54 protein-coding genes (2 of these 54 running past the window's edge) are annotated in these 56352 nt (G+C 59.4%); 31 read left to right on the top strand and 23 right to left on the bottom strand.

The window, feature by feature from the left end; genetic code table 11:
* Window positions 1-1126, top strand: the 3' portion of a protein-coding gene (locus ABLV04_RS05360; protein ID WP_023290832.1) for a glycerate kinase. Its footprint begins 14 nt before the window's first position; only the last 1126 of its 1140 coding nucleotides appear in the window; its start codon lies off the left edge, out of view; its stop codon occupies window positions 1124-1126.
* Window positions 1127-1355: 229 nt separating this feature from the next.
* On the opposite strand, the gene barA is transcribed toward ABLV04_RS05360, so the two are convergent.
* Window positions 1356-4106, bottom strand: a complete 2751-nt coding sequence (gene barA, locus ABLV04_RS05355) for a two-component sensor histidine kinase BarA (RefSeq protein ID WP_065882018.1) — start codon at window positions 4104-4106, stop codon at window positions 1356-1358.
* A 112-nt stretch (window positions 4107-4218) separates the two neighbouring features.
* Between barA and rlmD the strand changes: the two genes are divergently transcribed.
* The 5 genes from rlmD (at window position 4219) to eno (ending at window position 12083) form a co-directional block, all read left to right on the top strand.
* The gene (rlmD, locus tag ABLV04_RS05350) at window positions 4219-5523 is read left to right on the top strand and encodes a 23S rRNA (uracil(1939)-C(5))-methyltransferase RlmD (protein ID WP_048335138.1); all 1305 of its coding nucleotides are present in this window, start codon (window positions 4219-4221) and stop codon (window positions 5521-5523) included.
* Between the two features lie 121 nt (window positions 5524-5644).
* Entirely contained in the window at window positions 5645-7882 is a 2238-nt protein-coding gene (gene relA, locus ABLV04_RS05345; RefSeq protein WP_023290829.1) for a GTP diphosphokinase, read from the top strand.
* A 111-nt stretch (window positions 7883-7993) separates the two neighbouring features.
* Window positions 7994-8785, top strand: a complete 792-nt coding sequence (gene mazG / locus ABLV04_RS05340) for a nucleoside triphosphate pyrophosphohydrolase (protein ID WP_032453910.1) — start codon at window positions 7994-7996, stop codon at window positions 8783-8785.
* Between the two features lie 280 nt (window positions 8786-9065).
* Window positions 9066-10703, top strand: coding sequence for a glutamine hydrolyzing CTP synthase (gene pyrG, locus ABLV04_RS05335; protein ID WP_023290827.1), 1638 nt, complete (start codon window positions 9066-9068; stop codon window positions 10701-10703).
* A gap of 81 nt (window positions 10704-10784) precedes the next feature.
* Window positions 10785-12083, top strand: coding sequence for a phosphopyruvate hydratase (gene eno, locus ABLV04_RS05330; protein WP_002915213.1), 1299 nt, complete (start codon window positions 10785-10787; stop codon window positions 12081-12083).
* 63 nt (window positions 12084-12146) lie between these two features.
* Here eno and ABLV04_RS05325 read toward each other — a convergent pair whose 3' ends face one another.
* The gene (locus ABLV04_RS05325; protein ID WP_023290826.1) at window positions 12147-13256 is read right to left on the bottom strand and encodes an SDR family oxidoreductase; all 1110 of its coding nucleotides are present in this window, start codon (window positions 13254-13256) and stop codon (window positions 12147-12149) included.
* A gap of 478 nt (window positions 13257-13734) precedes the next feature.
* Between ABLV04_RS05325 and queE the strand changes: the two genes are divergently transcribed.
* Window positions 13735-14406, top strand: a complete 672-nt coding sequence (gene queE / locus ABLV04_RS05320) for a 7-carboxy-7-deazaguanine synthase QueE (RefSeq protein WP_147733562.1) — start codon at window positions 13735-13737, stop codon at window positions 14404-14406.
* A gap of 40 nt (window positions 14407-14446) precedes the next feature.
* Here the strand turns inward: queE and queD are convergent, their stop codons facing one another.
* Window positions 14447-14812, bottom strand: a complete 366-nt coding sequence (gene queD / locus ABLV04_RS05315) for a 6-carboxytetrahydropterin synthase QueD (RefSeq protein WP_004174641.1) — start codon at window positions 14810-14812, stop codon at window positions 14447-14449.
* Window positions 14813-15128: 316 nt separating this feature from the next.
* On the opposite strand from queD, the gene cysJ reads away from it, so the two are divergent.
* The 3 genes from cysJ (at window position 15129) to cysH (ending at window position 19473) form a co-directional block, all read left to right on the top strand.
* Window positions 15129-16928: an NADPH-dependent assimilatory sulfite reductase flavoprotein subunit gene (gene cysJ / locus ABLV04_RS05310; RefSeq protein WP_023290824.1), complete on the top strand. Its 1800-nt coding sequence runs from the start codon at window positions 15129-15131 to the stop codon at window positions 16926-16928.
* Window positions 16928-18640 (top strand): assimilatory sulfite reductase (NADPH) hemoprotein subunit, encoded by a 1713-nt coding sequence (cysI, locus tag ABLV04_RS05305; protein WP_004205585.1) that lies wholly within the window; start codon window positions 16928-16930, stop codon window positions 18638-18640. Before cysJ ends, cysI begins: the two co-directional genes overlap by 1 nt.
* A 98-nt stretch (window positions 18641-18738) precedes the next feature.
* Window positions 18739-19473: a phosphoadenosine phosphosulfate reductase gene (gene cysH / locus ABLV04_RS05300; protein ID WP_348815453.1), complete on the top strand. Its 735-nt coding sequence runs from the start codon at window positions 18739-18741 to the stop codon at window positions 19471-19473.
* 68 nt (window positions 19474-19541) lie between these two features.
* Here the strand turns inward: cysH and ABLV04_RS05295 are convergent, their stop codons facing one another.
* Entirely contained in the window at window positions 19542-20588 is a 1047-nt protein-coding gene (locus ABLV04_RS05295; RefSeq protein ID WP_032453906.1) for an aminopeptidase, read from the bottom strand.
* Between the two features lie 246 nt (window positions 20589-20834).
* Between ABLV04_RS05295 and cysG the strand changes: the two genes are divergently transcribed.
* From cysG to rpoS, 13 genes are all read left to right on the top strand, one after another.
* Window positions 20835-22241, top strand: coding sequence for a siroheme synthase CysG (gene cysG, locus ABLV04_RS05290; protein ID WP_180263660.1), 1407 nt, complete (start codon window positions 20835-20837; stop codon window positions 22239-22241).
* A 9-nt stretch (window positions 22242-22250) separates the two neighbouring features.
* On the top strand, window positions 22251-23159 hold the full coding sequence (cysD, locus tag ABLV04_RS05285) for a sulfate adenylyltransferase subunit CysD (protein ID WP_002915160.1): 909 nt from the start codon (window positions 22251-22253) through the stop codon (window positions 23157-23159).
* A 9-nt stretch (window positions 23160-23168) separates the two neighbouring features.
* On the top strand, window positions 23169-24596 hold the full coding sequence (gene cysN, locus ABLV04_RS05280; protein WP_023290822.1) for a sulfate adenylyltransferase subunit CysN: 1428 nt from the start codon (window positions 23169-23171) through the stop codon (window positions 24594-24596).
* Window positions 24596-25201, top strand: coding sequence for an adenylyl-sulfate kinase (gene cysC / locus ABLV04_RS05275; protein ID WP_002915158.1), 606 nt, complete (start codon window positions 24596-24598; stop codon window positions 25199-25201). The genes cysN and cysC overlap by 1 nt, the downstream gene beginning before the upstream one ends.
* Before the next feature lie 50 nt (window positions 25202-25251).
* Entirely contained in the window at window positions 25252-25578 is a 327-nt protein-coding gene (locus ABLV04_RS05270; RefSeq protein WP_004205590.1) for a DUF3561 family protein, read from the top strand.
* A gap of 140 nt (window positions 25579-25718) precedes the next feature.
* Entirely contained in the window at window positions 25719-26036 is a 318-nt protein-coding gene (ftsB, locus tag ABLV04_RS05265) for a cell division protein FtsB (protein ID WP_002915156.1), read from the top strand.
* 19 nt (window positions 26037-26055) lie between these two features.
* A complete protein-coding gene (ispD, locus tag ABLV04_RS05260) occupies window positions 26056-26766 on the top strand; it encodes a 2-C-methyl-D-erythritol 4-phosphate cytidylyltransferase (RefSeq protein WP_017899180.1) in 711 nt (236 codons plus the stop codon).
* The gene (gene ispF, locus ABLV04_RS05255; protein ID WP_004181093.1) at window positions 26766-27245 is read left to right on the top strand and encodes a 2-C-methyl-D-erythritol 2,4-cyclodiphosphate synthase; all 480 of its coding nucleotides are present in this window, start codon (window positions 26766-26768) and stop codon (window positions 27243-27245) included. Before ispD ends, ispF begins: the two co-directional genes overlap by 1 nt.
* Entirely contained in the window at window positions 27242-28291 is a 1050-nt protein-coding gene (gene truD / locus ABLV04_RS05250) for a tRNA pseudouridine(13) synthase TruD (RefSeq protein ID WP_032453903.1), read from the top strand. The genes ispF and truD overlap by 4 nt, the downstream gene beginning before the upstream one ends.
* The gene (gene surE, locus ABLV04_RS05245; protein WP_004205600.1) at window positions 28272-29033 is read left to right on the top strand and encodes a 5'/3'-nucleotidase SurE; all 762 of its coding nucleotides are present in this window, start codon (window positions 28272-28274) and stop codon (window positions 29031-29033) included. The genes truD and surE overlap by 20 nt, the downstream gene beginning before the upstream one ends.
* Window positions 29027-29653: a protein-L-isoaspartate(D-aspartate) O-methyltransferase gene (locus ABLV04_RS05240; protein WP_023290820.1), complete on the top strand. Its 627-nt coding sequence runs from the start codon at window positions 29027-29029 to the stop codon at window positions 29651-29653. The genes surE and ABLV04_RS05240 overlap by 7 nt, the downstream gene beginning before the upstream one ends.
* A gap of 125 nt (window positions 29654-29778) precedes the next feature.
* The gene (gene nlpD, locus ABLV04_RS05235) at window positions 29779-30909 is read left to right on the top strand and encodes a murein hydrolase activator NlpD (protein WP_023290819.1); all 1131 of its coding nucleotides are present in this window, start codon (window positions 29779-29781) and stop codon (window positions 30907-30909) included.
* 158 nt (window positions 30910-31067) lie between these two features.
* Window positions 31068-32060: an RNA polymerase sigma factor RpoS gene (gene rpoS, locus ABLV04_RS05230; RefSeq protein ID WP_002915106.1), complete on the top strand. Its 993-nt coding sequence runs from the start codon at window positions 31068-31070 to the stop codon at window positions 32058-32060.
* A gap of 52 nt (window positions 32061-32112) precedes the next feature.
* Here the strand turns inward: rpoS and ABLV04_RS05225 are convergent, their stop codons facing one another.
* Window positions 32113-32490, bottom strand: a complete 378-nt coding sequence (locus tag ABLV04_RS05225) for a DUF4440 domain-containing protein (protein ID WP_147733564.1) — start codon at window positions 32488-32490, stop codon at window positions 32113-32115.
* A complete protein-coding gene (locus ABLV04_RS05220) occupies window positions 32487-33689 on the bottom strand; it encodes an MFS transporter (RefSeq protein WP_110243428.1) in 1203 nt (400 codons plus the stop codon). Before ABLV04_RS05220 ends, ABLV04_RS05225 begins: the two co-directional genes overlap by 4 nt.
* 108 nt (window positions 33690-33797) lie before the next feature.
* On the opposite strand from ABLV04_RS05220, the gene ABLV04_RS05215 reads away from it, so the two are divergent.
* Window positions 33798-34685, top strand: a complete 888-nt coding sequence (locus ABLV04_RS05215; protein ID WP_147733566.1) for a LysR family transcriptional regulator — start codon at window positions 33798-33800, stop codon at window positions 34683-34685.
* Window positions 34686-34693: 8 nt separating this feature from the next.
* Here the strand turns inward: ABLV04_RS05215 and ABLV04_RS05210 are convergent, their stop codons facing one another.
* The gene (locus ABLV04_RS05210; protein ID WP_023290815.1) at window positions 34694-35101 is read right to left on the bottom strand and encodes a MarR family transcriptional regulator; all 408 of its coding nucleotides are present in this window, start codon (window positions 35099-35101) and stop codon (window positions 34694-34696) included.
* Between the two features lie 172 nt (window positions 35102-35273).
* Here ABLV04_RS05210 and ABLV04_RS05205 point away from each other — a divergent pair, with 172 nt between their 5' ends.
* From ABLV04_RS05205 to ABLV04_RS05190, 4 genes are all read left to right on the top strand, one after another.
* Window positions 35274-35867 (top strand): non-oxidative hydroxyarylic acid decarboxylases subunit B, encoded by a 594-nt coding sequence (locus ABLV04_RS05205; RefSeq protein ID WP_023290814.1) that lies wholly within the window; start codon window positions 35274-35276, stop codon window positions 35865-35867.
* Entirely contained in the window at window positions 35867-37294 is a 1428-nt protein-coding gene (locus ABLV04_RS05200) for a non-oxidative hydroxyarylic acid decarboxylases subunit C (RefSeq protein WP_004205612.1), read from the top strand. Before ABLV04_RS05205 ends, ABLV04_RS05200 begins: the two co-directional genes overlap by 1 nt.
* A 10-nt stretch (window positions 37295-37304) precedes the next feature.
* The gene (locus ABLV04_RS05195) at window positions 37305-37541 is read left to right on the top strand and encodes a non-oxidative hydroxyarylic acid decarboxylases subunit D (protein WP_032453899.1); all 237 of its coding nucleotides are present in this window, start codon (window positions 37305-37307) and stop codon (window positions 37539-37541) included.
* A 431-nt stretch (window positions 37542-37972) separates the two neighbouring features.
* Window positions 37973-38125: a Hok/Gef family protein gene (locus ABLV04_RS05190; RefSeq protein WP_147733567.1), complete on the top strand. Its 153-nt coding sequence runs from the start codon at window positions 37973-37975 to the stop codon at window positions 38123-38125.
* A gap of 118 nt (window positions 38126-38243) precedes the next feature.
* Here ABLV04_RS05190 and mutS read toward each other — a convergent pair whose 3' ends face one another.
* Window positions 38244-40805, bottom strand: coding sequence for a DNA mismatch repair protein MutS (gene mutS / locus ABLV04_RS05185; RefSeq protein ID WP_043520744.1), 2562 nt, complete (start codon window positions 40803-40805; stop codon window positions 38244-38246).
* Window positions 40806-41101: 296 nt separating this feature from the next.
* On the opposite strand from mutS, the gene ABLV04_RS05180 reads away from it, so the two are divergent.
* Entirely contained in the window at window positions 41102-41269 is a 168-nt protein-coding gene (locus ABLV04_RS05180; RefSeq protein ID WP_162838135.1) for a hypothetical protein, read from the top strand.
* On the opposite strand, the gene ABLV04_RS05175 is transcribed toward ABLV04_RS05180, so the two are convergent.
* The 6 genes from ABLV04_RS05175 to ABLV04_RS05150 form a co-directional block, all read right to left on the bottom strand.
* Window positions 41266-41883, bottom strand: a complete 618-nt coding sequence (locus ABLV04_RS05175) for a Fic family protein (RefSeq protein WP_147733569.1) — start codon at window positions 41881-41883, stop codon at window positions 41266-41268. The genes ABLV04_RS05180 and ABLV04_RS05175 overlap by 4 nt on opposite strands.
* A 115-nt stretch (window positions 41884-41998) precedes the next feature.
* Complete coding sequence (locus ABLV04_RS05170; protein WP_147733570.1) at window positions 41999-42778, bottom strand: heme ABC transporter ATP-binding protein; 780 nt, start codon at window positions 42776-42778, stop codon at window positions 41999-42001.
* Window positions 42771-43766: an iron ABC transporter permease gene (locus ABLV04_RS05165; protein ID WP_101992545.1), complete on the bottom strand. Its 996-nt coding sequence runs from the start codon at window positions 43764-43766 to the stop codon at window positions 42771-42773. The genes ABLV04_RS05170 and ABLV04_RS05165 overlap by 8 nt, the downstream gene beginning before the upstream one ends.
* Window positions 43766-44584 carry a hemin ABC transporter substrate-binding protein gene (locus tag ABLV04_RS05160; protein WP_110238256.1) on the bottom strand — a complete coding sequence of 273 codons (819 nt, stop codon included), beginning with the start codon at window positions 44582-44584 and terminating at the stop codon, window positions 43766-43768. Before ABLV04_RS05160 ends, ABLV04_RS05165 begins: the two co-directional genes overlap by 1 nt.
* A complete protein-coding gene (locus ABLV04_RS05155; RefSeq protein ID WP_147733571.1) occupies window positions 44581-45612 on the bottom strand; it encodes a ChuX/HutX family heme-like substrate-binding protein in 1032 nt (343 codons plus the stop codon). The genes ABLV04_RS05160 and ABLV04_RS05155 overlap by 4 nt, the downstream gene beginning before the upstream one ends.
* Window positions 45613-45682: 70 nt before the next feature.
* Window positions 45683-48046, bottom strand: coding sequence for a TonB-dependent receptor (locus tag ABLV04_RS05150; RefSeq protein WP_147733572.1), 2364 nt, complete (start codon window positions 48044-48046; stop codon window positions 45683-45685).
* A gap of 215 nt (window positions 48047-48261) precedes the next feature.
* Between ABLV04_RS05150 and ABLV04_RS05145 the strand changes: the two genes are divergently transcribed.
* Together ABLV04_RS05145 and ABLV04_RS05140 are read left to right on the top strand one after the other, a co-directional pair.
* Window positions 48262-48555 carry a SelT/SelW/SelH family protein gene (locus ABLV04_RS05145; protein ID WP_004205627.1) on the top strand — a complete coding sequence of 98 codons (294 nt, stop codon included), beginning with the start codon at window positions 48262-48264 and terminating at the stop codon, window positions 48553-48555.
* A gap of 77 nt (window positions 48556-48632) precedes the next feature.
* The gene (locus ABLV04_RS05140) at window positions 48633-48974 is read left to right on the top strand and encodes a nitrous oxide-stimulated promoter family protein (protein WP_072199164.1); all 342 of its coding nucleotides are present in this window, start codon (window positions 48633-48635) and stop codon (window positions 48972-48974) included.
* 60 nt (window positions 48975-49034) lie between these two features.
* Here ABLV04_RS05140 and ABLV04_RS05135 read toward each other — a convergent pair whose 3' ends face one another.
* The 9 genes from ABLV04_RS05135 to ABLV04_RS05095 all read right to left on the bottom strand — a co-directional run.
* Window positions 49035-49889, bottom strand: coding sequence for a metal ABC transporter permease (locus tag ABLV04_RS05135; protein ID WP_147733573.1), 855 nt, complete (start codon window positions 49887-49889; stop codon window positions 49035-49037).
* Entirely contained in the window at window positions 49883-50731 is an 849-nt protein-coding gene (gene sitC, locus ABLV04_RS05130) for an iron/manganese ABC transporter permease subunit SitC (protein WP_023290804.1), read from the bottom strand. The genes ABLV04_RS05135 and sitC overlap by 7 nt, the downstream gene beginning before the upstream one ends.
* Window positions 50728-51549: a manganese/iron ABC transporter ATP-binding protein gene (locus ABLV04_RS05125; protein ID WP_147733574.1), complete on the bottom strand. Its 822-nt coding sequence runs from the start codon at window positions 51547-51549 to the stop codon at window positions 50728-50730. The genes sitC and ABLV04_RS05125 overlap by 4 nt, the downstream gene beginning before the upstream one ends.
* Window positions 51546-52463: a metal ABC transporter substrate-binding protein gene (locus ABLV04_RS05120; RefSeq protein ID WP_044524511.1), complete on the bottom strand. Its 918-nt coding sequence runs from the start codon at window positions 52461-52463 to the stop codon at window positions 51546-51548. Before ABLV04_RS05120 ends, ABLV04_RS05125 begins: the two co-directional genes overlap by 4 nt.
* 182 nt (window positions 52464-52645) lie before the next feature.
* Entirely contained in the window at window positions 52646-53608 is a 963-nt protein-coding gene (locus ABLV04_RS05115) for a LacI family DNA-binding transcriptional regulator (RefSeq protein ID WP_048298115.1), read from the bottom strand.
* Window positions 53609-53664: 56 nt separating this feature from the next.
* Window positions 53665-54579: an ROK family protein gene (locus ABLV04_RS05110; protein ID WP_048298114.1), complete on the bottom strand. Its 915-nt coding sequence runs from the start codon at window positions 54577-54579 to the stop codon at window positions 53665-53667.
* A gap of 50 nt (window positions 54580-54629) precedes the next feature.
* Window positions 54630-54944 carry a PTS lactose/cellobiose transporter subunit IIA gene (locus tag ABLV04_RS05105; protein ID WP_002914983.1) on the bottom strand — a complete coding sequence of 105 codons (315 nt, stop codon included), beginning with the start codon at window positions 54942-54944 and terminating at the stop codon, window positions 54630-54632.
* Window positions 54945-54967: 23 nt separating this feature from the next.
* Window positions 54968-56290, bottom strand: coding sequence for a PTS sugar transporter subunit IIC (locus ABLV04_RS05100; protein ID WP_147733575.1), 1323 nt, complete (start codon window positions 56288-56290; stop codon window positions 54968-54970).
* 9 nt (window positions 56291-56299) lie between these two features.
* On the bottom strand, window positions 56300-56352 hold the final stretch of the coding sequence (locus tag ABLV04_RS05095; RefSeq protein WP_002914979.1) for a PTS sugar transporter subunit IIB. The gene runs 262 nt beyond the window's last position; 53 of the gene's 315 nt are visible here — the last part of the coding sequence; its start codon lies beyond the right edge, outside the window — the gene reads right to left on this strand; it ends in the stop codon at window positions 56300-56302.

The raw sequence follows: 56352 nt of genomic DNA, 5'->3' as shown, positions 1-56352 counted from the left end.
CGCACCGGATTCCTGGAAGGAGAGCCTGACCGCGCTGGAAGTAGCCAGTGCGATAGAGCAAGGCTTTCGCGAGATTTATCCTGACGCGGAATATGTCAGGCTGCCGGTTGCCGACGGTGGGGAAGGGACGGTGGAAGCCATGGTGGCGGCGACCGGCGGGCATCAGGTGCCGCTGACGGTGACCGGGCCGCTGGGGGAGCCGGTAGAGGCATTTTATGGGCTGTCCGGCGATCGCCAGTGCGCCTTTATCGAAATGGCGGCGGCCAGCGGGCTGGAAAGCGTTCCCCCGGCGCAGCGTAACCCGCTGCTGACCACCTCCTGGGGCACCGGGGAGCTGATTCGCCATGCGCTGGACGCTGGCGTGCGGCAGATCATTATTGGCATTGGCGGCAGCGCGACCAATGACGGCGGCGCCGGCATGGCGCAGGCGCTGGGGGCGAAATTGCTGACCGCCGACGGTCAGCAAATCGCGCCAGGGGGCGGTGCGCTGGAGACGCTGGCGCGCATCGATCTTGGCGAGCTTGATCCACGGCTGGCAGATTGTCGGATTGACGTGGCCTGCGATGTCACCAACCCGTTGACCGGCCCGCAGGGCGCCAGCGCGGTATTCGGCCCGCAAAAAGGGGCGACGGCGCAGATGATCGACCGGCTTGACAGCGGCCTGCGGCACTATGCCCGGATCATCGCCCGTGATTTAGATTGCGACGTGCTGAGCCTGGAAGGCGGCGGCGCGGCGGGCGGGATGGGCGCGGCGCTGTATGCGTTTTGTGGCGCTCAACTGCGCCCGGGCATTGAGATTGTCACCGATGCGCTGCAGCTGGCGGAGCGGGTGGCGGATGCTGATTTAGTGATCACCGGCGAAGGACGTATCGACAGTCAGACTATCCACGGCAAGGTGCCGGTGGGAGTGGCCCGGGTGGCGAAGCGATTTAACGTACCGGTGATCGGGATTGCCGGCAGCCTTACCGCCGATGTCGGCGTCGTGCATCAGCACGGGCTGGATGCGGTATTCAGCGTGTTGTACACCATCTGCACGCTGGATGAAGCGCTGGCCAATGCCGCCGCCAACCTGCGGATGACGGCGCGAAACGTCGCCGCGGTTTTGCAGATGGGCGGTAAGCTGTAATCGAGGTATCCCGGCTGGCGCGGTCTTCCGGGAATGTCTAAGCGATGTTGAGGTCGCCAGCACCGGCAGTTTCCGCAGCGCAAGCGGGTAAATTAACGGCAGGCTGCACGGACCGTAGGCCGGGCAAGGCGTCGCCGCCGCCCGGCACAAAAGCGGCTCCGTGCCCGCTCTCCTTGCCCGGCGGCGCGATGCCTGGCGAGCCGGGTGCAGGTCGGGAAGCCCTGTGGTTTTAGCCCCCCATCCGGCAGGCTTCGCGCGCCACGTTATCCATCTCATCCAACAGCTCAAGCAGCTCCGGCTCCAGATCCTCGGCGGCGGTGCCTGCGCGCAGCTGGCTCTCCAGAGTGTGGCAGAGCTTTTTCAGCCGCGGCACGCCGCTGTAGCTGCAGCTGCCGTGCAGTTTGTGGATCAGATCCACCAGCCCTTCCGGCTGCTCGCCGACCAGTTGCTCTTCCACTTTGTTACGCACCTCCGGCATAAAAGCGATCAGCATCTGCAGCATCTCCCTCGCCAGATCCGGCTTCATCGCCGCCTGACGCAGGGCCAGCTGCCAGTCGAGCGTCTGGTTATGGTCGATGACCGGCTCTGCGGGCGGTATCGCCGCCGGGGCGATGCTGTGTACTCCAGGCTGATAGCGCAGCAGCAGGGCGTGCAGTTTCTCTTCTTCGATCGGCTTCGCCAGATAGTCGTTCATGCCGGCGCTCAGTAGCTTCTCGCGCTGGCCCTCCAGGGCGTGCGCGGTGACGGCGATAACCGGCGTTTGCTGGTGATGCGGCAAATGATGGATAAGCTCACAGGCGCGGATGCCGTCCATATCCGGCATCTGAATATCCATCAGGATCAGATCCATCTGCAGTTGCTTGGCCTTGTCCACCGCCTGCTGGCCGCTGTCGCAGAGGATCACCTGCTGCACAAGGTCATCCAGCAGGGCGCCAATGAGCTTCAGGTTTGCCGGATTGTCGTCGACGGCCATCACGGTCATCGGCAGCTTATGGCTGTCGGCCTGGGTCAACGGCGCGGAGGCCGTCGCATGATGGGTGGCCACCAGCGCCGGCAGCAGACGGGTGGTGGTGAGCGGTTTCAACAGGCAGGCGGCGATGCCATCGCGCTTCAGGGCTTCGGCGCTGACCTGGGCATGACATGGCAGAGCCAGCAGTACGTTGTCTGACATCGCGCAGGCTTTGGCTAATTTTTCCCGGTGCGGCGACAAATCGCGCATTGAGACCGGAATACCGACCAGCAGAATGTCGTACTGGGCTTCCGCCAGCGAAGAGAAGGTGGGGCTGTAAATCACCTCCAGCGGCGTGGCGGCCAGCATCTCCAGCGTGCACTGCGCCGCCGTCGCGTTGGCTTCCACATAGGCCAGACGCTTGCCCGCCAGCCCGTCGGTATTCAGCGTATCCGGGATGGCGTTCGGGTTGAGATCGAGGCTGATATGGAACCAGAAGGTGGAGCCGCGGTTTGGCTGACTGTGGAACGAGATATCGCCGCCCATCTCCTTAACCAGACGCTGGGTGATCACCAGCCCGAGCCCGGTGCCGCCGTGGCGGCGTGAAATACTGGCATCGGCCTGACGGAAGGCCTGGAACAGCCGGGACTGGTCGCGCTCGGGGATGCCGATGCCGGTATCGTGGATCTGAATTTCGATCTGCACCCGCGAATTACTGATGGCCCGCTGCTCCACCAGCACATCGATATTACCGTGCTCGGTAAATTTGATGGCGTTGCCTACGAGGTTGGTCACAATCTGCTGCAGACGCAGCGGGTCGCCGATGACGTTATCCGGCACGTTGTTCTTAATGTTCAGCGTCAGCTCCAGCCCTTTATCGTGCGCGGAATGCGCCAGCAGGGTGACCACCTCATCAAGCGAGGTGCGCAGCAGGAACGGAATGCTCTCCAGGATCAGCTTCCCGGCTTCCAGCTTGGAAAAGTCGAGCACGTCGTTGATGATCGCCAACAGATTATTGGCCGAGCGTTCGATGGTGGTCAGGTGGTCGCGCTGCGTGGCGTTGAGATCGGTTTTCAACGTCAGACGGGTAAAGCCGATCACCCCATTGAGCGGGGTGCGCAGTTCGTGGGACATATTGGCCAGGAATTCAGACTTAATGCGCGCCGCCTCCTGGGCGCGCTTTTTCGCCAGGTCCAGCTCGACGTTCTGAATCTCCATCTGCTCAAGGGTTTCCCGCAGATCGGAGGTCGCCTGGTCGACGTTGTGCTGCATCTCCTCATGGTACGCCGCCAGCGACATGGCCATCGAGTTGATGCCGTTTTTCAGCATATCCAGTTCGCCGAGCATAAAGCCCTCGACGCGGCTGTCCAGCTGTCCGCGGCGGATGCGGTCGACGGTGTTGACCATATTGCGGATAGGGCCGGTGACGTCGCGCATCAGGCGCCAGCCGAAGATCAGCGCGATACCGATGCAGAACAGCATCATCACGCTGGAGATGAAAATCTCTTTGTACTGCTGGAGGCGCACCGATTTGAGATCCAGCTCCAGCGCGACGTAGCCCAGCATATTGCCCGGCATTTTGGCATCGGATTCGGGGGATTCATCCGGGGAATAACTTTCCGAGACGATCGGCGTGCGCAGGATCATCATGTCGCCGTCGCGGATGACGCTCAGACGACGGGGAAACGCTTCGCCTTTCGGGATCTGCAGGTCGCTGGGGTTGAGCTGGTAATTGGAGGTGACAAACAAGCGGTTATGCGAATCGTACACCGAGATGGCCCGCACGATCTCCGAGTGGCGACGATGCAGAACGCTGATCAACTGGCCGATAGATTCGCGGTTTTGCAGATTCATGCCATATTCGCTGGAGACCGCCAGCGGCTCAATAATGCTGGTGCCGGCGTCCTCCAGCTGACGTTGCAGGTCGTTATAACGGTGAGCGACAAAGAAAACACTGAGCAACAGCCCTATCAGGACGGTTGGCGCCAGAATCAGAATCATCATGCGAGCACGCAGGCTGTAGTTGGTCATGCGGTTCCATTATGGGAGAATATAGACATCATCGTTCGGTGCGCGTCGGTGCGCCTCGCGGCGCTGCCGCTCTGAACGAGCTCGTTTTATTTGATTGAGACAACTCTCTACGATGGCGCAATTCTACTCTGCAAAACGGCGTGTGACGACGCGCCAGATCATAACCGTTACAGTCAACGACCTCGATCCCTTTGGCCAGGGCGTGGCCCGCCACCAGGGGAAAGCGCTGTTCATCGGCGGCGTGCTGCCGCAGGAGCAGGCTGAGGTGGTGCTGGTGGAAGACAAAAAGCAGTACGCCCGCGCCCAGGTGAAACGCCGTCTGACCGACAGCCCGCAGCGCCAGGCGCCGCGCTGCCCCCATTTTGGCGTTTGCGGCGGCTGCCAACAGCAGCATGCCAGCATCACGCTTCAGCAGCAAAGTAAACGCGCCGCGCTGGCGCGCCTGATGAAGCGCGAGGTGGATGAGATCATCGCCGGCGAGCCGTGGGGCTATCGCCGGCGCGCGCGCTTAAGCTTGAATTATCAGCCAAAGACCCAACAATTGCAGATGGGTTTTCGTCAGGCCAGCGATAAAGCGATCGTCGATGTGGTGCAGTGCCCTGTTTTGGTGCCCCAACTTGAGGCGCTGCTGCCCGCCGTGCGCGAGTGCTTAAGCGCGCTGAGCGCATTACGCCACCTTGGCCACGTCGAGCTGGTGCTGGCGGACAACGGCCCACTGATGGTGCTGCGCCATACCGCTGCGCTGCCGGCGGCTGACAGGGAAAAACTGGAACGTTTTTCGCAAACTCACGGTCTTTCCCTGTACCTCGCGCCGCAAAGCGAGATACTGGAACATATTCACGGCGAAGCGCCATGGTATACCTCAGACGGACTACGCTTAGTGTTCAGTCCGCGGGATTTTATCCAGGTCAACGACGGCGTGAATCAGCAGATGGTGCGTACCGCGCTGGCGTGGCTGGATCTGCAGCCGGAGGACCGGGTGCTGGATCTGTTCTGCGGGATGGGCAATTTTACCCTGCCGCTGGCGACTCGCGCCGCCCACGTGGTTGGTGTGGAAGGGGTGCCGGCGCTGGTGGAGAAGGGGCGGGAAAACGCCGCCCTCAATGGTTTATCAAATGTCACCTTCTTCCATGAAAATCTGGAAGAGGATGTCACCCGCCAGGCCTGGGCGAAGCATGGCTTTGATAAAGTGCTGCTGGACCCGGCCCGCGCCGGCGCGCCGGGCGTGATGCCGCATATTATAAAACTGGCGCCGCGGCGGGTGGTGTATGTTTCCTGCAACCCGGCGACGCTGGCGCGAGACAGCGAAACCCTGTTGCAGGCTGGATATCAGATTCAACGCCTGGCGATGCTGGATATGTTCCCGCATACCGGTCATCTGGAATCAATGGTGTTGTTTGAGCGCAGGCTTACATAAGGTCATTCACAACGTCGCAGAAGAGCCGCCCCGGCCATCAATGCTGACGCGACCTGCAGGATGACATGTAGAAAGTTGAGGCTTGCCGACTTCGGCAGGCCGGTCCCTTAAGGAGAGGACAATGGTTGCGGTAAGAAGTGCACATCTTAATAAAGCTGGTGAATTTGACCCGAAGAAATGGATCGCGAGTCTGGGGATTTCCAGCCAGCAGTCGTGTGAGCGCTTAGCCGAAACCTGGGATTATTGTCGCGAAAAAACGCAAGGACACCCGCTGGCGGACCTGCTGCTGTGGCGGGGCGTCGAAATGGTGGAGATCCTCTCCACCCTGAGTATGGATATCGATACCCTGCGCGCGGCGCTGCTGTTCCCGCTAGCCGACGGCGAAGTCGTCAGCGAAGAGGTCATGCAGGAAAGCGTGGGTAAATCGGTCGTGACCCTGATTCACGGGGTACGGGACATGGCCGCCATCCGTCAGCTGAAAGCCACTCATACCGACTCGGTATCTTCCGAGCAGGTGGATAACATTCGCCGCATGCTGCTGGCGATGGTTGACGATTTCCGCTGCGTGGTTATCAAGCTTGCCGAACGTATCGCGCATCTGCGCGAGGTCAAGGACGCGCCGGAAGATGAGCGGGTGCTGGCGGCGAAAGAGTGCACCAATATCTATGCTCCCCTGGCTAACCGCTTAGGTATCGGCCAGCTGAAGTGGGAGCTGGAAGATTACTGCTTCCGCTACCTGCACCCGGCAGAGTACAAGCGCATTGCCAAACTGCTCCACGAACGCCGTATCGACCGCGAGCATTATATCGACGAGTTCGTCGGCCACCTGCGGGCAGAAATGAAAGCCGAAGGGGTCAAGGCCGAGGTCTATGGTCGGCCGAAGCATATCTACAGCATCTGGCGCAAAATGCAGAAAAAACACCTCGCCTTTGACGAGCTGTTTGACGTACGCGCGGTGCGCATCGTGGCCGAGCGGTTGCAGGATTGTTATGCCGCGCTGGGGATCGTTCATACCCACTACCGTCACCTGCCGGATGAGTTCGATGACTACGTGGCCAACCCGAAACCCAACGGCTACCAGTCTATCCATACCGTGGTGCTGGGGCCGAGCGGCAAGACCGTGGAGATTCAAATCCGCACCCGGCAGATGCATGAAGACGCCGAGCTGGGCGTGGCCGCGCACTGGAAGTACAAAGAGGGCGCGGGAGCGGGGACCAGCGGCGGCCGCGGCTATGAGGACCGTATCGCCTGGCTGCGCAAGCTGATTGCCTGGCAGGAAGAGATGGCCGACTCCGGCGAAATGCTCGACGAAGTGCGCAGCCAGGTCTTTGACGACCGGGTGTATGTCTTTACGCCGAAAGGCGACGTGGTGGACCTGCCGGCGGGGTCGACGCCGCTCGATTTTGCCTACCATATCCACAGCGACGTCGGTCATCGCTGCATCGGCGCCAAAATTGGCGGCCGCATCGTGCCGTTCACCTATCAGCTGCAGATGGGCGATCAGATCGAAATCATTACCCAGAAGCAGCCGAACCCGAGCCGCGACTGGCTCAACCCTAACCTCGGCTATGTCACCACCAGCCGCGGACGCTCCAAAATTCACGCCTGGTTCCGTAAGCAGGACCGCGACAAGAACATTCTTGCCGGCCGACAGATCCTTGACGACGAGCTGGAGCATCTGGGCATCAGCCTGAAGGATGCGGAAAAGCACCTGCTGCCGCGCTACAACTTCAACGAGCTCGATGAACTGCTGGCGGCCATCGGCGGCGGCGATATCCGTCTCAACCAGATGGTCAACTTCCTGCAGGCGCAGTTCAATAAACCGAGCGCCGCCGAGCAGGATGCGGCAGCGCTGAAGCAGTTGCAGCAGAAAACCTATGCTCCGCAGAACCGCACCAAGGACAATGGCCGGGTGGTGGTGGAAGGGGTTGGCAATCTGATGCACCATATTGCCCGCTGCTGCCAGCCGATCCCGGGCGATGAGATCGTCGGCTTTATCACCCAGGGACGCGGGATTTCCGTGCATCGCGCCGACTGCGATCAGCTCGCTGAACTGCAGTCGCATGCCCCGGAGCGCATCGTCGATGCGGTATGGGGCGAAAGCTACTCGGCCGGATATTCGCTGGTGGTCAGGGTGGAGGCGAACGATCGCAGCGGGTTACTGCGCGATATCACCACCATCCTCGCCAATGAGAAGGTGAACGTGCTGGGCGTTGCCAGCCGCAGCGATACCCGTCAGCAGCTGGCCACCATCGATATGACCATCGAGATCTACAACCTGCAGGTGCTGGGCCGGGTGCTCGGTAAGCTGAACCAGGTGCCTGATGTCATTGACGCGCGCCGTCTGCACGGCGGTTAATTCGTCTCCAGGCCGGATAAGGCGAAGCCGCCATCCGGCAATTTCGCCACGTCGGATAAGGTCGAAACGCCTTATCCGGCTGACTATTTTTTACATTTCCAGGATTGTCACATGACCCAAATCGACCGCTTGCTCGGCATCATGCGCCGCCTGCGCGACCCGGAAAACGGCTGCCCGTGGGATAAAGAGCAGACCTTTGCCACCATCGCCCCCTATACCCTCGAAGAAACCTATGAAGTGCTGGACGCCATTTCGCGAGAGGATTTTGACGACCTGCGCGGTGAGCTGGGCGATCTGCTGTTCCAGGTGGTGTTCTATGCGCAGATGGCGCAGGAAGAGGGACGTTTTAACTTTGACGATATCTGCGCCGCCATCAGCGACAAGCTGGAGCGCCGCCATCCCCATATCTTCGCTGATGCCACCGCGGGAAACAGCAGCGAAGTCCTGGCCCGCTGGGAGCAGATCAAAAGCGCGGAGCGGGCGGAAAAAGCCCAGCACTCAGCGCTGGACGACATTCCGCATAGCCTGCCGGCGCTGATGCGCGCGCATAAAATCCAGCGTCGCTGCTCGGCGGTCGGTTTTGACTGGACCTCGCTGGGCCCGGTGCTCGACAAGGTGCATGAAGAAATTGATGAAGTGATGCATGAAGCGCAGCAGGCGGTGGTGGATGAAGCGAAACTGGAAGAGGAAGTGGGCGATCTGCTGTTCGCCACGGTGAATTTATCCCGCCATTTAGGGGTCAAAGCCGAGGTGGCGCTGCAGAAGGCGAACCTCAAATTCGAGCGCCGCTTCCGCGAAGTCGAGCGCATTGTCGCTGCCCGCGGCCTGGAAATGACCGGCGTCGACCTCGATACCATGGAAGAAGTATGGCAACAGGTAAAACGCCAGGAAACTGATCTCTAACGAGTTTTCGTGATCAAGCGCGATTTGTGTGATTTTATAAATAACAAGCGCTTGATTTACGTCAAAAACATTTCGCCAAAAGCGTCTATTTTCTCTTTCCGTTATGTCGTTGAAACACCATGTAGCCTGCCTCTTCGAGTTGTTCGGGTCGCAACACAGGTGCAACTTGAAGAACGAAGGGGAGGGGAAGAATGAAAGTTTGTGGCGTCACGCATGTTCGGGTATACTACTTTCCCGTCCTGGTTATTCCATCGTTTTACCCTAACTTCTCAGGTTCAGCATGACAACGAACTATATTTTTGTGACCGGCGGGGTCGTATCCTCTCTGGGTAAAGGCATTGCCGCAGCCTCCCTGGCAGCCATTCTTGAAGCCCGTGGTCTCAACGTGACCATCATGAAACTGGATCCGTATATCAACGTCGATCCGGGCACCATGAGCCCAATCCAGCATGGGGAAGTGTTCGTTACTGAAGACGGCGCAGAAACCGATCTGGACCTGGGCCACTACGAGCGTTTCATCCGTACCAAGATGACTCGCCGCAACAACTTCACCACCGGCCGTATTTACTCTGACGTGCTGCGCAAAGAGCGCCGTGGCGACTACCTGGGCGCGACCGTTCAGGTTATTCCGCACATCACCAACGCTATCAAAGAGCGTGTGCTGGCGGGCGGCGAAGGCCATGACGTGGTGCTGGTGGAGATTGGCGGTACCGTAGGCGATATCGAATCCCTGCCGTTCCTCGAAGCCATTCGTCAGATGGCGGTAGAGATTGGCCGCGAGCATACCCTGTTTATGCACCTGACTCTGGTGCCGTACATGGCCGCCGCGGGCGAAGTCAAAACCAAACCGACTCAGCACTCCGTGAAAGAGCTGCTCTCCATCGGTATCCAGCCTGACATCCTGATCTGCCGCTCCGATCGCGCTGTTCCGGCCAACGAACGGGCGAAAATTGCTTTGTTCTGTAACGTTCCGGAAAAGGCTGTTATTTCTCTGAAAGACGTCGATTCCATTTATAAAATTCCAGGCCTGTTGAAATCTCAGGGGCTGGACGATTATATTTGTAAACGATTCAGCTTAACTTGTCCGGAAGCAAACCTGGCCGAATGGGAACAGGTAATCTATGAAGAAGCCAATCCGGCAGGCGAAGTCACCATCGGTATGGTCGGTAAGTACATTGAACTGCCGGATGCCTACAAGTCGGTGATTGAAGCGCTGAAACACGGTGGTCTGAAAAACCGCGTTACCGTCAACATCAAGCTGATCGATTCGCAGGATGTGGAAACGCGCGGCGTCGAAATCCTCAAGGATTTAGATGCTATCCTTATCCCGGGCGGCTTCGGCTACCGCGGTGTGGAAGGTAAGATCGCCACCGCGCGCTATGCGCGTGAGAACAATATTCCTTATCTGGGCATTTGCCTGGGTATGCAGGTTGCGCTGATTGAGTTCGCGCGCAACGTAGCGGGTATGGAAAACGCCAACTCGACGGAATTTGTGCCAGACTGTAAATACCCGGTTGTGGCCCTGATTACCGAATGGCGTGACGAAGATGGCAACGTCGAAGTCCGCTCCGAGAAGAGCGATCTGGGCGGCACCATGCGCCTGGGCGCGCAGCAGTGCCAGCTGGATGATGATTCTCTGGTACGCCAGCTGTACGGCGAGCCGACCATCACCGAGCGCCATCGTCACCGCTACGAAGTCAACAACATGTTGTTGAAACCGATTGAAGCTGCCGGTCTGCGCGTTGCGGGCCGTTCCGGGGATGATCAGTTGGTCGAGATCATCGAAGTGCCGAACCATCCGTGGTTTGTGGCCTGCCAGTTCCACCCGGAGTTTACTTCGACGCCGCGTGATGGACACCCGCTGTTTGCCGGCTTTGTGAAAGCCGCCAGCGAGTACCAGAAACGCCAGGCGAAGTAAAAAGAGTTAGAACGGCAATGCACCCATTCGGGTGCATTGTTTGTCTGGAGTTTTAGTTTAACTTGTACTGAGGAAAACCTAATGTCCAAAATCGTTAAAGTCATCGGTCGTGAAATCATCGACTCCCGTGGTAACCCGACTGTTGAAGCCGAAGTACACCTGGAAGGTGGTTTCGTCGGTATGGCAGCTGCTCCGTCAGGTGCTTCTACTGGTTCCCGCGAAGCGCTGGAACTGCGCGATGGCGACAAATCCCGTTTCCTGGGTAAAGGCGTAACCAAAGCTGTTGCTGCGGTAAACGGCCCGATCGCTCAGGCAATCCTGGGCAAAGATGCCAAAGATCAGGCTGGCATCGACAAGATCATGATCGACCTGGACGGTACTGAAAACAAATCTAACTTCGGTGCGAACGCAATCCTGGCCGTTTCTCTGGCGAACGCCAAAGCAGCAGCTGCCTCCAAAGGCCTGCCGCTGTACGCGCACATCGCTGAACTGAACGGCACTCCGGGCAAATACTCCATGCCGGTTCCGATGATGAACATCATCAACGGCGGTGAGCACGCTGACAACAACGTCGACATCCAGGAATTCATGATTCAGCCGGTTGGCGCGCCGACCCTGAAAGAAGCAGTACGCATGGGTTCTGAAGTGTTCCATCACCTGGCGAAAGTGCTGAAGTCCAAAGGCATGAACACTGCCGTTGGTGACGAAGGCGGCTACGCGCCGAACCTGGGTTCCAACGCCGAAGCGCTGGCTGTTATCGCTGAAGCGGTTAAAGCTGCAGGCTACGAGCTGGGCAAAGACATCACCCTGGCGATGGACTGCGCAGCGTCTGAATTCTACAAAGACGGTAAATACGTTCTGGCCGGCGAAGGCAACAAAGCGTTCACCTCTGAAGAGTTCACTCACTTCCTGGAAGAGCTGACCAAACAGTACCCGATCGTCTCCATCGAAGATGGCCTGGACGAATCTGACTGGGAAGGTTTCGCTTACCAGACCAAAGTACTGGGCGACAAAATCCAGCTGGTTGGTGACGACCTGTTCGTAACCAACACCAAGATCCTGAAAGAAGGCATCGAAAAAGGCATCGCTAACTCCATCCTGATCAAATTCAACCAGATCGGTTCTCTGACCGAAACTCTGGCGGCTATCAAGATGGCGAAAGACGCTGGCTACACCGCTGTCATCTCTCACCGTTCTGGCGAAACTGAAGACGCGACCATTGCCGACCTGGCTGTGGGTACCGCTGCAGGCCAGATCAAAACCGGTTCTATGAGCCGTTCTGACCGCGTTGCTAAATACAACCAGCTGATTCGTATCGAAGAAGCGCTGGGTGAGCAAGCGCCGTTCAACGGTCGTAAAGAGATCAAAGGCCAGGCTTAATCCTGTCTTTGTGAAATAACCATGCCAGCCTTCGGGCTGGCATTTTTTTTATGCCTGCGGCCATTATTTAAAGTCGACGGCCATTTGCTGAGGGATCGACAGCCCGCGAGTGGTTTCCACGCAGCGGTCGATGTAATCGGTAAAGCGCGGCGGTTTTGGCATCCCCATGCTCAGCAGCTTGTCGTTGCTAAAGCGCACGTTCAGCGTGGCGAACGCGCCATATAAGCGCATCGCTTTCAGCATCAGTCGCTCATTGCACGGCCCAAAAATTCCTTTCAGTTCGCGACGCATTTTGACCAGCGTTTCATAGCTCACCTGGGCGTACTTGTCTCCCACCGGTGCCTGCTCCAGCGCCAGGGCCATCGCCCGGTCGATTTCGGCAAACTTCACGCTGTTCTCCTCGCCGGCAGAGATATGCACCACCTCGCCGCGGGCCAGCGGCTGGTTAAGCAGCATCAGCAGGGCATCGGCGCAGTAGTCTACCGGAATAACATCGATCCGATCCTCCATCGCGCACATAAATTTCTGCAGCATCAGCCCCATGCTGAACACCCAGAAAATACTGCTGGAAGGCCGGCAGCCATGATGGGTATGGCCCACCACAATAGAAGGGCGGGCAATGACCAGCGGTAGCGTAGGGCAGTGCTGCTGCATCAGTTGCTCGATGGCCGATTTCGAGTGGGTATATTCCACCAGATGCTCGGCGCGCTGCCGAAACTCCGCGCTCTCGGCGACCAGCGAATCCGGCTCCGGTGAGCAGGACATTGCGGTGCCGACGTGCAGAAAACGCTGCAGACCCGCCACCTGCGCCATCCGTTGCGCCAGACGCAGCGTACCCGCAACGTTAACCTTCCAGATGAGCGGGTTGCTGCCAAATGAGGCGACAGCGGCGCAGTTGAGGACATGGGTAACTTGCTCAAGCCGCGGGTCGTTAAGAAAATGCTCCGGAGAGGCGAGATCGCCCAGCAGGATCTGCTGCGGGCGCAGCATCGCCAGTTTCTCCTCGGCGATGTTGAACTTACGCATGTTCTCCTTGACCCGCTCCAGGCCTGCGTCGGGACTGTCGGCACGCACCAGCAGCAGCAGATCTAACTGGCTATCCTGATGGAGTATTTTCTCTAACGCCGCGCCGCCCAGAAAACCGGTGACGCCGGTAATGAATAATGTGGTCATAAACGCTATCTCATTATGGTTGGTCTGCGGGATTCTAGGAGGGACAAAGTAAACGACGATTAAATAAAAAGTGGCGGGCAACAGGACTTTATTAAGAGGGGCTTAAGCTTATTTTCGGCGGTGGATTGGATTCGACTCTCAGACCAGATAAATAATTCACTCTTTCATGTATCAGTTTGTACACCGCTGTATTTAAAGATGTTTTTGTGTTTATACTGACATTTAATATATTCTGGTTTATAACGCGAAAAACATCTTCTGTTACATCTTTCTTTACGCTGGCATGGCGCGCCGTTTATTTTAATCCTTACCACACTAATGAAATAAACGAAAACAGAGGCATGCTTTTAATTAACAATGAATAACCTCCGGGGAGAGAAAGCGACGCCGTGAGGGAAAAAACGATCGCAGCGCAGGACAAGACCTGGACAGTGAAATCTGCGATAATAAGCGTTTATCACCCTAAACAGAGATGACTATGCAGTACCCGATTAACGAGATGTTCCAGACCCTGCAAGGCGAGGGTTACTTCACCGGCGTGCCTGCCATTTTTATTCGTCTGCAGGGATGCCCGGTAGGATGCGCGTGGTGTGACACCAAGCATACCTGGGACAAACTGGCCGATCGGGAAGTGTCGTTGTTCAGCATCCTGGCGAAAACCAAAGAGAGCGATAAATGGGGACCGGCAAGCAGTGAAGATCTGCTGGCGATTATCGGTCGTCAGGGGTGGACTGCCCGCCACGTGGTCATTACCGGCGGTGAGCCCTGCATTCATGATTTAACGCCGTTAACCTCGCTGCTGGAGCAAAACGGCTTTAGCTGCCAGATTGAAACCAGCGGCACTCACGAAGTTCGCTGTACGCCTCATACCTGGGTGACGGTATCGCCGAAGGTGAATATGCGCGGCGGGTATGACGTGCTGTCTCAGGGCCTGCAGCGGGCGGATGAGATCAAACATCCGGTAGGGCGCGTCCGCGACATTGAAGCGCTGGACGAGTTGCTGGAAACGCTGAGCGATGACAAACCGCGGATCATCGCCCTGCAGCCAATCAGCCAGAAAGAAGACGCGACGCGCCTGTGTATCGACACCTGCATCGCCCGTAACTGGCGCCTGTCCATGCAGACGCATAAATATCTGAATATCGCCTGATAAAAAAGCCCGGCAGCGTACTGACCGGGCTTTTTTTCGCTTACTCGCCGCGATAGACGCAGCCGGCGGTGCAGGTCTCTTTCACCATCACCGCGCTCAGCAGCGGTACCCGCGGTTTCATCTCATCCCAGATCCATTTAGCCAGCACTTCGCTGGTAGGGTTTTCCAGACCGGGGATATCGTTCAGATAATAGTGGTCCAGGCGATCGTAGGTCGGCTTGAAGGCGGCCTTCAGCTCGGCAAAATCCATGATCCACCCGGTATGGGGATCGACTTCACCGGTTATCTCCAGACGCACCATAAAGGAGTGGCCATGCAGGCGACCGCATTTGTGTCCTTCCGGGACGTGCGGCAGGTGGTGGGCGGCTTCGAAGGTGAAATCTTTAAACAGCGTGGTGGACATCATTGACTCTCAACAGGACGAAAAAAACCGCCGTAGGGTACCGGAAAGTACATTTTTTCGCATTAACTAAAACGGCCCTGAACAGAAAATCGACACATTTATCTGGGTTAAGTGAATTAAGTTGTGATATTTCAAATAGTTATTTAATCGATTTTGTTGTTAATAACTACAACTAAAACAGGTTAGTCCATTTGGTTATTTATTATTTCCATCCCTTCTTTAATTGTTACTATGCCCGCCGTTAACCTTCTATTCTCTTCTGTTTTTGTCGCGCTGACAGGGTGCGAATAACAGCTTTGCTTACTGGAACAAACGACGCATGACGACACAGGCCCCACCTTCCAACTTGCTGCCGCTCAACCCGGAGCAACTGGCGCGCCTTCAGGCGGCCACCACTGACTTCACGCCCACTCAGCTCGCCTGGGTGTCTGGCTATTTCTGGGGCGTGCTGAATCAGCAGTCCGGCGCGGCAGCCGCCGTTCCCGCCCCGGCCGCCGAGGTCCCGACGATCACGCTGATTTCCGCCTCGCAAACCGGCAACGCTCGCCGCGTCGCCGAAGCGCTGCGCGACGATCTGCTGGCGGCGAAGCTGAACGTGAAGCTGGTGAATGCAGGCGATTATAAATTCAAACAAATTGCTGCTGAAAAACTGCTGGTGGTCGTGACCTCCACCCAGGGGGAAGGTGAGCCGCCGGAAGAAGCGGTCGCATTGCATAAGTTCCTGTTCTCGAAGAAAGCGCCGAAGCTGGACGGAACCGCATTCGCCGTCTTTGGCCTCGGCGATACCTCTTATGAATTCTTCTGCCAGTCCGGCAAAGATTTCGACAGCAAGCTGGCTGAACTTGGCGCGGAACGCCTGCTCGATCGCGTCGACGCCGACGTTGAATATCAGGCCGCGGCCGCTGAATGGCGCGCGCGCGTCGTTGAGGTGCTGAAGGCCCGTGCGCCGGTCGCCGCGCCCGCTCAGCTGTCCGCCAGCGGCGCAGTGAACGACATTCACACCAGCCCCTACACCAAAGAGGCTCCGCTGACGGCGACCCTGTCGGTCAACCAGAAAATCACCGGCCGCGATTCAGAAAAAGATGTACGCCATATCGAAATTGACCTCGGTGATTCCGGTCTGCGCTATCAGCCGGGCGACGCCCTGGGCGTCTGGTATCAAAACGATCCTCAGCTGGTGAAAGAGCTGGTGGAGCTGCTGTGGCTGAAAGGCGACGAGCCGGTGACCGTCGAGGGCAAAACCCTGCCGCTGGCGGAAGCCCTGCAGTGGCATTTTGAGCTGACGGTTAACACCGCGACTATCGTCGAAAACTACGCCACCCTGACCCGCAGCGAATCGCTGCTGCCGCTGGTGGGCGATAAAGCTCAACTGCAGCAGTATGCCGCCGCGACGCCAATCGTCGATATGGTCCGTTTCTCCCCCGCGCAGCTGGACGCCGAGGCGTTAATCGGTCTGCTGCGCCCGCTGACGCCGCGTCTGTACTCCATTGCCTCCTCGCAGGCGGAAGTGGAGAGCGAAGTGCATGTCACCGTGGGCGTGGTGCGCTATGACATCGAAGGCCGCGCCCGGGCTGGCGGCGCCTCCAGCTTCCTCGCCGACCGCGTGGAAGAGGATGGCGAAGTCCGCGTCTTCATCGAGCACAACGACAACTTCCGTCTACCGGCTAACCCGGAGACGCCGGTGATCATGATTGGCCCGGGCACCGGTATTGCGCCGTTCCGCGCCTTCATGCAGCAGCGCGCAGCGGACGGGGCGCCAGGTAAGAACTGGCTGTTCTTCGGCAACCCGCACTTCACCGAAGATTTCCTCTATCAGGTGGAGTGGCAGAGCTATGTGAAAGAGGGTCTGCTGACCCGTATCGATCTGGCCTGGTCCCGCGATCAACAACAAAAAATCTATGTGCAGGACAAACTGCGTGAGCAGGGGGCCGAGCTGTGGCGCTGGATCAATGATGGCGCCCACATTTATGTCTGCGGCGACGCCAATCGTATGGCGAAAGACGTGGAACAGACTTTACTGGAAGTGATTGCCGAATACGGCGCGATGGACGCCGAAGCGGCGGACGAATTTTTAAGTGAGCTGCGCGTTGAGCGCCGTTATCAGCGAGATGTCTACTAATGAGCGAAAAACATCCGGGGCCTTTAGTGGTCGAAGGTAAACTGACCGATGCCGAGCGTATGAAGCTCGAGAGCAACTACCTGCGCGGCACCATTGCGGAAGATTTAAACGACGGTCTGACCGGCGGTTTTAAAGGCGATAACTTCCTGCTGATCCGTTTCCACGGTATGTACCAGCAGGACGACCGCGATATCCGCGCGGAGCGCGCCGCTCAGAAGCTGGAGCCGCGTCATGCGATGCTCCTGCGCTGCCGTCTGCCGGGCGGGGTGATCACCACCACCCAGTGGAAGGCGATCGATAAGTTTGCCGCCGAGAACACCATTTACGGCAGTATTCGCCTGACCAACCGGCAGACTTTCCAGTTTCACGGCATTCTGAAAAAGAACGTCAAGCCGGTGCATCAGATGCTGCACTCGGTGGGGCTGGACGCGCTGGCCACCGCCAACGATATGAACCGTAACGTGCTGTGCACCTCCAACCCGTACGAATCGCAGCTGCACGCTGAGGCCTACGAGTGGGCGAAAAAGATCTCCGAGCATTTGCTGCCGCGCACCCGCGCCTATGCCGAGATCTGGCTGGATCAGAAAAAGGTCGCCACCACTGACGAAGAGCCGATCCTCGGTCAGACCTATCTGCCGCGTAAGTTTAAAACCACGGTGGTGATCCCGCCGCAGAACGATATCGATCTGCACGCCAACGACATGAACTTTGTGGCGATCGCCGAAAACGGCAAGCTGGTGGGCTTTAACCTGCTGGTGGGCGGCGGTCTTTCCATCGAACACGGTAACAAAAAAACCTACGCACGCACGGCGAGCGAATTCGGTTATCTGCCGCTGGAGCATACTCTGGCGGTGGCGGAAGCGGTCGTGACTACCCAGCGCGACTGGGGTAACCGTACCGACCGTAAGAATGCGAAAACCAAGTACACCCTTGAGCGCGTTGGCGTTGAAACCTTTAAGGCGGAAGTGGAGCGCCGGGCAGGCATTAAGTTTGAGCCGATCCGCCCGTACGAATTCACCGGCCGCGGCGATCGCATCGGCTGGGTGAAGGGGATTGATGATAAATGGCACCTGACGCTGTTTATTGAAAACGGCCGCATTCTGGATTATCCGGGGCGCCCGCTGAAAACCGGTCTGCTGGAGATTGCTAAGATCCATCAGGGCGAATTCCGCATCACCGCCAATCAGAACCTGATCGTCGCCAGCGTACCGGAAGATCAGAAGGCGCGGATCGAGAAGCTGGCGCGGGATCATGGTCTGATGAATGCCGTCACCCCGCAGCGCGAAAACTCAATGGCCTGCGTCTCCTTCCCGACCTGCCCGCTGGCGATGGCGGAAGCCGAGCGTTTCCTGCCGTCGTTTATCGACAAGGTGGAAGGGGTGATGAGCAAGCATGGCGTGAGCGATGAGCATATCGTCACCCGCGTCACCGGCTGTCCGAACGGCTGCGGCCGCGCGATGCTGGCGGAAGTGGGGCTGGTGGGGAAAGCGCCAGGCCGCTATAACCTGCACATCGGCGGTAACCGCAGTGGCACCCGCATCCCGCGGATGTACCGTGAGAACATTACCGAGTCGGAAATTCTCGACTCGCTAGACCAACTGGTTGGGCGCTGGGCGAAAGAGCGCGAAGCGGGTGAAGGCTTCGGCGACTTTACGGTGCGTGCGGGCATCATTCGCCCGGTGCTCGATCCAGCCCGCGATTTCTGGGAGTAACATCCTGGTGCCCGGTGGCGCGTAGCGATCCGGGCCTGTAAAACCCGTAGGCCGGGCAATCGCAGTGCCGCCCGGCAAAACAGGCAAACGAGGTTCTTATGTCCGTACTCGATCTAAACGCGCTTAATGCATTGCCGAAAGTGGAACGCATTCTGGCACTCGCGGAAACCAACGCCCAACTGGGAAAGCTCGACGCCGAAGGGCGTGTGGCCTGGGCGCTGGAAAACCTGCCGGGAGACTATGTGCTGTCGTCAAGCTTTGGTATTCAGGCGGCGGTGAGTTTGCACCTGGTGAATCAGATCCGCCCGGACATTCCGGTGATCCTCACCGATACCGGTTACCTGTTCCCGGAAACCTACCAGTTTATTGACGAACTGACGGACAAGCTCAAGCTGAACCTGAAGGTCTACCGCGCGGCCGAAAGCGCGGCCTGGCAGGAGGCGCGCTACGGCAAGCTGTGGGAGCAGGGCGTTGAGGGCATTGAGAAATACAATGAGATCAACAAGGTTGAACCGATGAACCGGGCGCTGAAAGAGCTGAACGCACAGACGTGGTTTGCCGGTCTGCGCCGCGAGCAGTCGGGCAGTCGGGCGACGCTTCCGGTGCTGGCGGTCCAGCGCGGGGTGTTCAAGGTGTTGCCGATTATCGACTGGGATAACCGGACGGTGTATCAGTATCTGCAAAAGCATGGGCTGAAATACCATCCGCTGTGGGATCAGGGGTATCTGTCGGTAGGCGATACCCACACCACCCGCAAATGGGAGCCGGGCATGGCAGAAGAAGAGACCCGGTTCTTCGGGCTTAAACGCGAGTGCGGATTGCACGAGGGTTGATTAGCGCTTCCTCAGGGAATAGTGTGAAAGAGAACACGCGGGTGATGCCGCGTGTTCATTTGCATCCGTCAGCTTTTCTTCTCTACCTTCGCCAGCTCTTTCACCAGCGGCAGCATCACTTTCACGACATCGCGCCCGCGATGCTCGATCCGTCCCGGCAGCGCGTTGTCGATATATTGCTGATTATCCAGCTGAACGTCATGCCAGCTGATTCCCTGCGGGAAGCTGCGCGATTTGCTCCGCTGCTGATAGCCATCTTTCTTGCCTAATGACCAGTTGGTCGCTTCGACCGACAGCACCGGGATCCCCGCGTTGTCGAAGACGCTGGCGTCATTACAGCAGCTGGTGCCTTTCGGGTAAGCCGGATTGAGTCCCGGATTAGTGTAGGCGGCGATGCCTTTGCTGCGGGCGATAGCCAGCGCGCGATCGCGGGTCAGCTTGCGCACCGAGGCCGGCGTGCGGCGGCCGCTGTTAAAGTAAAGCTTATCGCCCACCACCAGGTTATCGAGATTGATCACCAGCAGGGTATTTTTCTTTTCCGCCTCGCTCATCCGCTGCAGCAGGTTTTGCGCGCCGAGACGACCTTCCTCTTCGCCGCTGGTGGCGATAAAGCGAATGCCATAGCGGGTGGGGACGTTCTTTAAATGCTCCGCCAGCTCCAGCATCACCCCGAGCCCCATCGCGTTGTCGTCAATTCCCTGCAGCGTCAGGCCGCCGAGGTTGTTTTCGACGTCTTTATCGCTCTGCGGCGCGTAGGTATCGAGGTGCGCCATGATGATGATTTGCTGGCGAGACTGGCCTTCATGGGCGGCGATCACCGTACTGCCGGTGACGTTATGCCAGTTTTTACGCTGGTTGCTGTCGGTATAGATGTAGCGGGTATTGAAGCTCCGCACGTCGCTTTGATAGCCCATCCGGGCGAACTGCTGGCGCAGATAGTCAGCTGAGAGCATTTCCGGGGGCGTTCCGGTCATTCGTCCCGGGAAGACGGTGGCGATATGGCGAGCCTGACTACTGGCGGTGTCGCCCAGCGCGCTGAATGCGGGGGCGGCGGCGAAAACAAAACCGGTGCCGAGCGCCAGCGGAAGCAGACGGCGGCACAACGCGGAAAACATAAGGGGTCCTTACACGAACGAGACAATTTGACGCGTACAGTATGAAACTGTGACCGCGGTTAAACAATTTCAATTGCTCTTAAATAGCGGAAAAATAGCGTGTTAAGCACTTTTTGATATTTAGATTTCCACCGCGTTATTCCTTTGCGTCACAACTCATTCCATTTCGTAATTTCATTTGCTCTAAGGCGCACCCTATAGTCGCAGTATCGCTGATTGTAAGAGAGTTGTTACCCCGTGGATTACTTGCCCCTTTTTGCCGAACTGAAACAAAGGCCCGTGCTGGTGATCGGCGGCGGTGAGATTGCTGAACGCAAGATCAAGTTTCTGCTGCGCGCCCAGGCGCAGGTGCAGGTGGTCGCCGGGACGCTGTCTCCGGCGCTGGCCGATCTGGAGGCGCGCCAGGCGCTTAGCTGGCGGGCGACGGAATTTAGCGACGCTCTGGTGGATGATGTCTTTCTGGTGATTGCCGCCACGGAGGACGAGGCGCTTAACCAGCGGGTGTTTGCGGCGGCTAACGCGCGCTACCGGCTGGTCAACGTAGTGGATAACCAGGCGCTCTGCTCGTTTGTCTTCCCTTCTATCGTCGACCGTTCGCCGCTGCTGGTGGCGATCTCCTCCAGCGGGAAAGCGCCGGTGCTGTCGCGTATTCTGCGCGAAAAAATCGAAGCGCTGCTGCCGACGAACCTCGGGCGTCTGGCGGAATCGGCGAGCTACTGGCGCAATCATCTGAAAACCCGTCTGACGACCACCGAAGCGCGTCGCCGCTTTTGGGAACGGGTCTTTACCGGCCGCTTCGCCAGCCTGATGGTGGCGGGCAACGCTGCGGAGGCGGAAAAAGCGCTGCAGGATGAGCTGGATAAGCCTGAACGCGAAACAGGTGAAATTATTCTGGTGGGGGCCGGACCGGGCGATGCCGGGCTGCTGACCCTGCGTGGCCTGCAGGCGATCCAGCAGGCGGACGTGGTTTTCCACGACCATCTGGTGACCCAGCCGGTTCTCGAACTGGTGCGCCGCGATGCCGAGCTGGTTTGCGTCGGTAAGCGCGCCGGCGAGCACTCCGTGCCGCAGCATGAAACCAATCAGCTGCTGGTGGAGGCGGCGAAGGCGGGAAAAACCGTCGTGCGTCTGAAGGGCGGGGATCCGTTTATTTTTGGCCGCGGCGCAGAAGAGCTGCAGGCTGCCGCCGCCGCGGGCATCCCGTTCCAGGTGGTGCCTGGCGTCACTGCCGCCGCCGGCGCGACGGCCTACGCCGGTATTCCACTGACCCATCGCGATTATGCGCAAAGCGCCGTCTTTGTCACCGGGCACTATAAGCCGGACAGCGCTCCCTTCGACTGGGCGCTGCTGGCGAAGAGCCAACAGACGTTGGCCATTTACATGGGCACCATGAAGGCGGCGGAAATCAGCGCCCAGCTGATCGCCCACGGTCGCGACAGCAATACGCCGGTAGCGGTGATTTCCCGCGGTACCCGCGACGATCAGCAGACGATAACCGGCACATTGCAACAACTCGAACACCTGGCGAAAGACGCCCCGATGCCCGCCCTGCTGGTGGTCGGCGAAGTGGTGCAGCTGCATCAGCAGCTCGCCTGGTTTCAACATACATCATCCGCCGAGGGGTTTAACTCTTCGGTGGTCAATCTGGCTTAAGGAACGGTTATGGACCAAAAACGACTCACTCACCTGCGGCAACTGGAGGCGGAAAGCATCCATATTATTCGTGAGGTGGCCGCCGAATTTTCTAACCCGGTGATGATGTACTCCATCGGGAAAGATTCCAGCGTAATGCTGCATCTGGCGCGCAAAGCGTTTTATCCGGGAACCCTGCCGTTCCCGCTGCTGCACGTCGATACCGGCTGGAAATTCCGTGAGATGTATGAGTTCCGCGACCGTACCGCCAAAGCCTATGGCTGCGAGCTGCTGGTGCATAAAAACCCGGAAGGGGTGGCGATGGGCATCAACCCGTTCGTCCACGGCAGCGCCAAGCATACCGATATCATGAAAACCGAAGGGCTGAAGCAGGCGCTGAACAAATACGGCTTTGACGCCGCATTCGGCGGCGCGCGGCGTGATGAGGAGAAATCCCGCGCTAAAGAACGCATCTACTCCTTCCGCGACCGCTTCCACCGCTGGGACCCGAAAAACCAGCGTCCGGAGCTGTGGCACAACTACAACGGCCAGATTAACAAAGGCGAAAGCATTCGCGTCTTCCCGCTCTCCAACTGGACCGAGCTGGATATCTGGCAGTACATCTATCTGGAAAACATCGAAATCGTGCCGCTGTATCTGGCCGCTGAGCGTCCGGTGCTGGAGCGCGACGGCATGCTGATGATGATCGACGACGACCGTATCGATCTGCAGCCGGGCGAAGTGATTGAAAAACGGATGGTGCGTTTCCGTACCCTCGGCTGCTGGCCGCTGACCGGCGCGGTGGAGTCTGAAGCGCAGACGCTGCCGGAAATTATTGAAGAGATGCTGGTATCCACCACCAGCGAACGTCAGGGGCGCGTCATCGATCGCGACCAGGCCGGCTCGATGGAGCTGAAGAAACGTCAGGGTTATTTCTAAGGAGCCGCCATGAACACGACCATTGCCCAACAAATTGCCAATGAAGGCGGCGTAGAAGCTTATCTGCACGCGCAACAGCACAAGAGCCTGCTGCGTTTTCTGACCTGCGGCAGCGTCGATGACGGTAAAAGCACCCTGATTGGCCGTCTGCTGCACGATACCCGCCAGATCTATGAAGATCAGCTCTCTTCGCTGCACAACGACAGCAAGCGTCACGGCACCCAGGGCGAAAAACTGGACCTGGCGCTGCTGGTGGATGGCCTGCAGGCCGAGCGCGAGCAGGGCATCACCATCGACGTGGCCTATCGCTACTTCTCGACGGAAAAACGCAAATTTATCATCGCCGACACCCCGGGGCACGAGCAGTACACCCGCAATATGGCCACCGGCGCGTCCACCTGCGATCTGGCGATCCTGCTGATCGACGCGCGTAAAGGCGTGCTCGACCAGACCCGCCGACACAGCTTTATCTCCACCCTGCTGGGCATTAAACACCTGGTGGTGGCGGTCAACAAAATGGATCTCGTCGAGTTTAGCGAAGCGCGCTTCAACGAGATCCGTGAAGCTTACCTGACTTTTGCCGAGCAGCTGCCGGGCAACCTCGATATTCGCTTTGTGCCGCTGTCGGCGCTGGAGGGCGATAATGTCGCCAGCCAGAGCGCGAACATGCCGTGGTACAGCGGCCCGACTCTGCTGGAAGTCCTCGAAACGGTGGAGATCCAACGGGTAGTGGAGAGCCAACCGCTGCGCTTCCCGGTGCAGTATGTTAACCGTCCGAACCTCGATTTCCGCGGCTTCTCCGGTACGGTCGCCTCCGGTACCGTGCAGGTCGGCCAGCGTCTGAAGGTGCTGCCGTCGGGCGTCGAATCGAGCGTGGCGCGTATCGTCACCTTCGACGGCGATCTGCAGGAAGCCGCCGCCGGGGAAGCCATTACCATTGTGCTGAAAGATGAAATCGACATCAGCCGCGGCGACCTGCTGGTTGACGCGCAAGCCACGCTGCCGGCGGTGCAAAGCGCCAGCATCGACGTGGTGTGGATGGCCGAGCAGGCGTTGACCCCGGGGCAGAGCTACGACATCAAAATCGCCGGTAAGAAGACCCGCGCCCGCGTGGACGCTATCCGTTACCAGGTAGATATTAACAACCTGACCCAGCGTGAAGTCGAGTCTCTGCCGCTGAACGGCATCGGGCTGGTGGAGCTGACCTTTGACGAACCTTTAGTGCTGGATCCCTATCAGCAAAACCCAGTGACCGGCGGGCTTATCTTTATCGATCGTCTGACCAACGTCACCGTCGGCGCCGGGATGGTCAACGAGCCGCACCTGCAGGCGCCGACGTCGGCATCGCAGTACAGCGCTTTCGAGCTGGAACTGAACCAGCTGATCCGCAAACACTTCCCGCACTGGGACGCCCGCGACCTGCTGGGAGGCAAATAATGGCCCAGCATGACGAAAACGTCGTCTGGCATGCCCATCCTGTGACCCAGCAGCAGCGGGAACAGCATCACGGCCATCGCGGCGTGGTGTTGTGGTTTACCGGCCTTTCGGGGTCGGGTAAATCCACCGTCGCCGGGGCGCTGGAGGAAGCCTTGCATGAGCGCGGCGTCAGCACCTATCTGCTGGACGGCGATAACGTACGTCATGGCTTGTGCAGCGACCTGGGATTCAGTGATGAGGATCGCAAAGAGAACATTCGCCGCGTCGGTGAAGTGGCCAGGCTGATGGTCGATGCCGGGCTGGTTGTATTGACGGCATTTATATCTCCGCACCGCGCGGAGCGACAGATGGTGCGCGAGCGCCTGGGGGAGGGACGCTTTATCGAAGTGTTCGTCGATACCCCGCTGGCCATCTGCGAGGCGCGGGATCCGAAAGGATTGTATAAGAAGGCGCGTGCAGGGGAATTACGCAATTTCACCGGTATAGACTCGGTCTATGAGGCACCGGAAAAGGCGGAAATTCATCTGGATGGTGAACAATTGGTAACAAATTTGGTGCACCAACTATTAGACCTGCTGCAACAGAGCGATATTATCAGATCCTGAAACGGCAGCGGCATCGAGGGGTGCCGGTTGCCCGGTCTACAGGATTCGATATGCGCAATACCCAGAACCTCAGTATTATTCGTTCAGAACCGCCTCCGGCGACCGGCGACGAGACCACCTGGTCTTTGTCGGGCGCTGCCGTGGGCTTTATTTCATGGCTGCTGGCGCTGGGTATTCCCTTCCTTCTCTATGGCAGTAATACACTTTTCTTCCTCCTCTACACCTGGCCATTCTTCCTTGCGTTGATGCCGGTGGCGGTGGTGGTCGGTATTGCGCTGCACTCTCTGCTCAATGGCAAACTGCTCTATAGCGCCAGCGCGACCATCCTGACCGTCGGGCTGATGTTTGCGCTCCTCTTCCTCTGGCTGTTGGGATAACCCGTTTCTGGTATGAATCAAGCATGGGTATCAGCAGCAAAAATATGGTACAGTCCCCGCGTTACGCGGCATCGTCCGCGCGCCCCGGTAGCGTACCCGGGCGAGTTTTGGGATGATGATGCCGTTTTTCAGGGGGCAGGATGGGTAAACTAACGCTGCTATTATTAGCTTTGCTGGTCTGGCTACAGTATTCGCTGTGGTTCGGTAAAAATGGCCTGCATGACTACACGCGGGTTAACGACGACGTCACCGCCCAGCAGGCGACTAACGCCAAATTAAAAGCACGCAACGATCAGCTGTTTGCCGAAATTGACGACCTCAACGGCGGTCAGGAAGCGATCGAGGAGCGTGCGCGCAATGAACTCAGCATGACCCGCCCGGGCGAAACCTTCTATCGTCTGGTACCGGATGCGTCTAAACGCAACCAGGCATCGGGGCAACAGCAGAACAATCGATAACCAGGCCCAGGATTACAACATGGCAGCCACTTTTCCGGGCATTTGCGCCGTGGTGCCGGCAGCCGGTTTCGGCCGCCGCATGCAAACGGAATGCCCGAAACAATATCTCTCAATCGGTAACAAAACGATTCTCGAACATGCGGTCGCCGCGCTGCTGGCGGATCCGCGCGTCCAGCGCGTGGTGATTGCCGTCAGCCCCGGCGATCGGCGCTTCAGCCAGCTGCCGCTGGCCCAGCACCCGCAAATTACCGTCGTGGATGGCGGCGCCGAGCGCGCCGATTCGGTGCTCGCCGGCCTGCAGGCGTTGCCGGAGGCGCAGTGGGTGCTGGTGCATGACGCCGCGCGCCCCTGCCTGCATCAGGATGACCTCAGCCGCCTGCTGGCACTCTGTGAAACCAGCCGCGTCGGCGGGATCCTCGCAGCGCCGGTGCGGGACACCATGAAGCGCGCCGAGCCGGGTAAAACCGCCGTCGCCCATACCGTCGATCGTAATGACCTGTGGCACGCGCTCACCCCGCAATTTTTCCCTCGCGAGCTGCTGGTGGATTGCCTCACCCGGGCGCTGAACGAGGGGGCCACCATCACCGATGAAGCCTCGGCGCTGGAGTACTGCGGCTTCCATCCGCAGCTGGTCGCCGGACGCGCTGATAATATTAAAGTGACGCGCCCGGAAGATCTGGCGCTGGCGGAATTTTACCTCACCCGTTCCCGACACCAGGAGAAAGCTTAATGCGAATTGGACATGGTTTTGACGTACACGCTTTTGGCGGTGAAGGCCCAATCATCATTGGCGGGGTACGCATTCCTTATGAAAAAGGGCTGCTGGCCCACTCCGACGGCGACGTCGCGCTGCATGCGCTGACCGATGCGCTGCTGGGCGCCGCGGCGCTCGGCGATATTGGCAAGCTGTTCCCGGATACCGATCCGGCGTTTAAAGGCGCCGACAGCCGCGAACTGCTGCGCGAAGCGTGGCGCCGCATTCAGGCCAAAGGCTATACGCTCGGCAACGTCGACGTCACCATTATCGCCCAGGCGCCGAAAATGCTGCCGCATATCCCGCAGATGCGCGTTTTTATCGCTGAAGATCTCGGCTGCCATATGGACGACGTCAACGTGAAAGCGACCACCACCGAGAAGCTGGGTTTCACCGGCCGCGGGGAAGGGATCGCCTGCGAAGCGGTCGCGCTGCTGCGTAAGGCCGACAAATGATCGCCTTTGACCAACTGACCTGGCTGCACGGCAAGCCGCAGAGCAGCGGGCTGCTGAAAGCCAATCCGGAAGATTTCCTGGTGGTGGAAGACCTGGGCTTCGCCCCGGACGGCGAAGGCGAGCACGTGCTGGTGCGGATCCTCAAAAACGGCTGCAATACGCGCTTTGTCGCCGATGCGCTGGCGAAATTCCTCAAAATCCATGCCCGTGAAGTGAGCTTCGCCGGGCAAAAAGATAAGCACGCCGTCACCGAGCAGTGGCTGTGCGCCCGGGTGCCCGGCAAAGAGATGCCGGATCTGAGCAAATTTCAGCTCGAGGGCTGCCAGGTACTGGAATATGCCCGCCATAAGCGTAAGCTGCGATTAGGCGCGCTGAAGGGCAACCAGTTTACCCTGATCCTGCGCGAGGTAAGCGATCGCCAGGAGGTGGAGACGCGTCTGCAGGCCATCGCTGAACGGGGCGTGCCGAACTATTTCGGCGCTCAGCGCTTTGGCATCGGCGGCAGCAATCTGCAGGGCGCGCTGCGCTGGGCGGAGAGCGGCGCGCCGGTGCGCGATCGCAATAAGCGCAGTTTTTGGTTGTCGGCGGCCCGCAGCGCGTTGTTTAATCAGCAAGTCAGTATTAGATTAAAAAAAACGGAATTTAATCAGGTTGTTGATGGCGATGCGCTACAATTAGCGGGGCGTGGGAGCTGGTTTGTCGTCACACCGGAAGAACTCGAGGTTTCGCAGGCGCGGGTGCATAACCGCGAACTGATGATCACGGCTGCGCTGCCGGGCAGCGGCGACTGGGGAAGCCAGCGCGACGCTCTGGCCGCCGAGCAGGCCGCCATCGCCGAGGAAACCTTGCTGCAGACACTGCTGGTGCGGGAGAAAGTCGAGGCGGCGCGCCGGGCGATGCTCCTCTATCCGCAGCAGCTGAGCTGGAACTGGTGGGATGATGTAACCGTTGAACTGCGTTTCTGGCTGCCGGCGGGCAGCTTCGCCACCAGCGTGGTCAGGGAGCTTATCAATACAACGGGTGACTATGCGAATATTGCTGAGTAACGATGACGGGATCCATGCGCCGGGGATACAGACCCTGGCGAAGGCCTTAAGGGAGTTTGCCGAGGTCCAGGTGGTTGCACCCGATCGTAACCGCAGCGGAGCTTCGAATTCGCTGACGCTGGAATCGTCACTGCGCACCTTTACCTATGAAAATGGCGATATCGCCGTCCAGATGGGGACGCCGACGGACTGCGTCTACCTTGGCGTGAACGCGCTGATGCGCCCGCGTCCGGACATCGTCGTTTCCGGAATCAACGCCGGGCCCAACCTGGGCGATGACGTCATTTACTCCGGCACCGTGGCGGCGGCGATGGAAGGCCGCCATCTGGGGTTCCCCGCGCTGGCCGTGTCGCTCAATGGCTATCAACACTACGACACCGCCGCGGCGGTGACCTGCACTCTCCTGCGCGGACTCAGCCGTGAACCGCTGCGCACCGGGCGGATCCTCAACGTCAATGTCCCGGACCTGCCCCTTGACCAGATCAAAGGTATCCGCGTGACCCGCTGCGGCAACCGCCATCCTGCCGACCAGGTGATCCCGCAAAAGGATCCGCGCGGCAATACCCTTTACTGGATTGGCCCGCCGGGCGATAAGCGCGACGCCGGGCCGGGCACCGATTTTGCGGCAGTGGATGAAGGCTATGTTTCCGTTACGCCATTGCACGTCGATTTAACCGCCCATCAGGCGCATGAGGTGGTCACCGATTGGCTGGAACGTGTCGGGGTTGACAGGCAATGGTAAGTAAACGTGTTGAAAGTTTGTTGAATCAACTGCGCACGCAGGGCATCGTCGATGAACGTGTCCTCGAGGCGATCGCGCGCGTCCCGCGCGAAAAATTTGTTGATGAAGCCTTTGAACATAAAGCGTGGGAAAACACCGCGCTGCCGATTGGCCAGGGGCAAACCATCTCCCAGCCGTACATGGTGGCGCGGATGACCGAGCTGCTGGCGCTGACGCCGGAGTCGCGGGTGCTGGAGATCGGCACCGGTTCCGGTTACCAGACGGCCATCCTGGCGCACCTGGTGCATCACGTTTGCTCGGTAGAGCGAATTAAGAGTTTACAGTGGCAGGCGCGTCGTCGCCTGAAACAACTTGATTTACATAATGTTTCAACCCGTCATGGCGATGGGTGGCAAGGTTGGCAGGCGCGGGCGCCGTTTGATGCCATTATTGTGACGGCGGCGCCGCCGGAAATACCGACCGCGCTGCTGGCGCAGCTGGATGACGACGGCGTGCTGGTACTGCCGGTCGGCGAGGAGCATCAGTTTCTCAAACGGATCCGTCGCCGGGGCAACGAATTTATCATTGATACCGTCGAGGCCGTTCGCTTTGTTCCCCTGGTGAAAGGGGAGCTGGCCTGAGACCCGGATTATTCCAGGTTTTTTTTGCCTGACTTTAGGCGTAGGGTGGACACATTTTTCAGTGTCCTGGCCGGGCGTCGCCCGGTAAGCAAGATATTGGCAGTTAACATATTCCTGGGGGATAAATGAGCGCGGGAAGCACCAAATTTACCGTCAGCCGTATTGCGGCTCTTTCACTGGTTTCACTCTGGCTGGCCGGATGTACCAACACCAATAATCCGCCTGCGCCGGTGAGCTCTGCCGGCGGTGCCGCTTCTTCCAGCACCAATTCCGGCATGTTGATTACGCCGCCATCCTCCGGCGTCCAGTCTGCTCCTCAGGCGCAGCCGATCCAGCCGGTGCAGACCCAGACTATTCAGCCGCAGCCAATGGCGCAGGAGCCGGTGCAGACGGTGAATGGCAAGATCGTATACAACCGCAAATATGGCGATATTCCGAAAGGTAGCTATACCGGCGGCAGTACCTATACGGTCAAACGCGGCGACACCCTGTTCTATATCGCCTGGGTCACCGGCAACGATTTCCGTGACCTGGCGCAACGCAACAATGTCCCGGCCCCGTACGCCCTGAACGTCGGTCAGGTGCTGCAGGTCGGCAACGCTTCAGGCCAGCCGATCACCGGTGAAAACGCCGTTTCTCAGGCCAGCGCAAGGGCGAGCGGCGGTGCGACGGCCACCACAACTTCTGCACAAAAATCGACCGCGGTGGTTGCTTCACAACCGACTATTACGTATTCTGAATCCTCAGGTGAACAAAGTGCTACCAAGATGTTGCCTAATAATAAACCAGCGACCACGACCTCGACGGTTGTCGCGCCGGTGACGGCACCTACAACGGTGAGCACAACCCAGCCGACTGCAAGCAGTACGTCAACCAGTTCGCCGATCTCATCATGGCGCTGGCCGACTGATGGCAAAGTTATTGAGAACTTTAGTGGCGCGGAAGGCGGCAATAAAGGTATCGACATTGCAGGCAGTAAAGGACAGGCTATTGTCGCGACCGCCGATGGGCGCGTCGTCTATGCCGGTAACGCACTGCGCGGCTACGGTAATCTTATTATCATCAAACATAACGATGATTACCTGAGTGCCTACGCTCATAACGATACCATGCTGGTTCGGGAGCAACAGGAAGTCAAAGCGGGGCAGAAAATCGCTACCATGGGTAGCACCGGAACCAGCTCAACAAGATTACATTTTGAAATTCGTTACAAGGGGAAATCCGTCAACCCGCTGCAGTACTTACCGCAGCGATAATTTGGCAAAGTACGGATAAGCGAAGCATTAGCTAACAGGCGCCAGGGCGGTGTCTATGCGCCTCTCGCTGAGAGGAGTAGGGGAAATCGTCCTGGCGTCTTTTGTTGATGCGCCGTGGAAGGTGCTTTGCTCAGGGATCACGGGTAGGAGCCACCTTTATGAGTCAGAATACGCTGAAAGTTCATGATTTAAATGAAGACGCGGAATTTGATGAGAACGGAATTGAGGTTTTCGACGAGAAGGCCTTAGTAGAAGAGGAACCCAGTGATAGCGATCTGGCTGAGGAAGAGCTGCTGTCGCAAGGCGCAACCCAACGCGTGCTTGACGCCACTCAGCTTTATCTTGGAGAGATTGGTTATTCCCCACTGCTGACCGCGGAAGAGGAAGTCTATTTCGCGCGTCGCGCACTGCGTGGTGATGTCGCTTCACGCCGTCGCATGATTGAAAGCAACCTGCGTCTGGTGGTGAAGATTGCCCGTCGTTACAGCAATCGTGGTCTGGCGCTGCTGGATCTGATTGAAGAAGGTAACCTCGGCCTGATCCGCGCCGTTGAGAAGTTTGACCCGGAACGTGGGTTCCGTTTTTCGACCTATGCGACCTGGTGGATCCGCCAGACCATTGAACGGGCGATCATGAACCAAACCCGTACGATCCGTTTGCCGATCCACATTGTCAAAGAGCTGAACGTCTATCTGCGTACCGCGCGCGAGTTGTCCCACAAGCTGGACCACGAGCCGAGCGCGGAAGAGATTGCCGAACAGCTGGACAAACCGGTCGATGACGTCAGCCGTATGCTGCGTCTGAACGAGCGCATCACCTCGGTGGATACCCCGCTGGGTGGCGATTCAGAAAAAGCGCTGCTGGATATTCTGGCCGATGAGAAAGAGAACGGCCCGGAAGACACCACGCAGGACGATGATATGAAACAAAGCATCGTTAAATGGCTGTTCGAACTGAACGCCAAGCAGCGTGAGGTTCTGGCGCGTCGTTTCGGTCTGCTGGGTTATGAAGCCGCCACCCTGGAAGATGTGGGCCGTGAAATTGGCCTCACTCGCGAGCGTGTGCGTCAGATCCAGGTGGAAGGTCTGCGTCGCCTGCGGGAAATTCTGCAGGGGCAAGGACTGAATATCGAAGCGCTCTTCCGCGAATAAGATCTTTTCTCTCAAAAAGGCCCCCTCGAAAGACGGGGCCTTTTTCTTTGCGCTAGCCGAGGCGGGTTTCCTGCAGATGGCGCCAGACAATTTTCCCTTCCGCTTGCTGAAAAATCACCGTCGACCAGCGTACGTTCTCACTGCCATCCGCCAGCGTTTGGCGTTCACGGTACAGCACGGCGGCGCCGTCGTGCCACTCGCTGATGATTTTCGCCTGATCCACCACAATGTGTAATTCCGGGCGGCTTGCGCCCGCCTGGTGGAAAAAACGGCTCACCGTCGGGTAGTCCATCTTCTCGCCGCTCAGAGGGATCATGGTGAATTCGGCGGCAAAGCGGCTCATCAGCGCCTCAGCGCTTCCTTCCCCCTGGCTTAACCAGCGTTCGATAAGGACATGGGCGTCGACGACTTCCTGCAGATAAGGGTTCATGACTTCTCCAGAGTAGTGTGCAGGCGATGGATAATCGCCCGATTATTCAGCCGCAGGCAAAACAGCAGCGGCAACAGGGTTATGGCGGCGGCGCAGCTAAACGCGCCCTGCCAGGCGTAGGCCGGCGGGAAGACCCTCAACAGCAGGGCGAGCAGCGCGCTGCCGGCAAAGAAGCTGAGCTGGCGGTTAAGATTCCACAGCGCGCTGGCGTCAGGCATCTCTTCGCCAGGCGTATGCAGGAAAGCGCTGCTTTGCGCGGTGCTGCTGCATAAGCTGCCTCCGCCGCCCATCAGCGTAAAGGCCAGAATCAACAGCGCCAGCGGGCTGTGCGCATCGACCTGCAGCAGCAGCAGGATCCCCGCCGCCTGTAGCAGGCAGCCGACCATCACCAGCGGCCGTGGCCCGAAGCGGTTGAAATACCTGCCGGTAAAGGTGATGGCGGCAAACGAGGCCAGCGACCACGGCACCATCAGGGCGCCAGTGGCCCCCGGCGCCATCCCGGTGACGCGTTGCAGGTAGAACATTCCCACCACGTTGACGGCAATAAACATCCCCGGTACGCAGAGATAGATCAGCATGGCGAAGCGCAGGAGAGGATCGGCCAGCAATGACAGCGGGAGAAAGCGGGTCGGCCGGACGGGAGCGGGGCTGTCGTTTAGCCATCGCGCCGCCAGCATAAAGGTAAGCAGGGCGACAGGCAGGCTGGCGAAAAAGACCCAGCGCCAGCTGAACGCCTGGACGAGCAGACCCCCGATCGCCGGCGAGCAGGCGGGCGCCAGCAGGCCGACCAGCATCACCGCCGCCGACAGCTTCGCCCGCTCCTGCGGCTGAAACAGCGGCCACGTCAGCGCCTGGCCGAGGGGGATTAACAGCCCGCCGCCCATCCCCTGCAGCGTACGCCAGAAAATCAGCTCACCCAGGCTATGGGCCAGCCCCGATGCCAGCGCGCCGAGGCTGAACAGCCCCAGCGAGAGTAAAAACAGCCGTTTTGGCCCACAGCGCTGGCTAAGCCAGGCGCTGAACGGTACGACGGCCGTCAGGCCAAGAATATAGGCATTGCTGACCCACGCCAGCTGCGAGACGGACACCGCCAGCTCGTGGCTGATAGCCGGGAAGGCAATGCTGGCGATAAACATATTGATTAGGTCGAGAAAAAAGCCGAACAGAAAAACGGTGGCAACGCGGTGGCGATAGGTCATGATTCACTCCCTCAGACAGGCGGCTACTGTAAACCCGGCGCCGCGGGGGATAAACGGGGCGAATCGGGATATACTGTCTGAATATTTTTGACAATCATCCGGACGACGATGCTAAACCTTCAGCGTGTGACCATGTTTATCGCCGTGGTGGACGCCGGCAGCTTTACCCAGGCCGCCGCGGCGCTGGGGCAGACCAAGGCGGTGGTCAGCTTTAACGTACGGCAACTGGAAAATGAGCTGGGGGTGACGCTGCTGCTGCGCTCGACGCGCCGTCTGCGGCTCACTGACGCCGGGGCGCTGTTCTATCAGCGTGGGGTGGCGCTGCTCAAAGCGGCGGAAAATCTGCAGGATGAGGTCCGGGCCAGCCATAGCGGTTTAAGCGGAGAGCTGCGGATCACCACCACGCCGGAGTATGGCGCGCAGGTCATCATCCCGGCGCTGGCGGCGTTTTCCCGTCATCATCCGGCGCTACGGGTGCGGCACGTCTCGTCCTCCCATCATGCGGATCTTATCTCCGAACGATTTGACGTGGCGATACGCCTCGGTACGCTGGCCGATTCCCGCTATCGGGCGACGCGGATAGCCAGTTTCGCGATCCTGCCCGTCGCCTCCCCGGCCTGGCTGGCGAGCCATCCGGTGCTGACGCTGTCCGATCTGGCGCAAGCTGACTGGATTATTCACGAGCGTCTGCCGGCCCCGCTGCGCTGGCTGCTGCGAACGGATGAACAGGCAGAGGTGGATTTTACGATAGTCAACGCGCCACGGTTTTCAGCCGACAGCGCCACGGCGCTGATGAGCTTTGCTCTGGCCGGATGCGGCATCGCTTTGCTGCCAGCCTGGCTGGTGGCCGGTAAACAGGCGCAGCGGGAGCTGGTGGCTGTCCTGCCGGAATACCATTTCCCGCCGCAGGGAGTGTATGCCCTTTATCCCGATGCGCAGCATATGCCGACCCGGGTGCGGACGTTTATCGACTTCCTGCGCGAGCAGCTCGGCTAGGCGCTTGCTCAGGGAACCATCATTTTACGCACCAGCCGGGAGAACTGTTCGCGTTCATCATCGCTCAGGCGGCCAAGAAACTCGTCATCGACCTCATTGCCTTGCGGAATGGAACGGTTAAGCAGCGCCTCGCCTTCGTCGGTCAGATAGACAAAACGGCGGCGTTTATCGGCCGGATCGTGCTCCCGGCGCACCAGGCCGCGCGCTTCCATCCGGCTGAGCATCTCCGCCAGCGTGGCCTTCGTACTGACCGCCGCTTCAATCAGCACCACCTGTTCGATCCCCGGCTGCTCCGCAACCGAGCGCATCACCGCATACTGAGGCTTAGTCAGGTCCGGTAACGCCTGCTGCCAGCGGGCGGTATGTTGTTGAAAAAGCTGTCGCAGCAGGTGGAATGCTTCGTTTCGTAACTCCATGGATACTCCGTAACAAAACTGTCACCTCTATGATAGCCGTTCGTACGCCTTTTTATAACTTTTCCCTGTTTGATTAAAAATGCGCACGTACACGAACGATCTTGTCATTCGGCTCAGGAGAGGGTAATTTAAGCATAAAGTTCGTGTACGAACAAATTGAATGAGGTCTGGAATGAAACTGATTGTTGGGATGACGGGGGCCACCGGGGCTCCGCTTGGGGTGGCATTACTGCAGGCGCTGCGCGATATGCCGGAGGTGGAAACCCATCTGGTGATGTCGAAGTGGGCCAAAACCACCATCGAGCTGGAAACGCCCTGGACGGCACGGGAAGTGGCCGCGCTGGCGGACTTTTCCCACAGCCCGGCCGACCAGGCCGCCACCATCTCATCAGGTTCATTTCGTACCGACGGCATGATCGTGATTCCCTGCAGTATGAAAACGCTGGCAGGCATTCGCGCAGGCTATGCTGAGGGGCTGGTGGGACGCGCGGCGGACGTGGTGCTTAAAGAGGGGCGCAAGCTGGTGCTGGTCCCGCGGGAAATGCCGCTCAGCACGATCCATCTGGAGAACATGCTGGCGCTGTCCCGTATGGGCGTGGCGATGGTGCCGCCGATGCCGGCTTACTATAACCACCCGGAGACGGTTGACGATATCACCAACCACATTGTGACCCGGGTGCTGGATCAGTTTGGCCTCGACTATCACAAAGCGCGCCGCTGGAACGGCTTGCGCACGGCAGAACAATTAGCACAGGAGATCGAATAATGGCTTTTGATGATTTGCGCAGCTTTTTGCAGGCGCTGGATGACCAGGGACAACTGCTGAAAATCAGTGAGGAGGTGAACGCTGAGCCAGACCTGGCGGCGGCAGCCAATGCCACCGGACGCATCGGCGACGGCGCCCCGGCGCTGTGGTTCGATAATATTCGCGGCTTTACCGACGCCCGGGTGACGATGAACACCATCGGCTCGTGGCAGAACCATGCCATCTCGCTGGGCCTGCCGCCCAACACGCCGGTGAAAAAGCAGATTGATGAATTCATCCGCCGTTGGGATAACTTCCCGGTGACGCCAGAGCGCCGCGCCAACCCGGCATGGGCGGAAAACACCGTGGATGGCGATGATATCAACCTGTTCGATATTCTGCCGCTGTTCCGCCTCAACGATGGCGACGGCGGGTTCTACCTCGACAAAGCCTGTGTCGTTTCGCGCGATCCGCTTGACCCTGACAACTTCGGTAAGCAAAACGTCGGTATCTACCGTATGGAAGTGAAAGGCAAGCGTAAGCTCGGCCTGCAGCCGGTGCCGATGCACGATATCGCCCTGCATCTGCATAAAGCGGAAGAGCGCGGGGAAGACCTGCCGATCGCCATTACCCTCGGTAACGACCCGATTATCACCCTGATGGGCGCCACGCCGCTGAAATACGATCAGTCAGAATATGAAATGGCCGGCGCGCTGCGCGAGAGCCCGTATCCCATCGCCACCGCGCCGCTGACCGGCTTTGACGTGCCCTGGGGTTCGGAAGTGATCCTCGAAGGGGTGATTGAAGGCCGTAAGCGTGAGATAGAGGGGCCGTTCGGTGAGTTTACCGGCCACTACTCCGGCGGTCGTAACATGACGGTAGTGCGCATCGACAAAGTCTCGTATCGCAGCAAACCGATTTTTGAATCGCTCTATCTCGGTATGCCGTGGACCGAAATCGACTATCTGATGGGCCCGGCCACCTGCGTGCCGCTGTATCAGCAGCTGAAGGCAGAGTTCCCGGAAGTGCAGGCGGTCAACGCTATGTACACCCACGGTCTGCTGGCGATTATCTCCACCAAAAAACGCTACGGCGGTTTTGCCCGCGCGGTGGGTTTGCGGGCGATGACCACTCCCCACGGCCTCGGCTATGTGAAGATGGTGATCATGGTTGATGAAGACGTTGACCCGTTCAACCTGCCGCAGGTGATGTGGGCGCTCTCCTCGAAGGTTAACCCGGCGGGAGACCTGGTGCAGTTGCCGAACATGTCGGTCCTTGAACTTGACCCAGGCTCCAGCCCGGCGGGCATCACCGACAAGCTAATTATCGACGCCACCACCCCGGTTGCGCCGGACCTTCGCGGCCACTACAGCCAGCCGGTGCAGGATCTGCCGGAAACCAAAGCCTGGGCTGAAAAACTGACCGCTATGCTGGCCAACCGTAAATAAGGAGAAGAAGATGATTTGTCCACGTTGCGCCGATGAAAAGATTGACGTCATGGCGAAATCGCCGGTGAAAGGAGTCTGGACGGTGTATCAGTGCCAGCACTGTCTGTATACCTGGCGGGATACCGAGCCGCTGCGCCGCACCAGCCGTGAGCACTATCCCGAAGCGTTCCGGATGACGCAGAAAGATATTGATGAGGCGCCGCAGGTGCCGCACGTCCCGCCGCTATTGTCGGAAGATAAGCGTTAATGAAAAGAGCCCGCTAAGGGCTTATCCTGTTAAGGTTATTTTACCTGCCATTTTAAAACTGGGTCGTGCGCAAACTGCCTGCGACCATCACGCCGACTGGGATAATCTCTCCGTCGGCTTTTTTATATTTCGCAAAATAATAAATTTTATTTATTCATTAAATCCAGAAATTATGTAAAGGAGTAATATAATGAGGCGACTTTGCGAGTCGGCTTCCAGATTATTATAAAATCCGTCTGATTAATTCCTTGCAGATAAATTTCACGCCCTGACGAGTATAGAATAGCGGCGGGTGCTTGAGGCTGTCTGGCCTTGAGCAAGACCAGGACCCCAGACAGACGAAAGCCCCAGGAGATATTTCTATCAACTGAGGCTAGCGAATGAACATAGACAATTCAGATGTTAGTCTCTTCTTTGCAGGGAGGCAAGATATGCTGACAAAATATGCCCTTGTGGCAATCGTCGTACTCTGTATTACGGTACTGGGATTTACGCTGTTGGTGCACAGCTCGCTATGCGAGCTGAGTATTAAAGAGCGTAGTATTGAGTTTAAAGCTGTTCTCGCTTACGAATCGAAGAAGTAGCATCCGCGCGGGGGCAACCCCGCGTATTGGTTGTCAGGACGCATCCTCTTGCACCCATTTTTAGTTTGTTAAAACGGCAGCGCTGAGCGGCGCTGCCGTTTTTCACCTTAATGGGGCGCTAGACCAGACTTTTCAGACGGTAGATCCACTCCAGCGCCTGACGCGGGGTCAGGGAGTCCGGATCAAGATTCTCCAGCGCCTCAACCGCAGGCGAGGTCTCTTCCGGAGCGGCGAGCAGCGACATCTGCGTGCCGTCGACCTGGGTCGCCGCCGCGTTGGGCGAGATACTCTCCAGCTCGCGCAGTTTCTGCCGCGCGCGCTTGATCACCTCTTTCGGCACCCCGGCCAGCGCGGCGACCGCCAGGCCGTAGCTCTTGCTGGCCGCGCCATCCTGCACGCTGTGCATAAAGGCGATGGTGTCGCCATGCTCCAGCGCGTCGAGATGGACGTTGGCGACGCCTTCCATTTTCTCCGGCAGCTGAGTGAGCTCGAAGTAGTGGGTGGCGAACAGCGTCAGCGCCTTGATTTTGTTGGCGAGATTTTCCGCACAGGCCCATGCCAGCGACAGACCGTCGTAGGTGGACGTACCGCGGCCAATCTCATCCATCAGCACCAGGCTGTGTTCAGTGGCGTTGTGCAGGATATTGGCGGTTTCAGTCATCTCCACCATAAAGGTCGAGCGGCCGCTGGCCAGGTCATCCGCCGCGCCGACGCGGGTAAAGATGCGATCGATGGGGCCTATCTCCACCTTCTGCGCCGGGACGTAGCTGCCGATATAGGCCAGCAGCGCAATCAGCGCGGTCTGGCGCATATAGGTACTTTTACCGCCCATGTTCGGCCCGGTGATGATCAGCATCCGCCGCTGCGGCGCCAGCTGCAGCGGGTTGGCGATAAACGGCTCTTTCAGCACCTGCTCGACCACCGGATGGCGGCCTTCGCTGATGCGAATGCCCGGCTTATCGCTAAAGGTCGGGCAGCAGTAGTTGAGGGTTTCCGCGCGTTCCGCCAGGTTGACCAGCACGTCCAGCTCGGCCAGCGCGCTGGCGCTCGCCTGCAGGTCGGCAAGGTGCGGCAGCAGCAGGTCGAACAGTTCGTCATAAAGCTGCTTTTCCAGCGCCAGCGCTTTGCCCTTGGAGGTCAGCACCTTATCTTCGTATTCCTTCAGCTCAGGAATAATATAGCGTTCGGCGTTTTTCAGCGTCTGGCGACGCACGTAGTGGATCGGCGCGAGGTGGCTCTGGCCGCGGCTGATCTGGATGTAGTAGCCGTGGACGGCGTTGTAGCCGACCTTCAGGGTGTCGAGGCCCAGCCGCTCGCGCTCGCGGATCTCCAGCTTATCGAGATAATCGGTGGCGCCATCGGCCAGCGCCCGCCACTCGTCCAGCTCTGCGCTGTAGCCTGGAGCGATGACCCCGCCGTCGCGGACCAGCACCGGCGGGGCGTCGATCACCGCGCGCTCCAGCAGTTCGCGCAGTTCGCTAAACTCGCCCATTTTTTCGCGCAATTTTTGCACCGGCTGACTGTCAACGTCAGCCAGCTGCTCGCGCAGCAGGGGCAACTGCTGCAGGGCATGACGCATGCGGGCTAAATCGCGTGGACGGGCGGTACGCAGCGCCAGACGCGCCAGAATACGTTCCAGATCGCCAACCTGGCGCAGTACCGGCTGCAGCTCGGTATAGCGCTCCTGCAGCGCGCCGATGGTCTGCTGGCGCTCCACCAGCACGGCGGTATCGCGGACCGGCATATGCAGCCAGCGCTTGAGCATCCGGCTGCCCATCGGCGTCACCGTACAGTCGAGTACCGAGGCCAGAGTGTTATCGGTGCCGCCGGCGAGATTCTGGGTGATCTCGAGGTTACGGCGGGTGGCGGCATCCATGATGATGCTGTCCTGCTGGCGCTCCATGGTGATGGAGCGAATATGCGGCAGCGAGGTGCGCTGGGTGTCTTTGACATACTGCAGCAGGCAGCCGGCGGCGCACAGGCCGCGGGGGGCGTTTTCCACGCCGAAGCCGACCAGATCGCGGGTGCCGAACTGCAGGTTAAGCTGCTGGCGCGCGGTGTCGATTTCAAATTCCCACAGCGGGCGACGGCGCAGGCCGCGGCGGCCTTCGATCAGCGACGATTCGGCAAAATCTTCCGCATACAGCAGCTCCGCCGGATTAGTGCGCTGCAGCTCTGCCGCCATGGTTTCGCGGTCGGCCGGTTCGCTCAGGCGGAAGCGGCCGGAGCTGATGTCCAGCGTTGCGTAGCCAAAGCCTTTGCTGTCCTGCCAGATGGCGGCCAGCAGGTTGTCCTGACGCTCCTGCAGCAGCGCTTCATCGCTGATGGTGCCCGGCGTGACGATACGCACCACTTTACGCTCGACCGGCCCTTTGGTGGTGGCCGGGTCGCCTATCTGCTCGCAAATAGCTACCGACTCGCCCTGATTAACCAGTTTCGCAAGATAGTTTTCCACCGCGTGGTGGGGGATGCCGGCCATGGGAATGGGTTCGCCCGCGGAGGCGCCGCGTTTGGTCAGCGAGATATCGAGCAGCTGCGACGCGCGTTTCGCATCGTCATAAAACAGCTCGTAAAAATCCCCCATCCGGTAAAACAGCAGAATGTCAGGATGTTGCGCCTTCAGCTTGAGATACTGCTGCATCATCGGCGTGTGGGCGTCGAGATTGTCAATTGTGCTCATGGGGTGTTATCCAGATCCCTGATTTGAAATAGCTGCGATTTTGTTGTTTTCGTCGTTATCACATGGATGAGACATGATAACGGAGATGGGCAGGCGAGGGAAACTGACGAAGGCGCGCGGCGCGATCCGGATTCCAGTTGCAGAGGGGGATGAGTCATCACAAGCCAGCATCAGGATGTGCAGTTACCGGTTCAAAAAAGCCCTATCCGATATTTCCCTGGATAAGCCTTAACGGCAGCAGTTAGCAACGATCCTTGATATACTGAAACCATCAGGTGAATGAAAAGGGAGATGCCATGAGTCACAACAAAAAAGATCAGGCCACATACGCCAGACCTTCCCGCGCTGACATCGTTCGTTCTGTTGCGACATCAACCGCGGTCGAGACAGGGCAACCCTCAGCCAGAGTTGAAGAGAGTCTTGAAGCCGCGCGCAAAAAATATGCGCATCTTCGTCTTGCCTAATCCCTTCTTAAGGCCATGCTGACCCAGTGTTTCATCGGTCGATAGTCCAGAGTCAAACCTGCATGGATAGCCGATATATACTGGGTTTTGTTTTGTTCCCAGCTTTGATAATTCAGCGGTTTATAGCCAGCCTGCACCGCCATCACATCAGCTAATAATCGTGATAAACGCCCGTTACCCTCTCTGAATGGATGGATGAGGATCAATTCAACATGTGTGACTGCGATAGCTTCTGTGAGCTGCAATTCACTCATGCCTGAACAAGGCGTATAATGAGCAAGGTATTTCTTATCAAAATCGTTTAGCAGTTTAGCCAGCTGTGTTGAAGGGGCGAACATAAAATCGCCTTTGCTGATATTGACCGTTCTTTCCTGGCCTGCCCATGCATAGATATTGCCTAACCAGCGATAATGCCACTTTTTCAGGATATTGACGTTGAGCAATCCGGTTGGAAAGTGTTCCTCAAAAACCGAGCGATAAAGTTGTTCCAGCAGTACCAGTTCTACGCTATCCATCTCATTTGCGTCAGCAATCCCGAGTTTATTAGCCAAAACCCGTTCACCTGAATTTTTCTCATACTGGCCTTCGCTGCCAGCAACTGTGTATCGGCTCATGGGGACCCTCAAAAGGGAACGCTGATAGATATGAAAGTATAATGCTCATCAGCTTTTGCGGTGTAATACCGAACGCGCGCGGCGCGATCCGGATTCCAGTTGCGCCGCGCGGGGGTTACGGCGCCAGATAGACCTGGGGGGCCGCGTTGTCCGGATGCTGGCCGAGGCGGACATCCGCCCCGTACCAGCGATGGATAACCGACTGTTGGATCACCTCCTGCGGCGTCCCCTGGGCGACCAGGCGGCCCTGGTGAAGCAGCAGGATGCGGTCGGCCCACAGGGCGGCGAGGTTAAGGTCATGCAGCACCACGCACACGTGCAGTTGCCCGCCGGCGGTGAGCCTTTTGAGCAAGCGCAGCAGATGCTGTTGATAGTAAAGGTCCAGCGCCGAGGTGGGCTCATCGAGAAACAGCCAGCCCTGCGGCGCGCCGTCGCGCCACAGCTGCGCCAGACAGCGGGCGAGCTGCACCCGCTGCTGCTCGCCGCCGGAAAGGGCGGGATAGCGGCGGCCGACAAGGTCATCGCAGCCGGTGACGGCCATTACCGCCGCCAGCTCCGCCGGGTCCGCGGTCGGGCCCCACGGCGAGCGCCCCATGGCGATGACCGTTTCCACCGTCCAGTCGGCCTGCAGGGCCGTGCGCTGTAGCATGACCGCCCGCCGGCGCGCCAGCGCCTCGGGTGACCACGCCTCCAGCGGCGTGCCCGCCAGACGGCGGGTACCGCTATCCGGGGTCAGGTACCCGGTCAGCAGCCGCAGCAGGGTGGATTTGCCAGCGCCGTTCGGCCCGATAAGCGCCGTCATCTCGCCGCCGCGCAGCGCGACGGAGATGTTGTCGATAATCTGCCGCTGGCCGAGGCGAAGCGCCAGCCCCTGCGCGCAATATTCATTAGCCATGTTTGGGGTTCTCCCGACGAAAGACCAGCCACAGAAACCAGGGGGCGCCCAGCAGGCTGGTGAGCAGACCGACCGGCATCTCCGCCGGCGCCGCCACGGTGCGGGCCAGGGTGTCGGCCAGCAGAAGCAGGATCGCGCCGGCCAGCAGCGAGCCGGGGATCAGCCCGCGATGGTCCGGCCCCAGCCACAGGCGCATCAGGTGCGGCACCACCAGGCCAATAAAGCCGATGACGCCGCTGATGGCCACCGCCGCGGCCACCAGCACCGCGCTGCACAGCAGCAGCCAGCGCTGCAGCGCCCGCACGTTGACCCCGAGATAGTGCGCTTCTTCATCGCCGAGCTGCAGCAAATTCAGGCGGGAGGCCATCCACCACACCGCCAGCGCCGCCGGGATGATCAGGGTCGCAGCCACCAACAGGGTCGGCCACTCGGCCTGGCCCAGACTGCCCATGCCCCACAGCGACAGCTGGCGCAGCTGGGCGTCGTTGCTCAGCCAGGCCAGCACGCCGACCAGCGCCCCGCACAGCGCGTTGATGGCGATCCCCACCAGCAGCAGGCGCGACAGCGACCCCTCCTCCGCCCGGCTGAGGATAAAAATCACCACCATCACCGCCAGGCTGCCGATAAACGCCGCCAGCATCGGCATATACAGGGCGATCAGCCCCGTTGCGGAGAGCGGGAGCACCAGCCAGCAGGCCACCGCCAGCGCGGCGCCGCTGCTGATGCCCAGCAGGCCCGGGTCGGCAAGCGGGTTGCGAAACAGCCCCTGCATCACGCAGCCGGAGAGGGCCAGCGCCGCGCCTACCAGCAGGGCCAGCAGCACCCGCGGCAGACGGATGGTCAGCCAGATGTGGCGCAGCATCTCATCCCCGGCGGGCAGCAGGCTGGCCAGCGGCAAACGCATCGCGCCAAGGGTGGTGGCGAACAGCGTCAGCAGGACCAGCAGCAGCGTCATCAACAGCAAACGGCGGGCGAGGGCAGGGCGCATCAGGGCAGATGCTCCGCTTTTTCACGCAGCGCGATAATCGCCTGCGGGGTGCGCGGCCCAAAGCCGAGCAGGGCCATATCGTCGATCGTCAGCAGCTGCTTATGACGCCCCGCCGGGGTCTGCGCCAGGCCGGGCAGTTTCCACAGCCCGGCTTCGCCGCCCATCCCTTTGAGACCATCGGCGGAGATCACCACCAGATCCGCCTGGCTGGCGGCCACCCCCTCCTGCGACATCGCCCGATAGTGGTCGAAGCCCTGCATCGCGTTCTGCAGCCCGGCGGCGTGAATGGCGCCATCGGCCGCGGTGCGTTGCCCGGCCACCAGGGTATTCATTCCGCCGTGGCTGAGAATAAACAGCACCCGCCTGGCAATCGGCTGCGTTGGAATGGCGGCGATCTGTTGCTGAAGCTGCTGGCGCAGCGCGTCGCCTGCCGGGGTTTTGCCTAACGCTTCGGCAATGACGGCCACTTTGCTATCGATCGCGGCCAGGCTTTCGCCGCCCGGCACGTTTACCACCTTCACCCCGCTCGCCTGCACCTTGTGTAAAACCAGCGAGGGCTGCGCCTGGGCGCTCGCTAGCACCAGCTGCGGACGTAATGCGAGGATCCCCTCGGCGTTCAGCTGCCGCAGGTAGCCGACATCCGGCAGCTTTTGCGCCGCCGGGGGCCAGCTGCTGGTGCTGTCCCGGGCGACTAGGCTCTGTTGCGCGCCAAGGGCATAGACGATCTCAGTGACATCGCCGCCGAGGGTGACGAGCCGCTCCACGGCGGCGTGGCTCAGCAACGGGAAGGCGATGAGAAGCAGTAACCAGCGCATCATGCGGGCAGTCCTTCGCGGGTCAGACGATCCACCTGCTGGCGCCATTGCGCCTGCTCGGGGTGGCCCTCGCTGCGCTGGCCATAGAGCTGGGCGATCTGGGTGCCGTCTTTGGCGAACAGCTCGACGCTGGTGACGTGTCCGTCTGAGGTCGGCTTGCGGGTCACCCACACTTCATCGAGGCTCTCTTCACGCAGATGCAGGGTAAAGGTGGGATTGAAGATATTCAGCCAGCCGCGCATCGGCGCCAGCTTTTCCAGGGCGCCGGTGAAGATCTGCACGCAGCCGCGATTGCCGACGAAGATCATGATTTCATTGCCCTCCTGGCGCACCGTCTCCAGTAGCGCTGGCAGCGCATGGCGATCAACGCGGCAGGCGAGGTCGTCGCTCACCAGGCGGAAGGCCTGCTGGCGGGAAAGCTGATATTTACGCAGCAGACCGAAGAACTGGTGTACGTCGGTCATCGCGCGCCAGTCGTTCTCCAGGGCGGCGCCGTCGGCGCTCTCGGCATATTTCACCGGCTCCAGCGGGCGCAGAACCAGCGGCGCCGGGGCCGCCACCCGATGTTCCGCGATCAGGGTGTCCCAGGCCGCCATGTCGGTCTGCGTGGTCGCATAGACTTTCAGCAGCGCATCGCCGTGGTGGTCGAAAAACTGAATGCTCTGGCGACCGTTATCGTTCAGATGGAAGGCGCTGGCCCACTGGCTGAGGAACAGACGCAGGTCGAGCGCGCGCGGGTTCAGCACCAGCCCGGTGTGGCCGCTGAGGTGCTGGTGCGTGAACTGGCCCACCTGCTCATGCACGGCATACTCGTTGCGACAGATGCATTTGGTTTCACCGACGCGCTCCAGGGCGGCAATCAGCGCCCGGGCGTCATCGATCAGGCGCACGGCATCGTGACCGAGGCGGGCGGCGGTCAGCTCGGCTTCGCTGATCCCCATTTCCGCGGCGATATCGCGGGCATATTTTGCGGTGCTGGACGCTTTGGTGGCCTGGTAGTGCTGCCACAGATCGGGGTGGGCATTGGGCATAATCATATCCTTCTCAATGTTCAATATCCCCGGCCGGCGGGCCGGGGCAGGTGAGTTGTTATTCGGGCAATCAGAAGTCGACGTTGACCCCAAGCTGCCAGGTGCGGCCCGGCATGACCGCCAGCGCTTTATCATTGGCGTCCTGGTTGGTGCCGGTCTCGATATTGCGGCTGCTCAGGTAATCCCAGTATTTACGATCGGTGAGGTTGTAGACCCCGCCATTGAGGCGCACGTTTTTCGCCACCTGCCAGTACGCGGTCCAGTCCAGCATGCCGTAGCCCGGCACGCGCATATAGTCGCTGCTGGCATCGGCGATGGCGGACCCGCTGTTGCTGTAGCTTTCGCGGTTGGTGGCGGTCGCCTGTTTCCCCTTGACGAAGGTCGCCGTCAGGGCGGTGCCGTAGCGTTTCGCCGGATCGTCCCACGCCACGCCGACGATAGCTTTCATCGGCGCTACGCTGTCGAGGTCGACGTATTTATCGCCGCTGTAGCTGGATTTCGATTTCCCTTCGCTATAGCCGAAGGCGAGGGTGGCGCTCAGGCCGTCCACCTGCTCATACCAGGTGCCAAAGTTAAATTTAGTGCTAATTTCACCGCCGTAGATATAGGCTTTATCGCGGTTTTCCGCCTGATAAATGGTGTAGATATTCGACGGCACGTTAGTGAACTGGCCCGGATTATTCGCCCGGGTATAGCGGGTATAGGCGATAAAGTTCTTATAGCTGTTGTAGAACAGCGCTGTGCGCAGGGTGATGCCTTCGGTAACTTCCCCCTTCAGCCCCCACTCGAGATTATCGCTGGTTTCCGTCTTCAGATCGGTATTGCCGATCAGGGCATACTGCTGGCTGCCGGCGTAGCTGGACCCAAGGTTCCAGGATCCATACAGCTGGCTGGCGTTGGGGAACTGCGCGCCGCGCTGGTACTGCAGGTAGGTCATCAGGCGCGGGGTGAGGTCGTACTGGAAGGTCAACGACGGCAGAACCTGGGTATCGCTGTTTTTACCGTACAGATTCGCCACCGACGATTCGGTCAGCGCGCTGCTGTTGGCGGCAAGGTCGGACAGATTTTCCGGCTTTGTCGATTGATGCACCACGCGCACGCCGGGAATAATGGCGAAGTTGTGGCTATCAAGGTCGAAGTTGATCTTATCCTGGACAAAGCCGCCGAGAGTGTAGCTGCGGCTGTCCGCCTCCGGCTGCATGATCTCGCTGTAAACGCTGGGGATCGGCGACTGGCTGAACGGCCGCTGGGTTTTGCTGGTGCTGGCGTTGAAACCGGCGCTCAGATCGTGGCGGCCCAGGGTTTTCGCCAGCGCGGTCTGCAGGCCCCAGGTGTCGGTGTCGTAGTTGGAGTTCACCGTCTGCATTCTGCGGGTGACGCTGTCCGGCATATACGTCCAGTCATGGGCTTCGGTATGCTGGTAGTAGATTTTCGTGGAGACGCTGTCGAGGTAGTCATTCATCGGCGTCCAGTCATCCTTCAGGCTCAGGCCCCAGCGTCGGGTCTGGCTGGTCTGGTTGGCGGTGCCGATGGTGCTGTTGCCGCTGGAATCCCAGGTATCGTAGTGGGTGTGGTTGGTTTTGTGGTAATAGTCGAAGGTGCTGGTTAGCTTGTGCTCGTCGTTGGGCTGCCAGATCCCGGAGGCCAGAAAGGCATCGGAGTGCCAGTTCGCCGGGTAGGCGTCGACGGTGCCGCTGTTATTTTCGGTTTCCTGGCCGTCGCGGCGGCTGTAGACCAAAATGCCGCGCAGGAACTCATCGCCGCCGGCGACGGTCACCCCGTTGTGCCAGCTGCGATCCGCGGAGTCGTAGCCGCTGCGATAGCCGAAGGCGCTGGTTTTGCCCGGGCGCAGGTAATCATCCGCCGATTTCGGGCGGAAGGATACATTCCCTCCGATGGCGCTGTTGGCCGTTTCCGTCGAGGTGGCGCCGGACTGGATATCCACGCTGCCGTACATATACGGGTCGATATAATCGCGGCCGATGCCGAAGGTATTGAGCCCCGAGCGGCCGACGTAGCCGCGGCCGGTGGCGTTGGGCTGGGCGATACCGTCCACGTCGATACCGACGCGGTTGCTCTCCATGCCGCGAATGTTGTAGCCGGTGTAGCCCCCGCGGTCGAAGCCGCTTTTGCCGTTGCCGGAGCCGCCGCTGGCCCCGGTGGCGCTGATGAGCGGTTCATAGCGCATGATCGAGCCGAAATCGTTAGCGCCTTTGTCCTCCAGCTCCCGGGCGCTGATGCTGTGCTCGTTACCGGCTTTTTGCGCCGGCGCGGGAGCGGTGACGGTCATTTGTTCCGAGGTGTCATCCACCGCCTCGCCGCCGATGGCGGAAGTGCCTGCTGCGACGGCAGAAGTTTGATAAATTGCTGCAAGCAAAGAGGTCACCAGCAGGCGTTTTTTACACCCTGCTGCTGACGGAGTCGATTTGTACATAGTCGCCACGCCTTGATCGTTATTAGTATCGGCTCACGCGTTACTTCCAGAGTTGCAGGTTGCTCCGTCTTTTCCGTTGCGGATAGTGTCTCACTCCATTTGTTGATTGCGAATGGTAATGATAGGTATTTTCGTTTGCAACAAAATATTCATGTATTCCTCATTTAAACTGCACTTTGTTTACACTGTGCCCTTTCAGCCTGAGCGAGATGACGATGAATTCAAAAGCGGCTATCACCATCACCTATTGTTCCCAGTGCAACTGGATGCTGCGCGCCAGCTGGATGGCGCAGGAGCTGTTACACACCTTCAGCACCGATATCGCCTCGGTGACGCTGGTGCCGGGCACCGGCGGGATCTTCACTATCGATATCGACGGCCAGCAGATCTGGGAGCGGAAGCAGGATGGCGGCTTTCCGGATGCGGCAGAGCTGAAACGCCGGGTGCGCGATGTCTGCTTTCCGGAAAAAGCATTGGGGCATGTTGATAAACCCGCTAACCCGACCTAATCGTTAGGAAAGCGGCTGCGTGGCCCGTTTAAAAGGTGTATTATTGATGCATCTTTTTGTGGAGAGGGAAGTTGACGGTGGGCAAACGCATCGAACGTGAAAAGCAGACGATCGGTCGGATGATTGGGCTTTATCAGCGCCGCTGTCCGGATGCCCGCGACGACGGCGAGCACTATCAGGCGCTGAACGCCTACGCCGACAAGCGGCTTGATAAGTGCGTGTTTGGCGACAATAAACCGGCCTGCAAGCAGTGTCCGGTACACTGCTATCAGCCGGCGAAGCGCGAAGAGATGAAGCAGATTATGCGCTGGGCCGGGCCACGAATGCTCTGGCGCCACCCGATCCTGACCCTTCGCCATCTGCTGGATGACAGGCGGCCGGTGCCGCCGGTGCCGGAAAAATATCGACCGAAAAAATAGCGGCCTTTCCCCGGCCTGGGCTGCGCGCAGCCGGGGGACAAGCGCAGCCCCGGTAAGGCGTTAGCCGCCACCGGGGATGGGTGATGAAGCCTTCTGTTTCTGACTATCCCGGATCGTGCTTGTCACAAAGGCGACCACAAACAGCGCGCTGAACAGCACCACGATAGTCGGCGCCGGCGCGCTATCGAGATAAAACGCCAGCCACACTCCTCCCGCCGAGCAGCAGACCGCTACCGCCACCGCCAGCAGCAGGGCGTGGATAAAGCGCCGTACCAGCAGGAGCGCGATCGCCCCTGGGGCAATCAGCAGCGAAATCGACAGAATAATCCCTACCGACTGCAGCGTCGCGACGATGGTCAGGGCGATCATGCACAGCATGCCGTAATGCAGCAGTCCGCCGCGCAGGCCGCTGGCTTTGGCCTGCGTCGGATCGAAGGCGTGCAGCAAAAAATCCCGCCATTTCAGCCCGATAATCAGCGCAATCATCAGCGCGATAGCCGCCGTTTGTCCAATATCGCTGAGGGAGATCCCGAGCATGTCGCCGAACAGAATATGGTCGAGATGGACGTCGGACCGGATCGCTACGTACAGCACCAGCCCGGCGCCAAACATGCCGGAGAAGACGATTCCCATGATGGTATCGCGTTTGAGGCGGCTGTTGTCGTCGAGAAAACCGGTCGTCACGGCGCAGAGCAGCCCGGCGATAAACGCGCCGATGGCGAAGGGGATGCCGATAATGTAGGCCAGCACCACGCCGGGAAAGACCGCGTGGCTCATGGCGTCGCCCATCAGCGCCCAGCCTTTGAGCACCAGAAAGACCGACAGCAGCGCGCAGGGCACGGCAACGACCATCGATACTGTTATCGCGTTGACCATAAAAGGAAACTGGAACGGGGCCAGGATCAGATTCAGCATGCTGCCTCCCCGGCGCGGCGGCGGTTGGCCAGCAGGCCATGCTTCGGCGCGAAGATAAAGGTGATGAGGAACAGCAGCGTTTGCGCCACCACGATAATGCCGCCGGTGGCGCCGTCGAGGTAGTAACTGAGCCAGGCGCCGAAGAAGCTGGTCAGGCTGCCGATGGCGACGGCGATGGCCAGCAGGCGCGGGAAGCGGTCGGTTAACAGCCAGGCGGTGGCGCCGGGGGTGACCACCAGGCAGATAACCAGAAAGGCGCCGACGGTCTGCAGCGCCGCTACGGTGCAGGCCGCCAGCAGGGTAAAGAACAGCAGCTTCAGGCCGCGGGTGTTCAGACCAATCGAGCGGGCGTGGTGCTCATCGAAGAAGGTCACCATCAGATCTTTCCACTTCAACAGCAGGATCGCCATCGAGATAAAGCCGATCGCCGCCAGCTGGATAATATCCTCCGGGGCGATGGCCAGAATATTGCCGAGGATAATGGTCTGGATATTCACCGACGTCGGGTTCAGCGACACCATAAACAGCCCGATCCCGAAGAAGGAGGAGAAGATCAGGCCGATAATTGCATCCTCTTTCAGCCGCGACCGCTGCTGCAAAAACAGCATACTGCCCGCCGCCAGGCCGCCGGAGAGAAACGCGCCGAGGGCAAACGGCAGGCCGAGCATATAGGCCCCGGCGACGCCGGGCACAATCGAGTGGGAAAGGGCGTCGCCAATCAGCGACCAGCCCTTCAGCATCAGGTAGCAGGAGAGAAAGGCGCAGACGCCGCCCACCAGCGCCGCCACCCACATCGCATTGAGCATATAGTGATAGCCAAACGGCTCCAGCAGCCAGCTCATCGTGGGCCTCCCGCCGCGCGCCGGCTGATAAACGGCCGCTCGTCATCGGTGATAATCTGCGCTTCCGCACCGGTGAGCGCGACGTGGCGCAGTACGCCGCTGAAAGCCCGCTCCACATTCTCGGCGGTGAAGGTGGTTTCTGTCGGGCCGCTGGCCAGCACGGTGCCTTTTACCATCACCGTGTAATCGCAAAATTCACTTACGGACCCGAGATTATGGGTGGAAACCAGCATGGTACAGCCCTCATCGCGGAGCTCGCGCAGCAGGCTGATGATCCGCGCTTCGGTCTGCACATCGACGCCGGTAAAAGGCTCATCCAGCAGGATCACCTGGCCCTGCTGAGCGATGGCGCGGGCAAGGAAGACGCGCTTTTTCTGCCCGCCGGAGAGCTCGCCAATTTGCCGATGGCGGTACTCGCTCATGCCCACGCGGGCCAGCGCGGCATCGACAATCTCGCGATCGCGCGGCTTTGCCCGCCGCAGCCAGCCCATATGGCCGTAGCGGCCCATCATCACCACATCCTCCACCAGCACCGGGAAGGACCAGTCCACCTCTTCCGACTGCGGGACATAGGCGACCAGGTTCTGGCGCAGCGCGCGGTTGACCGGCTGGCCGAGGATGGCGATCTCGCCGTGACCGACGCGCACAAAGCCCATCAGCGCTTTAAACAGTGTGGATTTACCCGAGCCGTTAACCCCCACCAGCGCGGCAATGGCGCCGCGCGGTACGCTGAACGAGGCGTCGCGCAGGGCGGTGTGGCCGTTGCGCCAGGTGACGGTGAGCTGGTCGACATACAGACCCGCTTGCGCAGTATTCATGGCTGTTTCCTCATCCCGTCCTGGATACCGTTGACGATGGTTTCGGTGGTGACGCGCAGCAGGTCGAGCCAGGTCGGCACCGGGCCGTCGGCGGCGCTCAGCGAATCGACATACAGCACGCCGCCGTAGTGGGCGCCGGCTTCGCGCGCCACCTGACGCGCCGGTTTATCGGAGATGGTGCTTTCGCTGAAGATGGTCGGGATCTGTTCTTTCTTCATGGTGTCGATAACCTTGCGCACCTGTTGCGGAGTGCCCTGCTGGTCGGCGTTAATCGGCCACAGATACAGTTCGCGCAGGCCATAGTCGCGGGCCAGATAGGAGAAGGCTCCCTCGCTGGTGACCAGCCAGCGCTTATCCGCCGGCAGCTGCGCCAGTCTGGCCTGCAGCGGCGCCATCGTCTGGCGGATCTTCTCTTTATAGGCCTCGGCGTTGCGGCGATAGGTGTCGGCGTGAGGCGGATCGTATTTCACCAGCGCATCGCGAATATTATCGACATAGATCAGGGCGTTATCTGCCGACATCCAGGCATGGGGATTGGGCTTTCCGCTATAGGGGCCTGCGCTGATGCCCATCGGCTGGATCCCCTCGCTGACCACCACCTCCGGGACGCCCTGCAGGTGCTGATAAAAGCGGGCAAACCACCGTTCGAGATTGAGACCGTTGCTGAGGATCAGCTGCGCCCCCTGCGCGCGTTTGATATCGCCGGGGGTAGGCTGGTAGTCGTGGATCTCCGCGCCCGGTTTGGTGATGGAGCTGACGACGGCGGCATCGCCGGCCACGTTCTGCGCCATATCGGCGATAACCGTGAAGGTGGTGATAACCCTGAATTTCTCCTGCGCCGAGGCCGGCGCCGCGGCCAGCAGGGCCAGCGCGCTGGCCAGCAGCAATGATTTCAGCGGTGTCAGGTGCAGCATAGGATCCCTCGCAATGATGTGGTTAATTTCCCAGCGTTTATAGCCATTGCTATGTTATATAGCACAAGCTATTTACAAATGAAAATAATTCTTATTTGCATGCGTGGGTAATAATGAGCCGGGAAACGAAAGCGATAAGAAAGGGGAGAGATAAGGCTGGCCCGGCGCGAACCGGGCGAAGATCAAGAGATATCGGCGACCGACTGGCGCGGGATCAGGCGGCCAGCCAGCGAGCGGCCCTCGGCGGTGAAGGTTGGCCGATCGTCAATCAGGCTGCGGATACGCTGAATACAGTTATCCAGCAGCGCCTCCAGTGGCCAGGAGATGCAGGTCAGCGGTGGGTAGAGCAGCGAGGCGAGCGGGGAATCCTCAAGGCTCAGCAGGGAGACTTCCTGCGGGACGGCGATGGTGAATTCGCGCAGCAGGCGCATTGCCTCAGCGGCGTAGCGGTCACGTTTAACGATAATGACTGAGTATTTACTGAAGCTGTTAATTAAGGTCAGCAGCGCCTGTTCGACATCATCGTTGGCCGTCAGCACCAGCTGGCGGTTAAAAGGAATGGAGTAGTTCTGCAGAACGTTGCGGTAGCCTTCCATCATCTGGCGGCTGGCATCGTCGCTATCGCTGTCCACCAGCAGGGCGATGTTGCGGTGTCCCTTGCCAATCACATAGCGGCAGGCGCTTTCAGTGGCGAAGGCGAAGTCATAGCCCTGGCTGTTGCTCCCGGCGACGCCGAAACGGTCAAAGGCGATAACGTTGCGCGGCGCGTCGGCAGCAACGGCGCCCAGCACCACCACCGCCACGCACTGGCGCTGCAGATCGTCGATCGCCGCCGCCTGCTCTACCGGATCGCTGACATACTGGACCAGCAGGCTTTTATTCAGCCCTTTCAGCGCCTGCGAGAGGAGCGGCAGCAGACGCGCGCCGTTGCTCTCGTCCTGCGCGGAAATCACCAGACCAACGTGGCTGGATGTCTGACTGGCGAGGTTTTGCGCGGCAAAGCTCGGGCGATAGTTGAGTTCTTCAACGGCCCGCAGCACAGCTTCCCGGCTCTCTTCGCGCACGCCCCGGGTGCCGGTCAGCACGCGGGAAACCGTCGCTCTTGAGACATTCGCTAATCTTGAAACATCATCAATCGTTGGCATGGCTTTTTCTGTCTGGACATTTTCGCCTAGCTTAACATACCTGCTGAAAAAAGTGTCTACCGTGGCCCGTCCACGGCGCCGGGCAGACGGGGCAGCCAGGCCGCGCCGCGCACGCCGCTGGCGTCGCCGAAGCGGGCCGGTTTGATCTGCGTGCGGCAGCTGTCGGAGAAGATCCACGGAACGATGGCGGCAGGCAGATCGCGATAGATCTGGCTGACGTTGGACAGACCGCCGCCCAGCACAATCACCTGCGGGTCGAGAATATTGATCACCGACGCCAGGCTACGGGCAAAAGCATCGATAAAGTGTCGCCAGTGGGCCAGCGCGCGCGGATCGCCGTTTTGCGCCGCGGCGACAATGGCCTCCGCACGCGCTTGTTCCCCGTAGCGGCGGGCGAAGCCGGTGCCGGAGAGAAAGCTTTCGATGCAGTTCGTTTTGCCGCAGTAGCAGGGCTGCGGCGGGCCATCCCGCTCAGAAGTATAGCCCGGCAGCGGATTATGCCCCCACTCCCCGGCGATAGCGTTGGGACCGCTAAGCAGCTGTTGATGAACGGCGATCCCGCCACCGCAGCCGGTACCGATAATCACCCCGAAGACGGTGGCGGCCCCGGCGCCGGCGCCATCTACCGCCTCCGAAAGGGTGAAGCAGTCGGCATCGTTTGCCATCCACACCGGCTGGCCAAGCTGCTGCATGATATCCCGGCGCAGATCGTGACCGTTGAGCACCAGGCAGTTGCAGTTTTTAATGCGCCCGCTTTGCGGATCGATAGCCCCAGGCAGGCCGATCCCCAGGGTGAATGGCTGCGGGCTGACCGCGCGAATATCGGCAATCAGGGTCAGCAGTTGACGCATAAAGGCGTCATAGCTATCTTTGTGGGTCGGCCGACGCAGGCGCTGGACGCATTCGCCTGCCGGGTCCAGCAGTACGGCTTCCATTTTGGTGCCGCCAATATCTATTCCAAGATGTAACATAGTGACCTCGGGGATTCAGACCCGGCCAGCACGTCTGGCCGGGCAAGGCGCTAGGCGTGAAGCGGTTGCGCGCGGTAAATCGCAATCAGTTCGGCAATCAGCTCTTTCGCCAGAATGGAGGTCATCAGGTGATCCTGAGCATGGACCATCACCAGCGTCATTTTGGTTTTTCCCTCGCCTTCGTCAGCTTCGATAAGCTGGGTCTGTACAAGGTGAGCTTCGCGGGAATAATGGGCCGCTTCCTGCATTTTGGCGTCGGCGGTGGCGAAATCACCCGCTTTAGCGGCGTGCAGCGCTTCGTAGCACAGGCTACGTGACTGGCCGGCGTTGATGATGATCCCCATCACCTGTTCTTCTAATTCCATGATTATCCTCTGAATCGTTAGCGTTAAGCGGTTTGCGCCACGTTGTCAGCCTGGCTGACGGCGTTTTCACGCTCCTGGGCCAGCAGCTGTTTTTCGTAAGCTTTGAGAAATGGCAGGTACATCACCATGGCGGTGGCCATACAAATGAGGCACAGGATCACTGGGCTAAAGCTCCAGTTCGCCGCCCACGAGGCGCCGATGGGCGCCGGCGTTGTCCACGGCGTCATCGATACTACGCGGCTGACCAGGTCCAGCTTCAGCGCAAAGTACGCCAGGGTCGCGTTGACCATCGGTACCAGCACGAACGGCAGGAAAAACAGCGGATTCATGATGATCGGTGCGCCGAAGAGGATCGGTTCGTTAATATTGAATACCCCCGGCACGACCCCCATCCGGCCAATCGTCCGCAGATGTACGGCCTTGCTGCGCAGCAGCATCAGCGCCAGCGGCAGGGTTGAGCCGACGCCGCCGATCAGCAGATAGTGATCCCAGAAGCCCTGGACATAGATGTGCGGGATAGCGGTGCCAGCGGCCATCGCCGCCTGATTGACCGACAGGTTGGCCATCCAGAAGGGGTTCATGATCCCGGTGACGATCAGCGCGCCGTGGATCCCGGCGAACCACAGCACCTGACAGACCAGCACTGACAACAGAATGGCCGGCAGCGTATCGGAAGCCGCGACCAGCGGTTTGACCAGCGACATGATCGCTTCCGGAATGATCATCCCCAGTTGGGCCTCGATAAACAGGTTCAGCGGATGCAGCGTCAGAATGATCGCCAGCACCGGGATCAGGATCTCGAACGAGCGCGCCACCCCGGCAGGCACTTCCGGCGGCAGACGAATGGTGATGTTATGCCGCTTGAGGAAGGCGTACAGCTCGGTGGAATAGATGGCCACCAGAATGGCGGTGAATATCCCCTGACCGGAGAAGTAGGCAGTAGAGATCTGGCCATCTTTCAGCGGCGCGGCTACCAGCAGAAACGACATCAGCGACAGCATCCCGGCGGTCAGCGAGTCCAGGTGATGGTGCTTGGCGAGGCTGGCGGCGATCCCGACGGCAATGAACAGGGTCATCACCCCCATGCTGAAGTTGAACGGCAGCATCAGCGCATCGCGATGATCGAGCGAAAATTGCAGCCAGGCGCGGGCAAAGCCCCACGTCGTATCCGGAGAAAACGGCGGAAAGATAAATACCAGCAAAAACGAGCCTACGATCATAAAGGGCAGGGCGGTAATAAAACCGTCGCGGATCGAGGTGACGTATTTTTGCTGGCCGATCGCCCCCGCCATAGGCGTGATCTGCCGTTCGATCACATCGATCAGTTTAGCGTACAGAGAGCTCATGTTCTTTCCTTAGTTCTTGTTTTCAATGAGGGAAAGGGCGAAATCGAGGACCGCGGCGCCTT

It is taken from the genome of Klebsiella sp. JN_Kp127 (assembly GCF_040062505.1).
Lineage (GTDB): Bacteria > Pseudomonadota > Gammaproteobacteria > Enterobacterales > Enterobacteriaceae > Klebsiella > Klebsiella quasipneumoniae.
This window is presented reverse-complemented; position numbering and strand designations above follow the sequence as displayed.

What these genes read in the sequence shown, in the direction of transcription:
- barA (WP_065882018.1), bottom strand. Translation starts at nt 4,106, where the DNA reads ATGACCAACTACAGCCTGCGTGCTCGCATGATGATTCTGATTCTGGCG.
- rlmD (WP_048335138.1), top strand. Translation starts at nt 4,219, where the DNA reads ATGGCGCAATTCTACTCTGCAAAACGGCGTGTGACGACGCGCCAGATC.
- relA (WP_023290829.1), top strand. Translation starts at nt 5,645, where the DNA reads ATGGTTGCGGTAAGAAGTGCACATCTTAATAAAGCTGGTGAATTTGAC.
- mazG (WP_032453910.1), top strand. Translation starts at nt 7,994, where the DNA reads ATGACCCAAATCGACCGCTTGCTCGGCATCATGCGCCGCCTGCGCGAC.
- pyrG (WP_023290827.1), top strand. Translation starts at nt 9,066, where the DNA reads ATGACAACGAACTATATTTTTGTGACCGGCGGGGTCGTATCCTCTCTG.
- eno (WP_002915213.1), top strand. Translation starts at nt 10,785, where the DNA reads ATGTCCAAAATCGTTAAAGTCATCGGTCGTGAAATCATCGACTCCCGT.
- ABLV04_RS05325 (WP_023290826.1), bottom strand. Translation starts at nt 13,256, where the DNA reads ATGACCACATTATTCATTACCGGCGTCACCGGTTTTCTGGGCGGCGCG.
- queE (WP_147733562.1), top strand. Translation starts at nt 13,735, where the DNA reads ATGCAGTACCCGATTAACGAGATGTTCCAGACCCTGCAAGGCGAGGGT.
- queD (WP_004174641.1), bottom strand. Translation starts at nt 14,812, where the DNA reads ATGATGTCCACCACGCTGTTTAAAGATTTCACCTTCGAAGCCGCCCAC.
- cysJ (WP_023290824.1), top strand. Translation starts at nt 15,129, where the DNA reads ATGACGACACAGGCCCCACCTTCCAACTTGCTGCCGCTCAACCCGGAG.
- cysI (WP_004205585.1), top strand. Translation starts at nt 16,928, where the DNA reads ATGAGCGAAAAACATCCGGGGCCTTTAGTGGTCGAAGGTAAACTGACC.
- cysH (WP_348815453.1), top strand. Translation starts at nt 18,739, where the DNA reads ATGTCCGTACTCGATCTAAACGCGCTTAATGCATTGCCGAAAGTGGAA.
- ABLV04_RS05295 (WP_032453906.1), bottom strand. Translation starts at nt 20,588, where the DNA reads ATGTTTTCCGCGTTGTGCCGCCGTCTGCTTCCGCTGGCGCTCGGCACC.
- cysD (WP_002915160.1), top strand. Translation starts at nt 22,251, where the DNA reads ATGGACCAAAAACGACTCACTCACCTGCGGCAACTGGAGGCGGAAAGC.
- cysN (WP_023290822.1), top strand. Translation starts at nt 23,169, where the DNA reads ATGAACACGACCATTGCCCAACAAATTGCCAATGAAGGCGGCGTAGAA.
- cysC (WP_002915158.1), top strand. Translation starts at nt 24,596, where the DNA reads ATGGCCCAGCATGACGAAAACGTCGTCTGGCATGCCCATCCTGTGACC.
- ABLV04_RS05270 (WP_004205590.1), top strand. Translation starts at nt 25,252, where the DNA reads ATGCGCAATACCCAGAACCTCAGTATTATTCGTTCAGAACCGCCTCCG.
- ftsB (WP_002915156.1), top strand. Translation starts at nt 25,719, where the DNA reads ATGGGTAAACTAACGCTGCTATTATTAGCTTTGCTGGTCTGGCTACAG.
- ispD (WP_017899180.1), top strand. Translation starts at nt 26,056, where the DNA reads ATGGCAGCCACTTTTCCGGGCATTTGCGCCGTGGTGCCGGCAGCCGGT.
- ispF (WP_004181093.1), top strand. Translation starts at nt 26,766, where the DNA reads ATGCGAATTGGACATGGTTTTGACGTACACGCTTTTGGCGGTGAAGGC.
- truD (WP_032453903.1), top strand. Translation starts at nt 27,242, where the DNA reads ATGATCGCCTTTGACCAACTGACCTGGCTGCACGGCAAGCCGCAGAGC.
- surE (WP_004205600.1), top strand. Translation starts at nt 28,272, where the DNA reads ATGCGAATATTGCTGAGTAACGATGACGGGATCCATGCGCCGGGGATA.
- ABLV04_RS05240 (WP_023290820.1), top strand. Translation starts at nt 29,027, where the DNA reads ATGGTAAGTAAACGTGTTGAAAGTTTGTTGAATCAACTGCGCACGCAG.
- nlpD (WP_023290819.1), top strand. Translation starts at nt 29,779, where the DNA reads ATGAGCGCGGGAAGCACCAAATTTACCGTCAGCCGTATTGCGGCTCTT.
- rpoS (WP_002915106.1), top strand. Translation starts at nt 31,068, where the DNA reads ATGAGTCAGAATACGCTGAAAGTTCATGATTTAAATGAAGACGCGGAA.
- ABLV04_RS05225 (WP_147733564.1), bottom strand. Translation starts at nt 32,490, where the DNA reads ATGAACCCTTATCTGCAGGAAGTCGTCGACGCCCATGTCCTTATCGAA.
- ABLV04_RS05220 (WP_110243428.1), bottom strand. Translation starts at nt 33,689, where the DNA reads ATGACCTATCGCCACCGCGTTGCCACCGTTTTTCTGTTCGGCTTTTTT.
- ABLV04_RS05215 (WP_147733566.1), top strand. Translation starts at nt 33,798, where the DNA reads ATGCTAAACCTTCAGCGTGTGACCATGTTTATCGCCGTGGTGGACGCC.
- ABLV04_RS05210 (WP_023290815.1), bottom strand. Translation starts at nt 35,101, where the DNA reads ATGGAGTTACGAAACGAAGCATTCCACCTGCTGCGACAGCTTTTTCAA.
- ABLV04_RS05205 (WP_023290814.1), top strand. Translation starts at nt 35,274, where the DNA reads ATGAAACTGATTGTTGGGATGACGGGGGCCACCGGGGCTCCGCTTGGG.
- ABLV04_RS05200 (WP_004205612.1), top strand. Translation starts at nt 35,867, where the DNA reads ATGGCTTTTGATGATTTGCGCAGCTTTTTGCAGGCGCTGGATGACCAG.
- ABLV04_RS05195 (WP_032453899.1), top strand. Translation starts at nt 37,305, where the DNA reads ATGATTTGTCCACGTTGCGCCGATGAAAAGATTGACGTCATGGCGAAA.
- ABLV04_RS05190 (WP_147733567.1), top strand. Translation starts at nt 37,973, where the DNA reads ATGCTGACAAAATATGCCCTTGTGGCAATCGTCGTACTCTGTATTACG.
- mutS (WP_043520744.1), bottom strand. Translation starts at nt 40,805, where the DNA reads ATGAGCACAATTGACAATCTCGACGCCCACACGCCGATGATGCAGCAG.
- ABLV04_RS05180 (WP_162838135.1), top strand. Translation starts at nt 41,102, where the DNA reads ATGAGTCACAACAAAAAAGATCAGGCCACATACGCCAGACCTTCCCGC.
- ABLV04_RS05175 (WP_147733569.1), bottom strand. Translation starts at nt 41,883, where the DNA reads ATGAGCCGATACACAGTTGCTGGCAGCGAAGGCCAGTATGAGAAAAAT.
- ABLV04_RS05170 (WP_147733570.1), bottom strand. Translation starts at nt 42,778, where the DNA reads ATGGCTAATGAATATTGCGCGCAGGGGCTGGCGCTTCGCCTCGGCCAG.
- ABLV04_RS05165 (WP_101992545.1), bottom strand. Translation starts at nt 43,766, where the DNA reads ATGCGCCCTGCCCTCGCCCGCCGTTTGCTGTTGATGACGCTGCTGCTG.
- ABLV04_RS05160 (WP_110238256.1), bottom strand. Translation starts at nt 44,584, where the DNA reads ATGATGCGCTGGTTACTGCTTCTCATCGCCTTCCCGTTGCTGAGCCAC.
- ABLV04_RS05155 (WP_147733571.1), bottom strand. Translation starts at nt 45,612, where the DNA reads ATGCCCAATGCCCACCCCGATCTGTGGCAGCACTACCAGGCCACCAAA.
- ABLV04_RS05150 (WP_147733572.1), bottom strand. Translation starts at nt 48,046, where the DNA reads ATGTACAAATCGACTCCGTCAGCAGCAGGGTGTAAAAAACGCCTGCTG.
- ABLV04_RS05145 (WP_004205627.1), top strand. Translation starts at nt 48,262, where the DNA reads ATGAATTCAAAAGCGGCTATCACCATCACCTATTGTTCCCAGTGCAAC.
- ABLV04_RS05135 (WP_147733573.1), bottom strand. Translation starts at nt 49,889, where the DNA reads ATGCTGAATCTGATCCTGGCCCCGTTCCAGTTTCCTTTTATGGTCAAC.
- sitC (WP_023290804.1), bottom strand. Translation starts at nt 50,731, where the DNA reads ATGAGCTGGCTGCTGGAGCCGTTTGGCTATCACTATATGCTCAATGCG.
- ABLV04_RS05125 (WP_147733574.1), bottom strand. Translation starts at nt 51,549, where the DNA reads ATGAATACTGCGCAAGCGGGTCTGTATGTCGACCAGCTCACCGTCACC.
- ABLV04_RS05120 (WP_044524511.1), bottom strand. Translation starts at nt 52,463, where the DNA reads ATGCTGCACCTGACACCGCTGAAATCATTGCTGCTGGCCAGCGCGCTG.
- ABLV04_RS05115 (WP_048298115.1), bottom strand. Translation starts at nt 53,608, where the DNA reads ATGCCAACGATTGATGATGTTTCAAGATTAGCGAATGTCTCAAGAGCG.
- ABLV04_RS05110 (WP_048298114.1), bottom strand. Translation starts at nt 54,579, where the DNA reads ATGTTACATCTTGGAATAGATATTGGCGGCACCAAAATGGAAGCCGTA.
- ABLV04_RS05105 (WP_002914983.1), bottom strand. Translation starts at nt 54,944, where the DNA reads ATGGAATTAGAAGAACAGGTGATGGGGATCATCATCAACGCCGGCCAG.
- ABLV04_RS05100 (WP_147733575.1), bottom strand. Translation starts at nt 56,290, where the DNA reads ATGAGCTCTCTGTACGCTAAACTGATCGATGTGATCGAACGGCAGATC.